This is a genomic window from Bradyrhizobium sp. Ec3.3 (assembly GCF_000472925.1).
Lineage (GTDB): Bacteria > Pseudomonadota > Alphaproteobacteria > Rhizobiales > Xanthobacteraceae > Bradyrhizobium.
In genome coordinates, this window is the sequence record NZ_AXAS01000060.1 from 1 (window position 1) to 53,210 (window position 53,210).

Here is a 53,210-nt window from a genome sequence, read left to right on the forward strand (position 1 = left end):
AAGAACCCGGTGTCGCCTTCGAAGGATGTGCAGAGGACTCAGTCGTTCAGAGATGAGCACGCGGCAATAGCCATCCCATGATCTTCTGATACGGATCGCGATGACTGCGGACGAATGCGTTCTCGTTCTGCTGAGCGGCGGTCCTGGCGAATTCAGAAATCCCCTCCNTAGACTGCCGTTTATCCTTCGGAAGCTTCGCCCATTGGCGAATGATCTTCCGGCGGGCTTCGCGTTGCTTTTCCCTTACGTCATGCATCGGGACGCTCCTGAACAGGATTATTCCGGTCGACCTAGTATTGTTTGGGCTCACTAGAACTTCAACGTCCAATCAAGAACTCTTAGCCCCTCTGATCGTGCAGCGCTATACATGGGAGCTAGTCTCATATTGGCTTTGCAGGCCCGCCGCCCTAGAATTGCCGCGATCGCAGGACGGGCGAAATGCAGTATGTTTGCGACGCGCCGAAGGGAAAGACCTGGTTCCGTATTGAGACGGAAGGTGAGGCGATGCATGAGTCGCGCCTGATGGGCCACACAGTTGAGAGATATTTCCGCCGCGAGCGGGAGAAGGCAGTCCAGTCCTGGCGTCCCGAGCGGCCCAACGCGATCGAGCGCGACATCGGCCTCGAGGCCCATGTACAGCGAGAGATGCCGCTTTTCCTCACGCTGCGCGACAGGGAGGGCAATGCACTAACTACAGCGATGCTGCCACCGGGTGGCAAGGATCGCGGCGGGTTCCGGATCATCATCGTTGCCGCATCCAATGCCGATCCTTATCCTCAGCAGGACGCGGCCATCGCTGCACTGGGAGCGCATTTCGGTCTCACACTCGATCGCAACCGCTGCTTCCCCTACGGCCGCTAAGGAGCCTGACAAGTATCGCCGCTTGATTGGAGCGATGTCGGCTCCTGGGCCCAACTCGGACCACTAGTGAGGTCCGCTCTTGCGCCGCTATCAGGGGCACAGCGGACCTTGTGCGCGCCCTGACAAGCACGCGCCTTGGTTGGATCAACCCCGCAGGTTGTCGTTTGCGTCGCACCGCTTCGCTGGAAAAAACCACGGTGTCGCCCTTGCAACCGCGCAGCCGGTTCCCACGTGTTCTCCCAGGACATACGCCCGAATGCGGCCGGCAGGGTCGCTAAACATTCGGAGTGTCGTGATCGCCAGCCGCCGACGTATGCCTCTTGTGTAGGAGGTTACGATGTCGGACTTTGGTTTTCTGAATACTCATCGAACATGGGAAGACTGGTGCGGGATGCTGCTCGGCGCGCTGATCGTTGCGTCGCCGTGGTTTCCCGTTCAGGATCATGAGACGATCGTCGGACACCAAGCGGTGATCCTGAACACGGTCGCAGTTGGCCTGGTCGTGTTTGGCCTCAGCCAGCTCGAGTATGTTGCGTTGCAGCGCTGGCAGGAGGTGGCGACGATCCTTGTCGGGCTTTGGCTGATCGTCTCGCCCTATGTCCTCGGCTATTCCGGCGAGGGCTTTCTGCGCGTCTACCACACCAGCCTCGGCGCGCTGGTGGTGCTGCTCGGCATTCTCCAGCTCTGGCAGGATTGGGAGTTGAGCGACCAGGACATGCTCAAGCACGGGCAATAGGCATGGGTGTTCGCACGGCCCGTCGTGCGATCGGCGGGCCTGCGCTCGCTTAACTTTTCACGAGATCCGCGTAGTCTGGATGCTTGTCGATCCAGGCCTTTACGAAGGGACATTGCGGGATCAGCCTCAATCCTGCGGCGCGGACCTGGTCGAGCGCGCCTTGCACGAGCTTTGAGCCGACGCCCTTGCCGCCGAGCTCTTTCGGCACCTCCGTATGCTCGAAGGTGATGACGTTGCCGTCGAGCCTGTAACGCTCGGTGGCGAGATGGCCTTCCACCTCGAGCTCGAAGCGGTGATGGGCCTTGTTGTCGATGACGTCGCTCATGTCGTCTCCCGTCAGCTCTTCAGCGAGTCCGTCAGCATCTTGCGGATCGACCAGGCTTGCCCGTCGGATGAGCTCTTGATGTCGTCGATCTTCCAGCTATTGGCCTCGCGCACGAACTCATAACGCACGACCTGGTCGGCGGGTTTGCGGTCGTTGCGGTAACCGGCGATGGTCGCCGCGACCGTGGCCTTGTCGGTCTCGAGCTTCTCCGTGTCGACCTTGAACGATTTGACGTCGGGTTCCTGCGAATTGGTCACGGGATCGAAATCGACCGGTCCGACGTCGCCCTTCGGCGTGTGCGCGTCGGCCTTGGCCCACAGCGCGACCAGCGATTTCGACAGATACTTTGCCTTGGCGGCCTTGGTCTCGATGATGAAGGCGCCGCCGCCATCGCCCTTACCCTTGGCGGCGCGGGCGTAGATCGCGGTCAGGATCGCGACGGGATCGTTGGCTGAGGGGGCCTGCGCGGCGGCCGCGTTGACGGTGGCGAGAAGCGAGGCGGCGACGAACGTGCGGCGGGTGAGCATGGGATGTCCTGAGATCGGTTCTACCCGCGCTTATAGACCGAATGTCCGGCCGGCGGTGTATCTCAGTAGGGTCTTGTGGCGGCGGATTGGTTCAATCGGCGGCCTTGGCGAGACGCGAATCCTCCGCAGGTTGCGGCCGCAGGCAGCCCTTGCAGATGACGATCGATCGCTTGACCTGCGACTCCTGTTCGGCCTCGATACCGTCCTGGGCCTGCCACCACTCCTTCGAGTAAGGCTGGAGTGCCGCGACCGACTTGTCCTGGCCAGTTCGGGTGGCAGTCCGCGATGTGTGCGCTGGCTTGGGCTGATTGGGATCCTCACCAGCACCGTCCCAGGCATAGCGCGCCGGGGCGAAGGCGGGATCGGAGGCGAGCCGCGCTTGCGGGGCCGCGGCACATCCGGCGAGCGTCAGCGACAACAGGAGAAAGGCGGGCGCTTTGGACATGGTCAGGAACTCTGTACGCGGAGACAGGTCAAGGTTGCCGATCATGTTTAAGATTCCCTGAACGATCGAAGCGACCGCGACGACCAAAGCGAATGAGACTCTTGATCCTGATAGGCGTTCTCTTCGCCGGCGGCCTTGCCCGCGCCGAGGATGCAAAACCGTTCAATCCGGCCGATTACCCCAGCGAGGTGCAGAAGGCGCTGCACTACGCTCATCAGGAATGCCAAAGCCAGGGCGGCGGCGCGGTGAGCTTTGCGCCCGATACGGTGCGCGAGATCGATCTCACCGGCGATGGCCGCGACGACTACGTCGTCGATTTCCGCGACACCAAATGCGATGGCAGCGAGGCCGCCTATTGCGGCAGCGGCGGCTGCGTCATGAACGTTCTGGTGACGCTGCCAAACGGTAATTTGCGCCGCGTATTCGACGGCTATGTCCGGAACTACGAGATCGAGCCGACGCCGATGAAGCGGGGCGCGGCGCGCACCATGCGCTTCGAATTGCACGGCGGCTATTGCGGCGGGCACGGCTCACCGTCCTGCTTCAAGGAGAAGGCGATCTCCATGACGCCTTTCGCGTTCAAGATGCCGTAATGGGGCTCTGCGGCGGGCGGCCTTGCGGCGCTGCTGATGATGGCGATAAATGGGCCGCGAAGAGCGGTCCGCCTGCGCGCCGTCCACCAGCGAAGAGGAAGCCCCATGCAGCCATTGCGGATGTCGCACCGCGTCATGAACCTCGCTTACATGCTGACCCAGAATGCGCGGCGGCACGGGGCGCGGCCGGGTTTCGTGTGGGGCGATAGATCCTGGACCTGGCGCGAGATCGACGCGCATGTGTCCGCGCTCGCCGCTGCGCTTGCCGTGCGCGGCATCACCAAAGGTGACCGCATCCTCGTCCATTCCAAGAATGGCGACGAGATGTTCTTCTCGATGTTCGCCGCATTCCGGCTTGGCGCGATCTGGGTGCCCACGAACTTCCGCCTGATGCCGGACGAGGTCGCCTATCTCGCGCAGGCCTCCGGTGCGAGAGGGTTCTTGTGCCACGGCGATTTTCCCGAGCATGCCGCAGCCGTTGGTGGTAGCGCATTGGAGTTCACCTGGCGCATTGGTGACGGCGCGTTTGGTGAGACCACCGTTGCGGAGGCGATCAACAAGTATGCGGGTGCTAGGATCGAGAACGTCGCCGTCGAGCATGACGATCCCTGCTGGTTCTTCTTCACCTCCGGCACCACCGGCCGTTCCAAGGCGGCCGTGCTCACGCATGGCCAGATGGGTTTTGTGGTCACCAATCACCTTGCCGATCTGACGCCGGGCACCACGGAAGCGGATGCATCGCTCGTGGTCGCGCCGCTGTCGCATGGCGCCGGCGTGCATCAGTTGATGCAGACGGCGCGCGGCGCTCGCACCGTGCTGCTGCCGACGGAAAAGTTCGACATCGGCGAGGCGTTCCGTCTGATCGAGGCGCATCGCGTCAGCAATCTCTTCACCGTGCCGACGATCCTGAAGATGATGGTCGAGCATCCCGCGGTCGACAATTTCGACCATTCCTCGCTGCGCCAGGTGATCTATGCCGGCGCGCCGATGTATCGCGAGGATCAGAAGACCGCGCTGAACAAGCTCGGCAAGGTCATCGTGCAGTATTTTGGCCTCGGCGAGGTCACCGGCAACATCACCGTGCTGCCGGCGGCGCTGCACGATGTCGACGACGGTTCGCATGCCAAGATCGGCACCTGCGGTTTCGAGCGCACGGGCATGCAGGTATCGATCCAGGACGACGAGGGCCATGAGCTGAAGTCGAACCAGAGCGGGGAGATCTGCGTCATCGGGCCTGCAGTGTTCGCCGGCTACTACGATAACCCCGAGGCCAACGCGAAGGCGTTTCGCAACGGCTGGTTCCGAACCGGCGATCTCGGCCACATGGACGAGGAGGGATTCGTGTACATCACAGGACGTGCCTCCGACATGTACATCTCCGGCGGCTCCAACATCTATCCGCGCGAGATCGAGGAGAAGATTTTGACCCATCCCGCGGTCGGCGAGGTCGCCGTGCTCGGCGTGCCCGATCCGACCTGGGGCGAGGTCGGCGTTGCCGTCTGCGTTGCGCGCGAAGGTGCAAAACCCGTGAGCGAGACCGAGATGGCGGCGTTCCTCGGCCCCAAGGTGCCGCGCTACAAGATGCCGAAGCGCTTCTTCTTCTGGGAGGCCCTGCCGAAGTCGGGCTATGGCAAGATCCCCAAGCGGATGGTGCGCGACGAGCTCGAGGCTCGCGGCCTGCTCGATCTCGACAACAAGCAGGCGGGCTGAGCGCTGATCATGCGGAGCATCAAGCAGCCGGGCGCACCGGTCGCCGAGCGTATCCAATGGGTGGAGGCGAGGGGACGGGCCTTCGCGTTCAGGCTCGAGGCCGGCATGCCGTTGCTTGAAGCCGCACGCCGCGGCTTCGCGGCGGAGGGCTTTGCCGGCGGCGTGCTCAACTTCGGTCACGGCGCGCTCGGCCCGTTCGCTTACGTGATGCCGGCGCTGTCGAAGACGGGCGAGAACGCCGCGTTCTACAGTGACACCTTTCGACCCCAGGGCGTGACGCGGGTGAAGCTGGGCAGCCTGACGCTCGGCAGGCGCGACGGTGCGCCGTTCTTTCATTGCCACGGGCTTTGGACCGAGGCGGACGGTCGCGCCAGCGGCGGCCACATGCTTCCCGAGGAGACTGTCGTCGCGGAGCCGTTCGAGGTTGCGGCGTTCGGCATCGACGGAGCGATGTTCACGGCGGAGCCTGACGGCGAAACCAACTTCAAGCTGTTCGGACCGGTGGCCGCTGAGCCTAGCGGCGCTCACGCCACAAGCCGCGCCTTCGCGCTGCGGCTGCGGCCGAACCAGGACTTTGCGGGGGCGCTCGAAGGCTTCTGCCGTGAGCACGGCATCGCGCGTGCGAGGATCCACGGCGGCGTCGGCTCGACCATAGGCGCGCGCTTCACCCATGGCGGCGTGACCGAGCCCTTTGCCACCGAACTGGCGATAACGGCCGGCACGATCGCCCCCGGCGGCTCCGGCGCACTGCAGGCCGCGCTCGACGTCGCCCTCGTCGACTACGCCGGCGGCCTCGCCGAGGGCCGGCTGATCCGCGGCGACAATCCCGTGCTAATGACGATGGAGCTGGTGCTGGAGGTGCTGAATTAGGGAGCAATCGGAGTTTGTAGCTGGCCACAGATACCACTTCCATGTGGCGATTGTTCTTGTTATGTTCCTGGCGATGGCCGATTTGGCAGCAACTACTGGCTGGGGATGGATATGGGCAGAAGAGGCAATCGCACGATCAATTTGCCCGCGCCTTATTTGAAACGAGTCTGGCTTGAGCCGTCGAAGATATCCAATCGGGAAGCCTATCCGTTTTGCCTTCCCATCTTCGCCAATGACTTCGAGCTCAGTTTTGAAGCCCCCATCACCATCATTGTCGGCGAGAACGGCACCGGCAAATCCACGATCCTGGAGGGCGTCGCGGCGCTTGCCGGTTACGACGACGCCGGCGGCGGCAAGGGTTATATGCCGGTTGATCACTCCCAGGCGCTGGAGAAGATGGGCGGCCAACTGTCGAAGGCGTTGCGCGCCAGCTGGCTGCCCAAGATCACCAACGGTTGGTTCTTTCGTGCCGAGAGTTTTTTCACAGTTGCGAGATATCTCGATCAGGCTGCGCGTGATGTGGGCGAAGTTGGCCCTGACTTCCTCTCCCACTCCCATGGCGAAGGCTTCCTGCGCTTCTTCGAGGAGCGCTGTCAGCGCCAGGGTATCTTCATCTTCGACGAGCCGGAATCCGCGCTCTCGCCGGCACGGCAGATCGAATTTTTGAAGCTGCTGCGGCGCATGGAGGACTCCCGCATCTGCCAGGTCATCATGGCCACACACGCGCCGATGTTGATGGCTTATCCCAATGCGGCGCTGTTGCGGCTGACCAAAGCCGGATTGGAGCCTGCGACGTTGTGGGAGACCGACCATTTCAAGGTGCTGCACGAGTTTTGCGACGATCCGGCCGGATTCATCGACGCGGCGCTCCAGGACGAGTAGCGGGTACGGGACATGGGGAGAACGCGACGCCGTTAGACCATCGAAATCGCCACGAAGGGCCTCGATCCCGTCCAAAACTACGTTACCATGTCCGCAGCGCGCGGCAGTCGCGCAGAGACCAACAACACATTTGAGGATACGACATGAGGGTGACGAAGAGGACGGCGCTGGCCGTGTTTGCGGCGCTGGCGGTGGGGACGACGGCCTTGACGGCCGCCTGGGCGCACGGGCCGACCCGGCAGAAGGTGCGGGAATCCATCGAGATCAACGCGCCGCAGGCCAAGGTCTGGGCGTTGATCGGCAATTTCCAGGACATGAGCTGGCTCGCGGGCGTCAGCAAGACCGAGGGCGAGAAGGGCAACGAGATCGGCGCCACGCGGCGACTGACGCTTGGGACCGGCGCCACCATCGACGAGGAGCTCTACAAATACGAGCCCGACATGATGAGCTATTCGTACCGGATCACGACCGTCGACGTGAAGGTGCTGCCGGTCACCAACTATTCCTCGACGTTGTCGGTGTCGCCGGCTCCGGAAGGCAAGACGAAGCTGGAATGGGCCGGCGCATTCTATCGCGGCTTTCCCAACAATGACCCGCCACCGGAGCTCAGCGACGAGGCGGCGGTGAAGGCGGTGAGCGGGCTCTACAAGGGCGGCCTCGAGGCACTGAAGAAGAAGATCGAGAGCGGAAGCTGAGCGTGCGCGTGATGGTCCTGGCGGCGCTGGCCGCCAGCATCGGCCTGGTCCCGGTCGAGGAAGCCTCTGCCGAGGAGGCGTTCGTCACCAACCAGCTCAGCGACAATCTGACGGTCGTGGATCTCGCAAAGCTGCGGCCGGTCGCAACGATTGCGATCGGCGGCAAGCCGGCGGGCGTTGCCGTCACGGCGGATGGGCGCTTTGCCTATGTGACGAGTCCCGACGCCAAGGCGCTCACGGTGGTCGACGCTGCTGCCCGGAAGGTCGTCGGCCGGATTGACGTCGGCGGCGGTCCGCTCGGCGTCGCCGTGGCGCCGGATGGGGGGACCGTCTATGTCGCCGACTGGTACGCGGCGGCCGTGCGGGTGATCGATCCGCGGACACAAAGCGTAGTCGCAAGCATTGTGGTCGGTGCCTCGCCCTCCGGGCTGGCAATGACACCTGACGGTCGACTGTTGCTATCGGCCGATCGCGACGCCGACAGCGTCTCGGTCGTAGACACAGCTACTCGCGAGCGGAGGGCCACCATCAAGGTCGGCACGCGCCCGTTCGGCATCACCATCGATGCAGAGGGCAGGCGCGCCTTCACCGCCAATGTCGGATCGAACGATGTCTCCGTGATCGATATTGCAGAGGCGCGCGAGATCGGCCGCGTGCCGGTGGGCATGCGGCCGTACGCGGTGGCCCTGGCGCAGGGCCGCGGTTTCGTCACCGACCAATATGGCGGCACCGTCAGCGTGTTCGACCTTGCGACGCTGAAGCCGGTCAAGCGCATCACTGTCGGCGACTATCCGGAGGGGATCGCGGCCACGGCGGATGGGCGGCGCATCATCGTGGCGAATTGGGAAAGCAACTCGGTGAGCGTCATCGATGCGATCGAGCTGAAAGTGACTGATGAGGTCAAGGTTGGCGATGGCCCGCGCGCGTTCGGGGCGTTTCTCAGGCGGACGGAGTAAGGGGCAGTGCGTGGCGGTGCGTAGGGTGGGTTAGCGAAGCGTAACCCCACCTCTTTACTCACCGCGCGTCGAGAGAAGTGGTGGGTTACGCCTGGCGGACTGCGCTTCGCGCAGCCGCAGGGCTAACCCACCCTACGAAGTCTTCGCTTCGGCGAACGCCTTCAACTTCAAAAAGAAGTCCCGCAGAATCGGATTTCGGTCCACGAAGGTCACATACCTGATAGCATGTCGCCTGCGATCGATGCTCCAGGTCATCTGCTCCGTCACGACAGGCGCCGGGATGATCACGCTCGGCGCCCAATCCGGGTTCAGGAGCCAGCCGACCGGCGCCATGTCCCAGATCTCTTTCGACCAGCCGAGATGATCGGACGAATACTCCTTGAACCGCATCGCCAGGAACGCGCCGATGCTGCCGTGAGGTTCGACATGGCGCTCGATCTCCGGCACGGTCGAGTGAAGATGCGAGGTCACCCCCTTGCACGGCACGAGCACCAGGGGCACGCCGCTGTCGAACAGCACCTGGGCGCCACCGACATCCTGCTTGAGATTGAACTCGATCGTGTGCGGCCATTCCAGCGCATGGCCGCCAAGCCACACCACCACGACGCGATCCCTGATATCGGGCGCCTTGAGAAGCGCTGAGGCAACGTTGCTGATGGCGCTGATGGCAACGATGTAGAGCGGCTTGTCAGGCGATCCGGCCCGCGCTCGCGCGATCATGTCGTCGACAGCGGGCGCTTCGCGGGCTTGCTTCTGGGCGCCGACATAGTCGGTGACGCCGCGATGAACCAGACCGTCAGGCGAAACGTTCAGACGCTCCAGCAGGCGCAGGATTTCCTGATAGCTCAGCTCCATGCCGTGGCTAGGGCTGTCTGCGCGCTTGTTGAAGAACGGGGCGGCGTAGATCGCCTCCACGTCGAAGCGCTCCTTCGAGAGCAGCATCTGGACGAGCGCGAACTGATCGTCGATCTCGTTGTAGGTATCGGTGTCGAGCACGACGCGCACCCTGCCGACGGGCGGCGCCAAAAGCATTAAGCGGGCAGCTTCCGTGATTGCCATCAGCGCCTCCTAAGTTGCGTTGGCGGGATCAGGAGAGCGAGCCCGGCACAACGCATCCGCTATTTCGTCCATCTGTTCGAACGTGTGATCGGGCGCCAGCGCTCGCAACGCCGCCGGCGCGGCGTAGCCCCAGCAGACGGCGCCGCACGCAATGCCAACGCTACGGGCCGCCTCGATGTCACGCACCTCATCGCCGATGGCAATGACCTGTGCCGGCTCGACGTCGGCGCGGCGGATGACCCGGCGGAATTTCGCGGGCTTGCCGAACACCGAAGCGGCGCAGTCGAAATGCGCGAACAGGTTAGCTGCCGCACCTAACTTCTCGCGCGCATTGGCTTCGCTGTCCGAGGTCACCAGCGCGAGCTGCACGCGTCTTGCGGCCAGCGTCTGCAGCATGGCCTCGACGCCGGCGAACAGGGAAATTTCCGCCGCTGCCTCCGCCTTCAACCGCCGCGCATGCCGTGCGATCGCCGGCAGCTTCCACAAGGGCACCTCGAGCCGCCTCAAAATCTCGCGCGTCGAGGCATGCCGCAGCCCCTCGACATCCTCATCTGCCACGCGGCGAAAGCCGAAGCTATCGGCAACGTCGTTGATGGTGCGCAGAAACCACGGAAAACTGTCGGCCAGCGTGCCGTCGAGATCGAAGATGGCGAGGGAGTAGGGCATGTCTGGTAGAGCGGTCAGTCGGCTAGCCCTGTCAACTTCGCCCTACGTTTTGCGACCCGGTGCCTCAATCTTTTATCATCCAAGTAGTTCGGCAATACGGTCGTCTTGCGCAAGTACTGCATCGGCGATGCTGAATATCTGTTGGGCAAAGGGGGTACCTACCACTTCGTCGCGCGCGAACACCTTGCCGATGAGAGGGCTGCGGGAGAAGGATCGTGGTCCAGCATCGATGACCATCATAGCTGGACCAGTATCCAATAGGCGATAGGCCAGAGCGACCGCACAACGGTCCGCTGCGGTGGTGCCTTTTCCCCAATTCCCAACGATGAGATCGATGTTGGCGCCTTGATCTGAAATGTGACCAAGAGTCCAGTGCACGTAGTACGCGGCTAGGCCTTGCGTTTCGTTGGACGCGAGTCCCCAAACGGTGCGACTGGTACGACCACAGCAATCACAGATGCCGGTATCCTTCGAGCCCGTACGTTCGATGCTGATGCCAGCCAACATGGCTCAAGCCTACTCCGCCGCTTCGCTCGTGCTCCTGCGCTTCGGCTTGCCCGCCTTCTTCAGCACCGGCTCCAGAAATTTGCCCGTATAGCTGCGCGGCGCCTTGACGATGTCCTCCGGCGGGCCCCAGGCGACGATTTCGCCGCCGCCGTCGCCGCCTTCAGGGCCGAGGTCGATGACCCAGTCTGCGGTCTTGATGACCTCGAGATTGTGCTCGATGACGACGACCGTGTTGCCCTGCGCGACCAGCTCGTGCAGCACCTCCAGCAGCTTCTTGACGTCATGGAAGTGCAGACCCGTCGTGGGCTCGTCCAGGATGTAGAGCGTGCGCCCCGTCGCGCGCTTGGACAGCTCCTTCGCGAGCTTGACGCGCTGGGCTTCGCCGCCGGACAGCGTGGTGGCCTGCTGGCCGACATGGATGTAGTCGAGGCCGACGCGGTGCAGCGTGTTGAAGGTTTCGCGGACGCGTGGCACCGCCTTGAAGAACTCGGCGGCTTCCTCGACGGTCATGTCGAGCACGTCGGCGATGCTCTTGCCCTTGAACAGGACCTCCAGCGTCTCGCGGTTGTAGCGCTTGCCCTTGCAGACGTCGCAGGTGACGTAGACGTCGGGCAGGAAGTGCATCTCGATCTTGATGACGCCGTCGCCCTGGCAGGCCTCGCAGCGGCCGCCCTTGACGTTGAAGGAGAAGCGGCCGGGCTCGTAGCCGCGCGCCTTCGCTTCGGGAAGGCCGGCGAACCATTCGCGGATCGGCGTGAAGGCGCCGGTATAGGTCGCCGGGTTCGAGCGCGGGGTGCGGCCGATCGGCGACTGGTCGATGTCGATGATCTTGTCGATGTGCTCGAGGCCCTCGATGCGGTCGTGGGGCGCGGCCCCTTCGCTCGCATTGTTTAGCTTGCGGGCGATGGCGCGATAGAGCGTGTCGATCAGCAGCGTCGACTTGCCGCCGCCGGAGACGCCGGTGACGCAGGTGAACAGGCCGAGCGGAATCTCCGCCGTGACGTTCTTGAGATTATTGCCCCGCGCGTTGACCACCTTGATGGTGCGGCGATGGTTCGGTGGGCGTCGCTCCGGCACCTCGACCTCGAGCTCGCCGGTGAGATATTTTCCGGTGAGCGATTTCGGGTTGCGCATGATCTCGGCGGGCGTGCCTTCGGCGACGATGTGGCCGCCATGCATGCCGGCGCCGGGGCCGATGTCGAGGACGTAGTCGGCGAGACGAATGGCGTCCTCGTCATGTTCGACCACGACCACCGTATTGCCGAGGTCGCGCAGGCGCTTCAGCGTGTCGAGCAGGCGCGCATTGTCGCGCTGGTGCAGGCCGATCGAGGGCTCGTCCAGCACGTAGAGCACGCCAGTCAGCCCCGAGCCGATCTGCGAGGCGAGGCGGATGCGCTGGCTCTCGCCGCCGGACAGCGTGCCGGAGGAGCGAGACAAAGTGAGATAGTTGAGGCCGACGTCGAGCAGGAAGGTGAGGCGCTCGCGGATCTCCTTCAGGATGCGTCCGGCGATTTCGTTCTGCTGCTTGTTCAGCGCCTCCGGCACGGTCTCGAACCATTCGCCGGCGCGCTTGACCGACAGTTCCGAGATTTCTCCGATGTGCTTGCCGCCAACCTTGACGCAGAGCGCCTCCGGCTTCAGCCGAAAGCCCTTGCAGGCCTCGCAGGGGACGTCGTGGAAATACTTTGCGAGCTCCTCGCGCGCCCACTCGCTCTCGGTCTCGCGATAGCGGCGGTTGATGTTGGTGATGACGCCCTCGAACGGTTTCTTGGTGTCGTAGGAGCGAACGCCGTCCTCGTAGGAGAACTTGATCTCGTCTTCGCCGGAGCCGTAGAGGATCGCGTCTTTCGTCTTCTTCGCGAGATCCTTCCACTTGGTGTCGAGCGTGAATTTGTAGTGTTTGCCGAGCGCGGTCAGCGTCTGCACGTAATAGGGTGATGACGATTTGGCCCACGGCGCGATCGCGCCCTTGCGCAGGGTCATCTCCTTGTCGGGGATGACGAGGTCCTCATCGACATGCTGCTCGACGCCGAGACCACCGCAGGCGGGGCAGGCGCCGTAGGGATTGTTGAAGGAGAACAGCCGCGGCTCGATCTCGGGGATGGTGAACCCGGAGACCGGGCAGGCGAACTTTTCCGAGAACAGGATGCGCTCTGGCCCGCTCTTGTCGTGGATCTTGGCGGTCTTCTTTTTCTCTTCGACGGGTGCAGCCGCCGGCGCATCGGCGAACTCGACGACGGCAAGGCCCTCGGCGAGCTTCAGCGCAGTCTCGAAGCTTTCGGCAAGGCGCTGGCCGATATCGGCGCGCACCACGATGCGGTCGACCACGACGTCGATGTCGTGCGGGAATTTCTTGTCGAGGCTCGGCGCCTCCGCGAGCTCATAGAAAGTTCCGTCGATCTTGACGCGCTGAAAGCCCTTCTTGAGCCATTCGGCCAGCTCTTTCCTGTACTCGCCCTTGCGGCCGCGCACGACCGGCGCGAGCAGGTACAGGCGGGTACCCTCGGGCAGCGCCAGCACGCGGTCGACCATCTGCGAGACGGTCTGGCTCTCGATCGGCAAGCCGGTCGCGGGCGAATAGGGCACGCCGACGCGCGCCCAGAGCAAGCGCATGTAGTCGTAGATCTCGGTGACGGTGCCGACGGTCGAGCGCGGGTTTTTCGAGGTCGTCTTCTGCTCGATGGAGATCGCGGGCGACAGGCCGTCGATCTGGTCGACGTCCGGCTTCTGCATCATCTCCAGGAACTGGCGGGCATAGGCCGACAGCGACTCGACATAGCGCCGCTGGCCTTCGGCATAGATGGTGTCGAAGGCGAGCGAGGATTTTCCGGAGCCGGAGAGGCCGGTGAACACCACGAGCTTGTCGCGCGGAATCTCGACGTCGATGTTCTTGAGGTTGTGCTCGCGCGCGCCACGGATCGTAATTGCGCGCAGGCTTGAGCCCGCGTTCTGTTGTTGGCGCTTCGCCTTGATCACTTCGTCCATCCCAGTGGTCCCCAAGGAGATTCCCACGCCGCGCGGCCGCGCCGGCGTTCAGGCGCGCCTCGCCCGGAACCGGGGATGGACGCCTTGTGGGTAAGTCGCGAACGTAGGAAGAACGACGGCGGATTTCCAGTGCGAGTTGCGAATCGTCAACGGATTGTTGGCGTGCTGGCAGGACATGGCAGTAGCTCGCAGAGCTGCCGCCTCTGGCCCAAGCAAAAAGGCCGGCGCAAGCCGGCCTTTCCGTCGAGAATCAATCTCGAAGATCAGTACTTCGCGACGACCGGGCCACCGAAGTGATAATTCACGCCGACCTGCACGCTGTGGAGGTTCAGCGTGCCGGACGAGACGGTGCCGGCGAAGTAGTTCTCGCTGCCGAGGCTACGATAGAGGTACTCGCCCTTCACCGACCACTGCGGAGCAAAGAAAGCTTCGACACCCGCGCCGAGTGTCCAGCCCGTGTGGAACTGGCTGTCCGAGGCGAGCACGCCAAGCACGTCCGCGGTCAGCTTGTTGTTGATCCAGGCGAAGCCGCCGGTGCCGTAGAGCAGGACCTGGTCGAACGCCACGCCGACGCGACCGCGCACAGTTCCCAACGAATTGATCCGGCTCGTCACGGCGAGCACGCCCGGGGTGCCGGCTGTCGCGCTCACGTCAGCCCAGCCGCCATCGGCTTCGAGACCGAGCACGATGTTGCTGGCCTGCCAGTTGTAGCCGACCGTACCACCGGCGAAGCCGCCCTTCATCTTCGGGTCAGTGGAGGTGTTTTCCCAAGCGTAGCCACCGAAGCCACCGAGGTAGAAGCCGGTCCAGTTATAGGCCGCGGCGGGGGCCACTGGAGCCTTGGTGTAGGGGCGGGCCGCCAGATCGGCAGCCATGACCGGAGCGAACGCGCTGAGTGCGAACAAACTGGCCGAAGCCAACAAAACCTTCTTCATTTTCAACTTAGTCCCAGTCCCAGTTTCTGTTTTTGCCTTCCGTGCGCGGAAGGACATCGGACGTTCTGGTCCAACTGATGTCGTGCTTACACCAGTAAAGCCGCAAGTTGTGTGCCCGAGATGCCACACCACGCGGAAAACGTGTAAGGATGGCTGACCTGTTCATACCGGCTGTACCCGGACAGCAAAAAAGGCCGGCGCGAGGCCGGCCTTTTCGACAGGAAGAGGTTTGGCGAAGGATCAGTACTTCGCGATCATCGGCCCGCCCCAGCGATAGTTCAGGCGGACGAGGCCCATATCGACGTTCTGGCTGATCCGGTCGCTCCCGGCCGCGATGCCACCAGGCGTCGTGAAGCCGAGGGTGCGATTGCCGAGGAAGATGTGGTCGTACTCGACGCCCACCGACCAGTTCGGCGCAAAGCCGACTTCCAGGCCAGCGCCAACCGTGCCGCCCCAGCGGGTTTCGCGAGCCGAAGCCACCAGCACGCCGGTCGGTATGTCGAAGATGTCATACTTGTCGCCGACAACCGCACCGCCGCCCTTCACGTAGAACAGCACGTTGTTCCAGGCATAGCCGATCTGGCCGGTGATCAGGCCGAAGGAGTCGATTCGCGAACGGTTGCGGTCGGCCAGGAAGACGGCGCTGGTGTTATCGCCGTTGAAGTTGGCCCAGTTGCCCTGACCTTCGAAGCCGAACACCCACTGGCCAGTCTGCCAGCGATACCCGATCTGACCACCAACCGTGCCGCCGGTCGCATTGTGGCACCCTTCACCCACAAGACTGCCGGGAACACCGGTCACAAGGCCGGTGCTGTCCACGAAGTCCCAGCATTTGTGGGCCGAGCCGCCGCCGCCGTTGATGCCGATGTAGAAGCCACTCCAGTCGTAGACCGCGGCGATTGCCGGGGGCGGAGCCTTTACGTACGGACGCGCAGCGAGATCCGCCGCGCTCGCCGGAGCCGACAGGCTCAACGCAACTGCACCAATGGCCCCAACCAAAATCTTCTTCATTTCTGTCCCTCCGGCTGTGCCGCTTCTCTGGTCCCCGAAGCGGTCAATCAAGGCGCGACGCCCAATGAATCGATGTCGCGTCAAACCTAGCCTGATCCACCGGTAGAGTCCGTCTCCCAAAAGCAACAGTCGCGAGCGAACTGAGCGGTTCCTAACTTAATGAATGTTAAGCGGTATTTCCGTCCGCGGGAACCCGAAAAAGTTCCATGCGGTTCCATTAACTTGTTAGATGTGCAATCTTAACTTGCTGGTTTATACCGCCACTGCTTGCGCAAGAACAAAGCTGGAACGTTGCTGGCCCGGGTGCTATATGTGGGGATAACCTGCGGGACCGCGGGCTCGGCGACGTCCGCCAGCGTATAGGGTCGCACAGCAGGCGGCAGCGAGCGGTTTTGGCACGGCTCCGGCTTTTTCGAACAATTTCGCAGTTTGTAGTGGAGAGCGGCGATGGCGGGAAGCATCAACAAGGTCATTCTGGTCGGCAACCTCGGCAAGGATCCTGAAATCCGCCGTACCCAGGACGGGCGGCCGATCGCCAATCTGAGCGTCGCAACGTCGGAGACCTGGCGGGACAAGGCGACCGGCGAGCGCAAGGAAAAGACCGAGTGGCATCGCGTCGTGATCTTCAACGAGGGACTCGCAAAGGTCGCCGAGCAGTACCTGAAGAAGGGCGCGAAGGTTTACGTCGAAGGCGCACTGCAGACCCGCAAATGGACCGACCAGAGCGGCGCCGAGAAATACTCGACCGAAGTCGTGTTGCAGGGCTTCAACTCCAACCTCACGATGCTCGACGGCCGTGGTGGCGGGGGAGGCGGCAGCTTCGGCGAGGAGCCGGGCGGCGATTTCGGCTCCAGCAGCCCGGTGAGCAGCGCACCGCGCCGCGCAGTCGCCGCGGGCGGCGGCCGCAACAGCGACATGGACGACGACATTCCGTTCTAAGTGGACACCCCCTTCTAACGGAATGGTTCGCCGCCTTCGTGAGAAGGGGCAGCATTTCTTACCAATTTGCTGATCGGGCTTGTTTTTGCAGGCCTGCCTAATGTTGCGCATTAAGGATTTCCCAGCCCAGCGATGTGAATGGCATTCACTTCATGTTAATGCTATTTACATCGTTCCGCGCCGGCTTCTCGAGGCGCCATCACCGGGATGCCTCAGCCATGATGCTCGCGCCGCTGCTTGACGCCGCTCCAGCCATCCCGCTCCACGCCTTTGCAGCGATGACTGCCTTCGTGCTCGGCGTCGTCCAGTTCGCGGCTCCCAAGGGCACGCTGCCGCACCGGACCGTTGGCTGGATCTGGGTGGCACTCATGGCCATCGTGGCCGCGTCATCGTTCTGGATCCACCGGATCCGGCTGGTCGGGCCGTTCAGCCCGATTCATCTGCTCTCGATCTTCACGCTCGTGATGCTGCCGCTCGCGGTGTGGCGGGCGCATACCCATCGCGTCGCCGATCACCGGCGGATCATGATCTTCATGTTCATCGGCGCGCTGGTGGTCGCAGGGTTGTTCACGCTGCTGCCGGGACGCATCATGCATCACGTGATTTTCGGCTCTTAAGGCAGGGTTCCATTCGGCCTGCTCCGTCGCTCCAAAGGAGGCTTCGCGGGAGCCGTAAGTCGTTGGAAAAATAAGCGGAAAAAGCGCTTCCCGGGAGCCTTGCCAGGGTGGTTATCAGACCCTCGATGCGCTATATGATTCCCGGACAAGAACTCACCGGATTCCCCCTTGGCTGACGACGACAACGACAAGCCCGGCGACAAGCCGGAGCATCCTTCGGATATTCGCCCGATCTCGATCCTCGACGAGATGAAGAAGTCCTACCTCGATTACGCCATGAGCGTGATCGTGGCGCGCGCGCTGCCCGATGCGCGCGATGGCTTGAAGCCGGTGCACCGGCGCATCCTCTTCTCGATGAACGAGGAGGGCTATACCCCCGACAAGAAGCACAAGAAGTCCGCCGGCATCGTCGGCGACGTCATGGGCCAATACCACCCGCATGGCGACCAGGCGATCTATGACGCGCTGGTGCGTATGGCGCAGCCCTTCTCGATGCGCGAACTGCTCGTGGACGGGCAGGGCAATTTCGGTTCGGTCGACGGCGATCCGCCGGCGGCGATGCGCTACACCGAGTCGCGCCTGACCAAGATCGCGCTCAAACTGCTCGAGGACATCGAGAGCGAGACGGTCGACTTTCAGGACAATTATGACGGCTCGACCAAGGAGCCGGTGGTCCTGCCGGCGCGGTTCCCGAACCTGCTGGTCAACGGCGCCGGCGGCATCGCCGTCGGCATGGCCACCAACATCCCGCCGCACAATCTGGGCGAGGTGATCGACGCTTGCCTGGCGTTGATCGACAATCCTTCGCTCACCATCGACGAACTGAACCACATTATCCCAGGTCCGGATTTCCCGACCGGCGGCATCATCCTGGGGCGCCAGGGCATCCGCAGCGCCTACCATCTCGGACGCGGCTCGATCGTGATGCGCGGCAAGGTCGAGTTCGAGACGATCCGGAAAGAACGTGAGGCGATCGTCATCACCGAGATTCCGTATCAGGTGAACAAGGCGACGATGGTCGAGCGCATCGCCGAGCTCTACAAAGAGAAGAAGATCGAGGGCATCTCCGATCTGCGCGACGAGTCCGACCGCGACGGCTACCGCGTCGTCGTCGAGCTCAAGCGCGACGCCGTGCCCGACGTGGTGCTGAACCAGCTCTACAAGTTCACGCCGTTGCAGACGAGCTTCGGCGTCAACGCCGTCGCGCTCGACTCCGGCCGTCCGCAGACGATGAACCTGAAGGATATGCTGACGATCTTCGTCGGCTTCCGCGAGCAGGTCGTCACCCGCCGCACCAAGTACAAGCTGCGCAAGGCGCGCGAGCGCGCCCATGAGCAGGTCGGTCTTGCGATTGCGGTCGCCAATATCGACGAGATCATTCGCGTGATCCGGACTTCGCCGACGCCGGCCGCTGCGCGCGAGACCCTGATGACGCGCGACTGGCCGGCGCGTGACGTCGAGGACATCATCACGCTGATCGATGATCCCCGCCACCGCATCAATGCGGACGGCACCGTCCGTCTGTCGCTGGAGCAGGCCAGGGCCATCCTGGAATTGCGCCTCGCGCGCCTCACGGCGCTCGGCCGCGATGAGATCGGCGACGAGCTGTCCAAGCTCGCCGGCGAGATCGGCGACTACCTCGACATCCTGCGTTCGCGCGCGCGTATCCTCGACATCGTCAAGACCGAGCTCGCCGAGGTGAAGGCGGAGTTCGCCACCCCGCGCCGGACCGTGATCATGGAGCAGGAAGGCGAGGTCGAGGACGAGGACCTGATCCAGCGCGAGGACATGGTCGTCACGGTTTCCCATGCCGGTTACGTCAAGCGCGTGCCGCTGTCGGCCTATCGGGCCCAGCGCCGCGGCGGCAAGGGACGCGCCGGGATGCAGACCCGCGACGAGGATTTTGTCTCGCGCCTGTTCGTGGCCTCCACGCACACGCCGGTGCTGTTCTTCTCGTCGCGCGGCCAGGTCTACAAGGAGAAGGTCTGGCGTCTGCCGATGGCGGCGCCGAACGCGCGCGGCAAGGCGCTGATCAACATCCTGCCGCTCGAGCAGGGCGAGCGCATCACCACGATCATGCCGCTGCCCGAGGATGAATCCACCTGGGGCCAGCTAGATGTGATGTTCGCCACCACCGGCGGCAATGTCCGGCGCAACAAGCTGTCCGACTTCGTCGACGTCCGCCGCTCCGGCATCATTGCGATGAAGCTCGACGACAATGAATCAATCGTCGACGTGCAGATCTGCACCGAGCGCGACGACGTGCTGCTGACCGCCGCCGGCGGCCAGTGCATCCGCTTTCCCGTCACCGACGTGCGCGTGTTCACCGGGCGCACCTCGATGGGCGTCCGCGGCATTGCGCTGGCGGGGGCCGACAAGGTGATCTCGCTGGCGATCCTGCGCCACGTCGAGACGACCTCGGACGAACGCTCGGCGTACTTGAAGATGCGCCGCGCGGTCGCGGGCGAAGGTGCGACGGATGAGGTCGCAGAGGCCGAAACCGAGGAGACGTCAGGCGCGAGCGAGCTCTCGCAGGATCGCTATGTCGAGATGTCGGCGGCCGAGCAGGTGGTGCTGACCGTCTCCGTCAACGGCTATGGCAAGCGGACCTCGTCCTACGAGTACCGCACCACGGGCCGCGGCGGCAAAGGCATCGTCGCCATGAGCGTCAACAACCGCAACGGCAATCTGGTGGCGTCCTTCCCGGTCGAGGAGGCCGACCAGATCATGCTTGTGACCGACAAGGGCCAGCTGATCCGCTGCCCGGTCGAAGGCATCCGCATCGCCGGCCGCTCCACGCAGGGCGTGATCGTGTTCGACACCGCCGAGGACGAGCACGTCGTCTCGGTCGAGCACATCACGGAAGAGGCGGAGAACGGCAATGGCGAGAACGGGAACGGACACTAGTTACGGTGCGTAGGAGCGTAGCCCGGATGGAGCGAAGCGAAATCCGGGACAGCACCTGACATCACGAAGAACCCGGATTGCGCTTCGCTCCATCCGGGCTACGAACTCAGCGCAGAAGGCGGCAGAGTTGCCGCCGCTCGTCACTTTGAGTAGTGTCCGGGGATCGATCCGTCATCCGCTAGCAACTTACGGACTCGCCGGGAACGTGCGCGTCATCTGCATTCTTTTTGTCGTTGGTTTGCTTGGCGCCGCATTGGCCGGGCAGGCGGCTGCGCAGCCGGCTGCCAACGCCGTCGCCGACACGTGCCGCGCCGACATCGACGATCAGAAGCTTGACGCCCGGGAGCCCGTCTGCCTGCGCGAGTACGGAAAGCGCGCGAGCCGGAAGGGCGATTTGCTGACGCTGCAGCTCGAGAACGGCACGTCAAAAATCTATCGGACCGATACAAAGGCCTGTGAGACCCGACGACGTGCAGCATTGCGTTCAGTACTGGTTTGCCGGCTACCATCCGGTAGCCCACGTCTATTCCATCGCGGCTAAGTATTACGAGGGTAGCGGCGTCGAGCTCGTCAGCGCACGCACGGGGGCCAAGCTGCTTCTCCCTGGCGTGCCATTCCTTTCGGATGACGGCACGAATTTTCTCGTTATCGACAACGATTATGCGCACGGCGGCGAGTATGACCTCGCCGTCGGCTCGACTGCAGGCGACGCGCCTGCGCTGCAATGGAAGCACGCGCAGGACGCGCTGTTCGAATGGCGCCATCAGCGCTGGATCGACGAGGATCACGTCGCGCTGCGCGTATTTCCAGCCGACACCGAGCAGAAATGTCCGGACGATAAGTGCGACGCAGTCTTGGTGCGTTTCAACGACGGCTGGACGGTCCGGCGGGTCCCGGCAACGCAGAGGTAGTTGCGCCGGTCCGGCTCGCTAGATCTCCAGCTCCGTGCCGAACTCCACCACCTGTCCAGTCGGCACGCCGAAGAATGCCGCGGAACGTTCGGCGTTGCGTTGCAGGAAGGCGAACAGCGACTCCCGCCAGACCCACATGCCCGGGACGTCCTCGCGCGGGATGATGGTCTCGCGGCCGACATAGTAGGTGATGTCGGAGAGGTCGATGCCCGGCAATTTGCCCTGCCGGCAGGCGAGCTTCAGCCCCTCATAGATGGTCGGGTTCTGCATGAAGCCGTAATGCAGGACCACGCGGGTGATCGCCGGGATGATCTCGATCACCTCGGTGCGCTCCTCGTCGGGCACGTGGGGGATTTCCTCGATCAGGACGGTCACGAGCAGCACGCGTTCGTGCAGGACGCGATTGTGCTTGACGAATTGCGTCAGCGCGAGCGGCACGCCTCTCGGCGCCGAAGCGAGATAGACGGCGGTGCCGGGCAGGCGGGCGCGGCACTTGTTGACCGCGGTCTCGATCAGATCCTCCTCGGGCTGGCGTAGCCGCGCGCGGGCGTGCTCGACGAGTTTTACGCCGCTGCGCCAGGTTAGCATCAGGAAGGCGACGAGGCCGGCGAGCAGCAGCGGAAACCATCCGCCCTCGAACAGCTTGATCGAATTGGCTGCGAAGAAGATCACATCGATCGCGAAGAAGAAGCCGTTGACCGCGACCACGAGCCAGGGCGAATAGCCCCACTGGATTGCGACCAGCGCGGCGAGCAGCGTGGTGATCGCCATCAGGAGCGACACCGCGATGCCATAGGCTCCGGCGAGCGCATCCGAGGTGCCGAAGGAGAGCACCGCGCCGAGCGTTGCGGCGGCGAGCAGCCAGTTCACCAGCGGCACGTAGATCTGGCCAATCGCATGGCTCGTGGTATGGCGGATCTGCATCCGCGGCAGGAAGCCGAGCTGGATCGATTGCTGGGTCAGCGAGAACACGCCCGAGATGATCGCCTGCGAGGCGATCACGGTCGCAACCGCCGAGAAGGCGACCAGCGGGTAATGCAGCGCATCCGGGCAGAGCTGGAAGAACGGATTCTCGATCATCGTGGGGTCGGTGATCAGGAGCGCGGCCTGGCCGAAATAGTTGAGCACCAGGGCCGGCAGGCAGATGGCGAACCAGGCGAGCCGGATCGGCAAGCGCCCGAAATGCCCCATGTCGGCATACATCGCCTCGCCGCCGGTCACCGCCAGGAAGGCCGCGCCGAGGATCGCGAAGGAAACGTGGAAATCCTGGTGGATCAGGAATTCGAAGGCATAGAGCGGGCTCAGCGCAGCCAGCACCGCTGGCGCCTTGACGATGCCGTGGATGCCGAGCGCGGCGAGCACGCCGAACCAGGCCAGCATGACGGGGCCAAAGATCCGGCCGATGAAGCCGGTGCCCTGCTTCTGCATCATGAAGAGACCGATCAGGATGACGATGGTGATGGGCACCACGACCGGCGCGAGCGAGGGCGCATCCACTTTCAGGCCTTCGATGGCGCTCAGGACCGAGATCGCCGGCGTGATCGCGCCATCGCCATAGAGCAGGGCGGCGCCGACGAGGCCGACCACCAGGAGATGCGCGCGCCAGGTGCCTGGTTGCGCCTGACGAGCATGCAGCAGTGCCAGCAGGGCCACGATGCCGCCTTCGCCGCGGTTATCGGCGCGCAGGATCAGCAGCGCGTATTTCAGCGAGATGATCAGGAGCAGCGCCCACAAGATGAGGGACGCAACGCCGAGCACGGCGTCCTGTGTCACCGTCCCACCATGGGCGGCCGCCTTGGCGGCTTCCTTCAGGGCATAAAGGGGGCTGGTCCCGATATCACCATAGACGACCCCGAGGGCGCCCATGGTCATGGCAAGCGGCAGCGGATCGGGATGGTGGCCGGTAGCAACAGCAGGCGTACTGGACAATGGCAACCCCCTCATGGCGACGCGCCCGCCGGGCTATCCGGGGGGCGCGATCGTCAGCTCAGTCTGCGACGAGACGTCGCAAATTTCCATGGGGTTTGTGTGACGCCGGATGACGCCGGATTAGGCAGCGTTGGCCTACGGCGTCCGGTCGGCGGTCACAAGGCGCACCTCTCGGACGTTGGCCTTGGTGTCGGCGCGGCGCAGGCAGGAGGCTTCGAAGTTCGGCCAGGCTTGCTGCGAGCAATCCTTGCCAACGACGCGGATGTCCAGCCGGTCACCCTTGGCGAGGGGCTGCGGCACGCTGGCTTCGACGGTCGGAGCGAAACCGGGCAGCACGGTAAGAGCCGCGGCAACGCACGCAGCAACAGCGATCGCTGAAAGAGCCTTGATCATCGACGGTCCCCTGTGATGCGGCCGCTGCGCCTGTTTGCGGCCCGTCATTTCGTTGGGCGGATTAGTAACCATGGCCAGTTTCCGGACGTCTTCGCGGATGGCGAAAATGGTTTCGTTCGCCATCCGTTTTGTTTCGTCGCTGCCCCCAGGACGAAACAGTTCAGGGGATTCCGACAGGCTTTCGCAGGAAAAGCGGGCAGGGAACCTGGCCGGCTTGCCGGGCAGGGCGTGGCGCGGTAGGAGGAGGCCATGCCGCGTATCGCCTTTTATCCGGGTTCCTTCGACCCCATCACCAACGGCCATCTGGACGTGGTCCGGCATGCCGTTACCCTGTGCGACCGGCTGGTCGTGGCGCTCGGCGTGCACCCCGGCAAGAAGCCGCTGTTCTCGACCGAGGAGCGGCTTCAGATGCTGCACGATGTCTGCGGGCCGATCGCCGCCCAGGCCGGCTGCGCCTTCGAAGCCACGACCTTCGACGACCTGACCGTGACCGCGGCGCGCAAGCACGGTGCGACCATCATGATCAGGGGTCTTCGCGATAGCACCGACCTCGACTACGAGATGCAGCTCGCCGGCATGAACGAGGCCATGGCGCCGGAGGTGCACACCGTCTTCCTGCCGGCCTCACCCATGGTCCGCCCGATCACCGCCACACTGGTGCGCCAGATCGCCGGCATGGGCGGGGATGTCTCGGCGTTCGTACCGCCGCTCGTCGCAAGCCTGCTCAAGGCAAAATTCGCCAGCTAACGGCGCGCGTTTCATCTCATCTGATCCGGAGTTTTCATGATCCGTCGTCTCGCAATCCTTGCCACGATCTTTGCCGCGTTGATCGGCATTGCCCCTGCGGTCGCCCAGACCCTGCCGGCGGGCCTCGACAAGGCCAACGCGCTCGTCATCGACACCACCAAAGGCCGCGTCGTCATCAAGCTGCGCACGGATCTTGCGCCCCAGCACGCCGAGCGGCTGAAGCAGCTCGCGCGCGAGGGCTTCTACAACAACGTGCCGTTCCATCGCGTGATGGACGGCTTCATGGCGCAGACCGGCGACGGCCAGAACGGCAACGGCACCGGCGGCTCGAAATATCCGAACCTGAAGCAGGAATTCTCCAAGGTGCATTTCGCCCGCGGCATCGTCGGCATGGCCCGCCGCGGCGATAGCGTCGACAGCGCCAATTCGCAGTTCTTCATCATGTTCGCGGACGGCGGCAGCCTCGACGGCCAGTACACCGTGATCGGCGAGGTCGTGCAGGGCATGGACGTCGTCGACAAGCTGAAGAAGGCCCCGCCTGGCTCCGGAAGCGGCACCGTCACCGATCCCGACAAGATGGTGAAGGTGCAGGTCGCCGCCGACATCAAATAGGAGAGACGATGGCGCGCCGCGGCGAAAAGCTCCTCGTAGCTGCCGCGGTGCTCCTGCTTGGCACGAGCGCGCCTGCGCAGGACGACAAGGTCAATACCATCCGCGATGTCATTGTGCGGCTGGGCCGCTGCTGGAAACCGCCGCCGCCAGCAAAGGCTCGCCCCATCGACATTACCGTCGTCGTGAGCTTTAACCGCGCCGGAGACATTTTGGGCCATCCGCGGATTACCTACGAGTCCGCCGAGGCGTCCGACGATGACCGGTTGCAGTACCGGATCGCGGTGATGGAGGCATTGCAACGCTGCACGCCGATGCCATTTACCGAAACGATGGCCGGCGCCGCTGCGGGGCGTCCATTCGCGGTCCAGTTCCACGGCCGGAAGACTTCACCCCCAACCCAAGAGAGAAGAACATGAGCGTCACCGAAAACACCCTGATCCTCGAAACCACGCAGGGCCCCGTCACCATCGAGATGCGGCCCGACCTCGCGCCCGGCCACGTCGCGCGCATCAAGGAGCTGGTGCGCGAAGGCTTCTACGACGGCATCGTGTTCCATCGCGTGATCGACGGCTTCATGGCGCAGACCGGCTGCCCGCACGGCACCGGCACCGGCGGCTCCGGCAAGAAGCTGAAGGCCGAGTTCAACAAGGAGCCGCATGTGCGCGGCACCGCCTCGATGGCCCGTGCCGCCAACCCCGATTCCGGCGACAGCCAGTTCTTCATCTGCTTCGACGACGCCCACTTCCTCGACAACCAGTACACCGTGTGGGGCAAGGTCACCGCGGGCATGGAGAACGTCGACAAGATCAAGCGCGGCGAGCCCGTGATGAATCCCGACAAGATCGTCAAGGCGCGCATGGCGGCGGACAAGGAGTAGCCAGAAATCGTCATTCCGGGGCGCGCGCTAGCGCGAACCCGGAATGTCGCGCCACAATCTCGAGATTCCGGATCGCCGCGCTTGTGGCGCGGCGTCCGGAATGACGATGGTGGCTTCAAGATTATGCGCACCGATCTCTTTGATTTCGATTTGCCCGCCGAGCGCATCGCACTGCGCCCGGCGCATCCGCGCGACTCCGCGAAGATGCTGGTCGTGGAGCGCGGCGCGCTGCGCGATCAGCTCATCTCCGACCTGCCGCAATGGCTGAAGCCGGGCGACCAGCTCGTCGTCAACGACACCAAGGTGATCGCGGCGCAGCTTAGGGGACGCCGCATCGGCCGCGAGACCGAGCCTAAGATCGAGGCGACCTTGATCAAGCGGCTCGACGGTTCGCGTTGGCAGGCGCTGGTAAAGCCGGCCAAGAAGCTCGTCGCTGGTGACCGCATCCGCTTCGGCAACGAAGGCAAGGTCTGCCTGCTTGGCCATCTCGATGCCGAGGTCGAAGCCAAGGGCACCGAGGGCGAGGTGACGCTGTCGTTCTCGTTCCACGGGCCGACGCTGGATCAGGCGATATCAGATCTCGGCAGCCCGCCGCTGCCGCCCTACATCGCCTCGAAGCGCACGCCGGACGAGCAGGACCTGGCCGATTATCAGACCATGTTCGCTGCGCATGAAGGCGCAGTCGCGGCGCCCACCGCCGGCCTGCATTTCACGCCCGTGCTGGAGCAGGCGTTGCGCACGCGCGGCGTCGGCCTCAACCGTGTCACGCTGCATGTCGGGGCGGGGACGTTCCTGCCGGTGAAGGTCGACGACACCGAAGGCCACAAGATGCACGCGGAATGGGGGACAATCTCTCCCGAGACGGCGGATGCGCTGAACATGGCGCGGAAGAACGGCGGCCGCATCGTCGCGGTCGGCACGACGTCGCTGCGATTACTGGAGAGCGCAGCCGATGAGGATGGCACGATCCAGCCCTTCGCGGCCGACACGGCGATCTTCATCACCCCCGGCTATCGCTTCCGCGCGGTCGATATCTTGCTGACCAATTTCCATCTGCCGCGCTCGACCCTGTTCATGCTGGTGTCGGCATTCTCGGGGCTCGAGACGATGAAGCAGGCCTATGCGCATGCGATCGCGGAGGGGTATCGGTTCTATTCGTATGGCGATGCGTGCCTGTTGTTTCAGGCAGACCAGTAAGGTTCTCGTGTCCCGGACGCGGTGCAGCGCGCGAGCGATGCACCGCTGAGCCGGGACCCAGCTAGGCCCCGGCTCAGCAGCGCATCACTTTGTGCTGCGCTGCGTCCGGGGCACGAGAGTAATCGACAAATTACGCCATCACGCGCTGCGGCAGCAGCTCTGCGATCTGCACGGCGTTGAGTGCCGCGCCCTTGAGCAACTGGTCGGCTGCCACGAACATCGAGATCGAATGCCCCGAGGGATCGCTGAGGTCCTTGCGGATGCGGCCGACGAGGACGTCGTCCTGGCCCGAGGCGTCGATCGGCATCGGGAAGTAGTTCTTGGCGCGGTCGTCCACGACCTTAACGCCGGGCGCCTGGGCCATGATCGCGCGGACCTGGTCCTCGGTGATCGGCTTCTCGCATTCGAAGGTGATGGCCTCGCAATGGGCGCGCAGCACCGGCACGCGGACGCAGGTGACGCCGATGGCGATCTTCTCGTCCTCGAAGATCTTGCGGGTCTCCTTGATGACCTTGGTCTCCTCGTCGTTGTAGCCGGTCTCGGGATCGACAGCCGTGTTGTGGTTGAAGAGATTGAAGGCGTAGGGGTGCGGCATCACCCTGGGCGTATAGACCTGCCCGTTGAGATTGGCGCGGGTGGATTCGACGAGTTCTTCCATCGCAGCAGCACCAGCGCCGCTGGCGGCCTGATAGGTCGAAATGATCAGCCGCTTGATACGGTTCTTCTGGTGGATCGGCCACAGCGGCACGAGCGCGGTGATCGCGGCGCAGTTCGGGTTGGCGATAATGCCCTTGTGGTCGCGGATGCGGTTCGCGTTGATCTCGGGGATCACCAGCGGCACGTTCGGATCCATGCGGAAGGCGGAGGAGTTGTCGACGACAACGGCGCCGGACTTCACCGCGATCGGCGCGTACTTCTTCGAGATGCTGCCGCCGGCGGAGAACAGCGCGATGTCGACGCCGTCGAAGGAGCGCTCGCCCAGCTCCTCGATCACGACCGGCTGGCCGCGGAACGACACCGTCTTGCCGGCGGAGCGGGCGCTGGCCAGCGCCTTCAGCTTGCCGACGCGGAAACCACGCTTGTCCATGGTGGCGATGAATTCGGCGCCCACCGCACCGGTGACGCCGACAATCGCGACGACGGGATCGTTACTCACATTCTCCTCCATTTCAGTTGAGCATGATCTTGTCGGAAAACCGGAGTCCACTTTTCCGGATCATGCTTTGCAGGCATAAAAAAAGCCCCGGACCACGAGGGCGGGGCTTCGGTTGAGCTGATGCGTAAAGTCGACGACTACGCGCGCACGCCTCCCCGGGCCCCGAAGGCCGTGGTGGTTTTCGTCGTGCGTTTCGTCGCGGTCATCATGGCGGCGACTTATGCGGGAGAGTTTTGCCGCCGTCAACGGCTTTTCAGGCAGATCCGGCTGTAACGGAGCGGGCGCCTGGTATTACCGCCGGTTCGCGGCGCCGGGCGGCTCGAGGATGACCTCCTTGAGGTCGTTGCCGCTCATGACGACGATCGCAAAACTCAGCCGGCCGCCCTCGCGGACCATGCCGCCGCTGATCGCCTTGCCCGAGGCCGCGTGCTCGGCCACGCGCACGGCGTCGGCCAGCCGATGCTGGATGGTCTTGAGGGTGGCGAGGTTGCTGCGGTCATCGGCATCGAACTCGTGGAGCGGTGAGGCGGCGGCGCCGCCGACGATCTTGCCGGTTGTGGCGTCGATCGCGTGCTGCCAGACGCGGTCATTATGCAGGGTCTTCACGCGGTAGACCGGCGAGGCGGCGGCGCCGTCGAAACTGACGTCGGCCGTCGTCGAGCCTGCATGCTGTGCCTCGGCGATCGCCATCGCCTGCCTCAGCGAGATCGCGGAGCCGCGGAACCGCGCGAGCTCGCGCTCGACCGCCCGCTGATCCAGGACGGCGCCGTCGTCGGCCTCGCTCCGAAGCGAGGCCCGCGCGTCGATCGATGCCGTGGTCGCATAGACCGGGGCAGGGAGCAGGACCGCCAACAGGGCGAGCACGAGCAGTGATTTCCAGCGTTTCGGAGCGCGCATCGGTGCCGTCATCGTCTTCACCCCGTGCGGAGCGTTGCAACAGCGTAGGATATTGCAGCGATCAAAGTCTTAAGAACGGTGCGGGCCTGCCAGGGGCTAGGAAGGCATCAGCCCGAACCTTGCTTATAACTAAACCATACCGTATCGTTTTATTTCGAGCAAGGCGCGATTGGCCGCACGGCGGGGATAACCGGTCACGAATCTGTCAGCGGGACGGGCGGCGCCGAACCGCGCCTTTGGACGCGGCCTGGACGCGGCCCGGGGGGCCGAGCGCACCGGCCAAAAACAGCCGGATTGCCGAGCGCATGCGCTTTTCGGCCGTCTTCATCTCAAGCGGCGTGCCGAACGTCGCCATCCGGTGGGTATGGCCGACGACCACGTCGAGAAAGACCTCGGCCGCGATGCCGGTATCCTCGAGGTCCATCGCTCCTTGCGCGACCAGATGATCGAAGAACCGCGCCGTCGTGGAGACGGCCTTCATCCAGCCTTCCTCTTTCCCCAGCTTGGCGATGTCGGGAAAGTTGATGGCTTGTGACGTCATCATGCGGCTGAAGGCGACGGCGTCGGGACCGCAGGTGAACATCAGCATCTCGCGCCCGACCTCGACCAGGCGCTGCTCGACCGAAATGTCCGAGGGGCGCGTAAGCTGCACTTCCGCAGCCTCGGCAAGCGGCGCCAGCCAGCGCGCGATCTCGCGCCTCAGGACCTCGGCAAACAAACCGCGCTTGTCACCATAGCGCGCGTACACTGTGGGCTTGCTGACCCGGGCCGCTTCGGCCACGGCATCGAGCGAGGTCGCGTCATAGCCGCGATCGAGGAACAGGCGCGTCGCGACCTCGATCAGCCGCTGGTCGCGCTCGATGGCGGCGCTCTTGGTCGGCCGGCCGCCGCGCGATTTCGGGACTTCCCGTTTCGCCGCTCTCGTCTTGATCGCAGTCAATCCCATGCCCAATGATTCCTGCGCGGTCGTGATCGTCGTCATCGCTCTATAACGCGCAGCAAGAGGGGCGTCACCGCGAATCTGGCCGAATCGGCCGCATCATCAACCGTCTCGGCAACGCGCCGTTCCGCCGGGGCTTCCGCGGCCTTAGGGAAGCGTCGAGCTCCAGGCGCGGCCGGCAGCCGCCTTCTCGTACCCATACTGATAGAGCCCGCGCATATAGGCTGTGTCGAACCCTTGCGAGGGCGGCGACGGATAATCGCGCTCGATATAGGACAGGTGAAAGCCGAGGTGATTGCGGCGCGCGAAATCGTAGGTCGAGAAGATCACCGAGCGCGTCTGCGACTGGGTGATCGAGGACAGACTGCGCGAGGCGACCTCGATCGTGCCGTTGGGCACGAGCTCGAAGGTGCGCTCGATCTTCTTGTTGACGAGGATGTAGATGTTCACCCGGCTGTTGCCGGGCAGACGCCCGTGGAACAGCAGGTCTTCCGGCAGCGTCAGGACCGGCGCGGTGACGCCGCCGTCGACATGCATCTCCTGAAAGCGTCGGCCCTGGCCTTCGGCCTCGATCAGGATCGGCGGAAACACCAGTGGAATGCTGGCGGAGGCCGCCATCACGTCGCGAAACAGCTTGAGCGCCTCGGGCGTGCCGAGTGCGGCGATCTTTCCCATGTCCCAGACGGCGGTGCGCTGTGTGTCGAGGTCGGTGGTCACGACGAGCAGCTTGCGGCCCTTGGCATGCTCGCGCGCGACCTGGGCCAAAATCTCCGGCCCGACATAGCGGGCGACGAGCTCGCGCAGCCGCGTGTTGCCGAACAGGCCGGATCCGAACAGCACACGCATGATGCTGGGATCGCTCAGCAGGCTCTCCGCGATACCGCTGGTGTAGAGCTCCCTGAGCGTGTCGTCGTATTGCGGTCCAAGGAACGCGAACGGCGCAATGAGCCCGCCGGTGCTGACGCCCGAGACGACCGAGAAGGCGGGGCGCGTGCCCGCCGCGCTCCAGCCGTTCAGCACGCCGACGCCATAGGCGCCGTCGGCGCCGCCGCCGGACAGCGCCAGATAGGTCGTGGTCGCTGCGGTGTCGTCCTTGCCGGCGCGGAATTTGCCGATGGGCTCGTCGGTGTAGCGGCGCAGGCCGTCGATATCGAGCACGCGCGAGCTGCTTGCATCGGCCCCCGTGTAGGGCGTCCGCGGCAGGGTCGTGCACCCGGCCAGCGCCAGGCCGCAGAGCAGCGTGGCCCGGCGGAGCAGGCGCATGCCCGCTTTGCCGGTCCCGCCGTTGAACGGGATCGATCCGGTCAAAAATGAAGGGGGAGGCATTCGCCGTCAGTCACCACACACGCACGCGCCGCCGGCGTCATCGCCCGCGGCATTCCCATCCAACCCCTGATGCTAAAACTATACGGTATCGTTTTATTTAACAAGTGGAAGGCTGGGGCCGTCGCAGGGCTCCATTGTGTCGGACCTGGGGCATGGCCCTGCGCATTGGGCGGTTGATTGGCTCCCGCCGGCACGTAATAAGCAGCGCTATGAGTCTTCCCAATCATTTCGAACTGCTCGCAACCGATGGCACTGCGCGCACCGGCCGCCTGACCACGCCCCATGGCGTGGTGCGCACGCCCGCCTTCATGCCGGTCGGCACCGCGGGCGCCATGAAGGGCATGCATTGGCGCGAGGTGCGCGAGGCCGGCGCCGACATCGTGCTCGGCAACACCTACCATTTGATGCTGCGTCCGGGCGCGGAACGCATCGCGGCACTCGGCGGCTTGCAGAAGTTCACCGGCTGGAACGGCCCGATGCTGACGGATTCCGGCGGCTTCCAGGTCATGTCGCTGTCGGATTTGCGCAAGGTCAGTGAGAAGGCGGTCACCTTCCGCTCGCATATCGACGGCGCCAAGGTCGAATTGTCGCCCGAGCGTTCGATCGAGGTGCAGCGCTATCTCGGCTCCGACATCGCCATGCAGATGGATGAATGCGTGCGGCTGCCGGCCGAGCGTGACGACATCGAGCGCGCGATGCGCTTGTCGTTGCGCTGGGCGGAGCGGAGCAAGCGCGCCTTCGAAAGCGCGCCCGAAGGCTACATGCTGTTCGGCATCGTGCAGGGCGGCGACATTCCGTCGCTGCGGCATGCGAACGCGCAGGGGCTGGTCGAGATCGGCTTTCACGGCTACGCGATCGGCGGGCTCGCGGTCGGTGAGCCGCAGGATGTGATGCTGGCGATGATCGACGAGACCGCGCCGGCGTTGCCGTCGGAACGGCCGCGTTATCTGATGGGCGTCGGCACGCCAGATGACCTTCTCGAAGCCGTGAAGCGCGGCATCGACATGTTCGATTGCGTGATGCCGACGCGCAATGGCCGCCACGGCGTCGCCTTCACGCGCTTCGGCCAGGTGAACCTGCGCAACGCGCGCCACGCCGACGATCCGCGGCCACTCGATGAGGAGAGCGCATGGCCGTCGGCGCGCAACTACGCGCGCGCCTATCTTCACCATCTCGTCAAGTCCGGCGAGACGCTCGGCGCCATGCTGCTGTCAGATATCAATATCGCCTACTATCAGTCCCTGATGCAGGGCATCAGGGACGCGATCGCACACGGCAAGTTCGAAGAATTCTATCAGCGTACGCGCGAAGATTGGGCAAGGGGCGACATCGCCCCACGCTAGAGCATGGTCCGGACCCGAAGGGCCACGTTGGCGGAAAGTGTGGAGCGGTCTCCCCCGCGACAAACGCAAGGCGTTGTCGCGGAGATCATGCTCAAACAAAAGAACTCAATTGCAAGTGTACGGTTTGACCGAATGCTTGGTCACGAAGCCATAGCCACAGGTGTCGCAGGTCCAGAGATAGCTGATCAATTGGTCCGAGACATAGGCGGAGGCTTCGGCGGCGACCATGGAGTCGGCGCAGACGGGACAGGTGGGCAAGTCGCTGCAACGTGGATCGCGGCTACGCGCGACGGTCGACAGGACTTCAGCAACTGCTGACATCGTGAGACCTCCCTGCTGTTGGACGTTAGTCTAACATAAGCAGAGTTCGTTGACGAGGTCGCAACACAAATGCGTTGGTTTTCTGATATTTAATCTTCGAGCGATTTTGCGGTGCAGCGAATTGCAATGCATCTCATTGTTGCTTGCGTGTCGTCGCACGCTGTCTCTAACTGAACAAGATCGCTGACAAAGCGAACATTGTTGCCATAGGGAGTTCATCATGGACGCATCGTCCACCACGAGTGCAGTGCACTCAGCCGGCCGCGGCCGGGTTTATGACTCGATCGTCGATGCTTTCGGCGACACGCCGATCGTGCGGCTGCGCCGGTTGCCGGGCCTGCAAGGGGTGAACGCGACCATTCTCGCTAAGCTGGAATATTTCAATCCGGCCGCCAGCGTGAAGGACCGCATCGGCGCGGCCATGATCATCGCCATGGAAAAGGCCGGCATCATCAAGCCGGATACAGTGCTGATCGAGCCGACCTCCGGCAATACCGGTATCGCGCTCGCCTTCGTTGCCGCCTCGCGCGGCTATCGTCTGAAGCTGGTGATGCCGGAATCCATGTCGATCGAGCGGCGCAAGATGCTGGCCTTCCTCGGCGCCGAAATCGTACTGACGCCGGCGGCACAGGGCATGAAGGGCGCGATCGCAACCGCCGAGGAACTGTTGAAGACGACGCCGAACTCGGTGATGCCGCAACAGTTCAAGAACCTCGCCAATCCCGAGGTGCACCGCCGCACGACCGCGGAGGAGATCTGGAATGACACCGGCGGTAATATCGATTTCTTCGTCGCCGGCGTCGGGACCGGCGGGACCATCACGGGCGTCGGCCAGGTGCTCAAGCCCCGCAAGCCGTCCTTGCGGATCGTGGCGGTCGAGCCGGAGGAGAGCCCGGTGCTTTCAGGCGGTCAGCACACCCCCCACAAGATCCAGGGCATCGGCGCGGGCTTCATTCCCGACATTCTCGATCGCTCGGTGATCGACGAGATCGTGAAGGTCAACTCGACGACCGCGATAGAAACCTCGCGTGCACTGGCGCGGCATGAGGGCATCCCCGGCGGCATCTCCTCGGGCGCAGCGATCGCTGCCGCGCTCCAGATCGGCAAGCGGCCGGAAGCTGCGGGAAAGACCATCCTGGCCATAGTGCCGTCTTTCTCCGAACGGTATCTTTCCACGGCTCTGTTTGAGGGAATCTAGCACATGGCGGATCAACCGAGGCGGCCGCGCACCCTGGGCGATGCCAGGACGGAGGCCGAAGCCGCGTTCAAGAAGGTGACCGCCAAGGTCGCCGAGGCCCCGCCGAAGAAGAACGTGGCGCCTGGCATCAAGGAGCAGGTCACGCTGCGGATCGATCAGGACGTGCTGGAGTTTTTTCAGCAAGGCGGCCCCGGCTGGCAGGACCGCATCAACGAGGCGCTGCGCAAGGCGGCGGGGAAGTAGGCGCCAGCTGCCGGATCGGGGCGCCGAAAGCCAGCCCACTGTCGAACTCAGAGAACCTGCGACAGGAACCGCTGCGTTCGCTCGTCCTTGGCCGCCGTAAACAATGTTTCCGGCGGCCCGTGCTCGACGATCACACCGCGATCGGTGAAGTAGACGTGATCGGCGACCTCGCGGGCGAAGTTCATTTCGTGGGTGACGAGGATGCATGTCATCCCATCCTCGGCGAGCTCCCTGATGGTCACCAGGACCTCCTTGACCGTTTCCGGATCGAGGGCCGCGGTCACTTCGTCGAACAACATGATGTCCGGCCGCATCGCCAGCGAACGGGCGATGGCCACGCGCTGCTGCTGTCCGCCAGAGAGTTCGCCGGGATAGGTGTCCTCCTTGCCCGCGAGCCGCACCTTGGCGAGCAGCGCGCGGGCGCGCGCTTCGACCTCGGCGCGCTTCTGGCCGAGCACATGGATCGGCGCCATCATCACGTTCTGAAGCGCGGTCTTGTGCGGGAAGAGGTTGTACTGCTGAAACACCATCCCGACCTTGCGGCGCAGCGCCAGCTTGTCGAGCCTGGGATCGGACACCTCGATGCCCTCGATCTGAATGCTGCCGGACGTGATCGGCTGGAGCGCATTGATGCAGCGGATCAGCGTGGATTTCCCCGATCCGGACGGGCCGATGATGCAGATCACCTCGCCCTTCCTGACCGAAAGGCTGATGCCTTTCAGGACCTCGAGGGCGCCGAACGACTTCCTGACGTCGACGCATTGAACGATGGGCTGATCCGGAGTCCAGCTCGTGGCCATGCTCTGCTTCCTCAGCGTACGCGGAACCGGCGCTCGAGACGAGCGGTCCATACATTGATCGGATAACAGTAGAGAAAGAAGCACAGCAGCGCGAAACCGTAGAGCGGTGCGAACAGCTCCGGCCTGCCGCCTTCGGCGGCATGCACCTGCGCCGTCAGGGTGAGCATTTCCGAAACACCGACGATCGATGCCAGCACCGTCGACATCGCGACGATGGCATAGATGTTCATCCACAGCGGCAGCATCCGCTTGATGCATTGCGGCAGCATGATCAGCCACATGGTCTGGCGCCGCGTGAAGGAGAGCGATTCCGCCGCCTCCCATTGCGTCGACGGAATGGAGCGGACGGCGCCGCGCACGACCTCGGCGACATTCGCCATGACCGGCAGGGCGAAGCCGACTGTCGCCTTGATCCAGTCCGGCAAGGGGATGGTTGTCTTGAACATTGTGACCTGGAAGGGCACCAGGAACATCACGAAGAACAGCAGCACCAGCCAGGGCGCGTTGCGGAAGAATTGCGTGACGAGCCAACTGACGGCGGCGAGCAGCCGGGACTCCGACAACAAGGCGAGACCCAGGCCAAGCCCGGCGATGGTGCCGAGCAGCATGGACAGCAGGGAGATCAGGATGTTGAAGGCGAACCCGCGCAGCAGCAGCGGCGACCACTTCACGATGACTTGCAGCGGCGACAGCATCGCCGGTCCGGTCTGCGCCCACGCCGTCGATGCGGCCATGATGACGCAGAAACAGAGGATCGCTGCGGGCAGCGGGCCGATCCGGACGGACATCTGGGCCGGTGCGGGACGATACGGCCGAAGGACGGCAAGCCTGTGCCCGGTCTCGGCGGTCGTCATCGCGCATATCCGGGGATGTGCATCGCTCGCTCCCAGCGATGCATCAGCCAGACGAGGATCCCGACAAGGATGCCGTAGGTCGCCAGCAGGACGACCATCATCTCGAACACATTCTGCGATTCCGACCAGATCTGCTTGACCGCATACAGCGTCTCGGGAACGGCGATCGCGTAGGCGAGGGTGGTCGTCTTGAGCAGGTTGACGAGGTTGTTGTTCAGGGCCGGAAGGCAGACACGAATGGCCAGCGGAAGGACGATATGGATGTAGGCCTTGAGGCGCGTGTATCCGAGCGCCTCTGCGGCTTCCAGCGTCGTTCTCGGCACCGCCTCGATGCCCGAGCGGAAGATTTCCACGTTGAAGGCGCCCGCGAACAGCGACAGCGAAATGATCGCCCACTGCACGTTGCTGAGCAGCGGCACGCGCATGCCCGCCGCCTCGACGGCCGGAAGCATGGTGCCGAGGCCGAAATAGAAAAAGAAGAGCTGGACCAGCGGGGGCGTGTTGCGGAACACCACGACGAAAGCATTGACGGGCAACCGCAGCAACATCGATGGACTGCCCTGCATCAGGGCGCCAAACGCACCGATGATGAGGCTCAGCAGGATGGTCGTGACACTCAGAAGCAGCGTCATCTTGAGGCCGCTGAAGTAGCGGCCCCAATCATAGGCGTCGTAGAACACGGAGAAATTCAGCCCCGTCGTCTCGTAGAGCCGCTGAAACCAGTCGCCGATTGCCTGCATGTTGCGCGACACCGAGATGTTGAGGCGATGCCTCGTATCAGTGCATTGGTTCGACCTGTTCGGAGCGCAGGACCGTTCTGGCGCTCCGTCTCATGCGTTCATTTGTCCTTGAATTGCTCGTGCATCGAGAGCGAATACTCGGTCGGTGTAATGCCCCACTTCTTTTCCGTCGCCACGATGAAGCCGGTCTTCATCCAGTCCTTTGTCGCATCTTCGAGCATCTTCTGAAGACTGGTGTTCTCGAGCGCGACGGCGATCATCCATGGCGATGGCAGAACGCCTTTGAGCGGGAGATCGTAGTCCGTCTTCCACTCGTCCTCGAGGAGTTTGCCTTGCAGGAAAGTCTGATCGTAGACATAGCCGATGCAGTTGCCCTGCTTCATGGAGAACAAGGGCTTCTCCGAGCCGTCAAACGCAACAATTTCGGGGCCGTAGGATTTGGCGACGTCCTTGTTGTACCAGGCTCCCGACGTGGCGCAGACGGGTTTTCCCTTGAGATCGGCCCAGTCCTTGATGCCGGCCTTCTTGTTGAGAAGGATGTTCACATAGTCCGAATAATACAGTGGTTCGATGGCTTGAACGACGCGGCGGCGTTCCGGCCTGTCCGACATGGTTGCGATCAGCAGGTCAACCTTTCCCTGCTGAAGAAACTCGATCCTGTTCGAGGCTGCGACCGGAACGAGCTCGAGCTTGACGCCGAGGCGCTTGGCAATGTCCGCGGCAAGATCCGGCTCGATGCCGACTACATTGCCGGTGGGATCGCGGAAGCCGAAGGGCTTGTAGTCGGCCTTGACGCCGACATTCAACGTGCCGCGCTGCTTGATGGCATCGACGCCGTCAGCTGCCTGAGCGCTGCCGAGCATCAGCAGCAGCGTGGCACTTGCCATCGTGGAACGGACCAGCTTCTTCATCGGATGACACCTCCAGAATTGCAATCACGACACGCGTCGGTTTTTCGCGGTACAAAGTTCGTGCCAGATCTCACGAAAATCGGGAGACGGAGAACGGGCTGAGGTCGATCGCGCTTCGACCGTCGGTCACCATCGCGGCTGCGACGTTGCCGATCCCTGCCGAGTGCTTGAAGCCATGACCCGAGCAGGCCGAGATGACGAAGACCCTGTCCTGGTCGGGATGTCGGTCGATGATGAAGCCGCGATCGGGCGTCACCGTGTAGAAGCAGGCGGCTGCCAGTGCGACGCGCGGCGTGGCGCCCGCGAGCCGTCCCTCGACGTGCCTCCGGTACATCTCAGCCGACTCCCTGGGATCGACGGTGCGGTCGATGGTGTCGGCCGTCGTGCTGGTCTCGTACTGTTCGGTCGCGACCTTGAGGCGATGGTCGCCGGGCAAAGGCGGGAAACCGTAGAGGTAATCGACGTCGGTCGCGCCATGCATCCAGATGAAGACGGGGGCGTTGGCGCGATACGCGCTGGTGTCGTCTAGCTCGTACCAATGCAGCACCTGACGCTTCACGGTGAGCACGCGGTCGAACGGCGCGCCGAGCAGGTGCACATTCCAGCCGCCGGCCGACACCACCACCTGGTCCACCTCGAAGGCGCCTGAGGACGTTTCCACCCGAACGGAGGCGCCTCCCTGCACGATCGAGAGAACCTCGACGCCGGTGCGTATCGTTGCGCCGAGTTGCTCGGCGCGCGTCAACTGCACCTTGATGCAGCGCTCCGGAAAAACATATCCCCCGCCGGGCTCGTAATAGGCCTTCTCGTTGCCCTCGAGGTTCAGGAATTGCGGAAAGCGGTGAGCCACTTCTCGCCCGTCGATCACTTCATGCGCGATCCCGAAGTCACGCGCTGCTCCAATCGAGCGTGCGACGAAATCGGGTTTGCCGTGGTGCGACGTCTCGCCGACACCGGGCGCCATGACGACGAGGCCGCATGGGTTCAATAGTTCGGCGGACATCTCGGCTTCGAGCTCACGCCAGATTCGGTGGGTATCCAGCACCAGGGGCACGTAATCGCGGCCTTCGCCGACCGCCTGCCGGGTGATGCGCGTTTCGCCGTGGCTGGATCCCATCGTGTGGGGCGGGGCGAATCGATCGAGGCCGACCGCCTTCACGCCTCGCTTGGCCAGTTGATAGAGCGCCGCGCTGCCCATGGCACCGAGGCCGATCACCAGAATATCCGCTTTCTCGCTCATCGATCGGGACTGCTTAATTGTTAGGACCGCCTGAATTCTGCTTTCAGATACGGCTCTTCTACAAGGATAATTCATGTAATGAAGGAAATTTGCATCTTGATATGACTTTTGCTTAAGTCGTGTCGATGCACCCACTCGTTCCAGACCTTCGAAGCCTCCAGATCGTCGCCGCTGTCGCGGACTCCGGCAGCATGCTGGAAGCGTCCCGCCAATTCGGGATGACGCAGTCGGCCGTGTCGCAGGCGGTCCGGCGTGCGGAAGCCGCCGTCGGTGTCGCCTTCTTCAACCGGACCCGCAGGCCGCTGACGCCGACCCGGGCGGGGCGCATCCTTGCCGACCGCGTCCTCGATCTGAACCGCGACCTCGACGTGCTTCTCAGCACGCTCAGGGCCGCGGCAGAACAATCCGAGCGTGTTGATCTCCGGCTCGGCCTTGTCGACTCCTATGCCGGCACCGTCGGCGCGCACCTCGTCAAGGAGCTGATGTCGGGGTCGATTGCGCTGAGCCTGTCTGCATGGTCGGGTCTTGCTCATTCTCACGCGGAGGCGCTCGTGCGTCGCATGATCGACGCGGCGATCACATGCGACGCCATGGACGACCTCTATGATGTCGAGCGCTTTCCGTTCTACCGCGAGCCGTATCTGCTGGTGGTCCCACGCGGACTGGAATCCGGATTTGCCGATCTGGATTTGCGCGAGATCCTCGCCCGGCATCGTCTGGTCCGGCATAGCGAACGCTCCTATGTCGGTGCGCAGGTCGAGCGCCATCTGAGCCGCCTCGGCATTCGCCCGCCACGGGCCTTCGAGTTCGACACCTCGGACAGTCTGGTCGCGATGGTTGCGACCGGCATGGGTGTGGCGATCACCACGCCGCTGTGCCTGCTGCAGGGGCTCGCTCACGCAGCTCAAGTCAGCGCTCTGCCCTTGCCGGGCCCTGGATTTTTTCGTGAGCTGCTGCTGGTCACCCGCCAGGGCGATCTTTCGTCCCTGGCGCCGCGCATCGCGGAGATGGCGCGAACGAGCATTACGACGCAGGCGATGCCGCGCATCCGGGCTCTCGTGCCCTGGTTCACCCAGGACTACTAGCCACGAAAAAGCCCGGCGGTGAGCCGGGCTTTTCCGTTCGATATCTGGCCTTGCGTCTTACCGCCGCAACATGCCGCCCACCACGCCGCCCATGACACCGCCGATGAAGGCTGCGCCGGCGGCATCGCCGCTGCCGCTGCGCTGGACGGGCGCAGGCGCGCTGGCAGTGTTGCTGGGGGCGCGACGAGGAGGCTGCTGGCTACTGGCGGTCGGCGCTGCTGTCGCGACGATCTCGGACAGCAGGGCCTTGTGCTGGAGCTTGTTGAGATAGCCCGACACCGGATAGCCGCGGGCGGCCTGCCAGCGCTTGATCACGGAGCGGGTCTCGTCGGTGAACACGCCCGTGAGCTTGGTGTCAAAACCGAGCCCGGTGAGGCGGTGCTGCACGTCGCGGCGCGAGCCCTTGTCGAGCCCGATTTGGTCCTCGGTGAGCTGCGTGGCTTCATCAGTGAAGGTCGCGGGGTCAACGCCGGCATTGAGGGTACGCGTCGTCGTCGACGGACCGCTCTTGATTGCCGCGATCCGCGCCAGCGCCAGCGCCTTGAACTGGCCGTTCGGATAGGCCGAGAGATAGGCGTTGAGCTCTTCCGGCTTGTTGGATTCCTTCACCGAGCGCCAGTACTCGAGCTCGACATTGGCCGCGTCCGTATTGCCGCTCGCGGCGGCCGGGGCTGCGCCAGTCGCGGTCGGCGCCGCGTTGGCCACCTGCTGGCCCTGCTGCGACGGATTGAGATAGACGGCGCCGATCAGGTTGGTGTGGCCCCAGGGTAATTGACCCTTGTGGGTCTCCTCGTTGACCTGGGCACGCACCGACGTCATCGCCTGCTGGATCTCAACCCCGGGCTTGGTGATGTTGTCGATCAGCGCGCGGGTGAACGGGCTGTTGTTGCCTTCCTGGCCGTCGAGCGCCGTTTGTCCGGGGCCGGTCGCGAACGCGATCAGCGTGCCTTCGCCCGACTTCATTTCGGCGAGGCCGGTCTGGACGTTGACGCTGCGGGTCGCCGAGTTGGACTTGATCTTGGCAGCGAACGGATTGTCGCGGCAGGCATCCAGGAATACCAGCTTGACCTTGGCATCGCCCATGGTCTGGTCGAGCGTCAGGTCGATATTGATGGCGGCCCCTAACTTGACATCCATTTCCGATTTGATGTCGGCATCGACCGGCAGCAGGTAGTTGGTGCCGCCGACGGCGATGCCGTGGCCGGCGTAGTAGAACACCGCGACGTCAGAGCCCTGCGCCTTGCGGCCGAAGTCCAGCAGCTTCTCCGTCATCTGGTCACGGCTGAGGTTGGACCCTTCGATCACCTCGAAGCCGACGTTGCGCAGCGTCGCCGCCATCGCCTTGGCGTCGATCGGCGGATTCGGCAATTGCGCGACGTTCTTGTAGGCGCCGTTGCCGACCACGAAGGCGACTCGACGGTCGGCCTTCGCGGCGCTGACCGACAACGCCATGCAGATCAGGGAAAGGAGGATGGTGAAGTAGCGCATCTGAAATCCCCAACAGAATCGAATTCGAAGCAGCAACGAGATGGGCGCAACTTACACGAAAACGCCGCGCGTCAGCACCCACGCGCCCAACCCTTGCCGATAGCCGAGTGTGCCCCGAGAGGCTGCCCCTTCAGCGTGATCCAGATCACGCTTTGCTACTTTGCTTGGTCGCAGGCGACGCCGGATTGGTTCACCGCGCGCGGGGCGGGAACCGGTGCAGCCGACTTTAAGTTAAGGAGATTGCCGAGCAGGATCAGCGTGGCGCCAAAAACCGTCCATGCGTCGAGCCGTTCCGAATACAGCAGCCAGCCAGCGGTCGCTGTCAGTGGAACCCGCAGGAAATCCATCGGCACGACGATGGTGGCGTCTGCGTAGCGCATCGCGCTGGCGAGGCAGTAATGCGCGAATGTGCCGCAGATGGCGACCACGATCACCCAACCCCAGAGATAGGTCGGCGGCCACGCCCAGACATAGAGCGCCGGAAAGAAGCCCGCGACCGCCTGCACGACGATCATCCAGAACAGGATCGATAACGCGCTCTCGGTGCGCGCCAGCGACTTCACCAGCACCATCGACACGCCAAAACCCATGGCGGCGCCGAGTGCGATCAGCTGGCCGGGATTGATCTCGCCCGTGGCGGGCCGGACGATGATGATCACGCCGACGAGGCCAAGCATGATCGCGGCAATCTTCCACGGCGTCATGCGCTCGGAGAGGAAGCTTGCAGCCAGGATTGCGGTCCAGATCGGCATTGTGAACTCGATCGCCACCACCTGGCCGATCGGGATCAGCGTCAGCGCGAAGAACCAGCCGAGCTGTGAGACGTAGTGGATCAGGTTGCGCACGATGTGCCGGGGCAGGCGAACGGTCTTGAGCGTCGCAAAGCAGCCGGCGCGATAGATGATCGGATAGAGCAGGACGAAACCGATCAGCGAGCGCACTTCCATGAGTTGGAAGACATTCATCTGGCGCGCGGCCTCGCGTCCGGCGACCGCCATGACCAGCGTCAGTGACAGTCAGCCGGCCATCCACAGCGCAGCCATCGGTTTGGACGGGGTGATGCTCATCGGCGCGGAAGGGAGAGGGGATGTGAGAGGGCACGCCGGTATCGGTGACCGGGCGCGGGTTTGCAACGGCCAAATCTGTGGATGCAGCGATGCACGGCTGCGCGGCAGGGGTGCCATGCCCAGATGTCATTCCGGAGCGATGCGGAAACGAAGGTCGCGCCCAGGCATAAAAAAACGATCCGGCGGGGTGGCCGGATCGCTTGTCGGAAACAGATCGAAGCTAGCGCGACAGCGCGATGTTGGCGCCACGGAACTGGCTGTCGGCCCGCATCGTGACCGTCTGCTTGGTGCCGCTCGTGTGCAGCCCGATGCTGGCGTTGAAGCCGGCGGTCTGGGCGACGACCTCGAAGTTCGCGCCGCCGCCGCGGCCCGAAATCACGCCGCTGATGTTGCGGCTGGCCTCGCTCCAGCTGCCCGTGATGGCATTGCCTTCCGCGCGGACACTGGCGGAGAGGTTGAATTTGTAGGCGTCGCTGGCGCAGGTCAGCGACATTTCCATAGCGGGACCTGCGGGGGCGTATTTGGCGCGGCAACGGATGCGTTCGGTCGAACCGTCGTCGAGCATGACGGTGCCGCCGCCACTCCAGCTGCCGGCGAGGGCCGAGAACGGGCCGGACTGCGCCTTGCTTTGCGAATTTGCGACTGAGGCCGCAAACAAAACGGCGGCCGCAACGAGCAGCCGCCGGTTCATGACCCGAGCCTCGGTTGGCTTATTGGCGCGATGCTTCCCACCGCCCGCTGCACGGTATGCCTGCTGATGCTCCATTCCACTTTCCCGATCCGGCGTTGCCGCTGAGTTGACCGTTGGCATATGCACCATTGATCGAAACTTTCACAAGACCCTCGCGGCCGATGGTGCCGGAAACGTTAGCACCGGGCGCCGTGATCCGGCCGTCGGAAACCGTCAGCATGGAGCTTGCGGACGGCTCGCAGGAGCCGCTCTTGGTCACGATGGTGACCTGCCAGTTGCCGTCATAGGGATTTTGGGCGAACGCGGGCGCCGCGAGCGAACCGGTGGCAATCGCGGCGGTAAAAATCAACGCAATGCGATCAAAACGCATGAATTTCTGTCCCTGCCTATGTCTGAGATGCTGACGCTTATTCGGGGGAAATGTGACAGAAATTTGCTGCATCGCCAAAGTGAAAATTGTTCCTGTGGAAACAATGGTTTATTTGCCCATTCTCAGCCCGTTTTGGGGGCGGAATCGGCTCGATTCGCGACGTTAAGGATGAATCTGCGGCAGGCGCCTACGACAGGCTCGGCGCAGCCGTCGCGAACTGCTCGTCCTGCGGCTTTGCCGGCAGGGTCTTGTGGACCTTGATGTAGTCGATGACTTCCGCAAGCAACTTCAGGCCGAGCGGGGCCAGCGCCCGCTCCCAAAGATCGCGCGCGGTCTCACCCTTCTTGACGAAGCACCAGTCCTGGGCCGCGATCGCGCCGGCATCCATGCGGTCGGCGAGGTGGTAGATCGTGCCACCGGCGATCCGGTCACCCTCCTTGATGGTCCACTCCACGGCGGCCTTGCCGCGGTGACGCGGCAGTAGCGACGGGTGGTAGCCGATGCCGCCAAGTCTCGAGGCGGCGAGTGCCTCCCTGGAGACGCGGGCGTGGCTGTGTGCGGTGATGATCAGGTCGGTATTCGCAGCGATCTCGGAGGCGGCCACCAGCTTTGGATTGGCCTGGACCACCACCTCGATGCCGGCCGACCGGGCGGTCGCGGCGAGGCGGTCCTCGCCATCGGCGACCACGACCCGCGCGATGTCCACGCTGTGCTCCCGGAGCATGTTTAGGGTGACCACGCCAAAATGGCGGGAGCCGATCAATGTGATGCGCATGGGGGGCTCGGTTCCGTCTCGAGAGCTGGGTCACCTCGGATAACACGCCATAAGACCCTGTCACCCCCCGCGAGCCCTTTGCGCCGGTTATCAACAATGCGCGGGACGCAAGGCCTGTCGAACCGGCCGTCCGTTCGCTGCGTCCAACGGGCGTGCAACGCGAACGGGGGATCGCCGTGTCGAAATGGCCGAGATTGATGCTGATGAGCGGAATTACGTCGGCCGCGCTCATCTATGAAATCACCAGCGCAACCGAGGCGCCGAGCCGAGCGCTGGCCGTGCTGCAATATGTGCTGCTGGCCTGCGGCCTGATCGGCCTGGTTGGTTCGTTCCTGATGCACGCTCAGGAAAAGTGACCGTCGTCGGCGCGCTTCGGTCGCGCTCGCGTCCGGTCGTCACATCCTGGCATTTCGGTCATTGCGTCGCCGGCTGCGCGCGCGCTTCCATGCGCTGAGGCCCTCGGCCTTCCCGCAGTTGCCGAATGCGAAACGCATGGAATGATCCGTGGATTCCGGGTTCCTGTGTTCGGTTTCGAGCAGAACGAGCGGCCAGCCTGCTCTTAGGATCGCCTTGCCCGGGGCTGGCAGACGTTTCATCCCGCATCCATTTTCGAACCCGGCCGGCCGCTGGTGATATTGCCAGCGGCCTTTTCATGACCGCGTCATCGCGATGTCGCGCACTGCGCCGATCGCCTGGGCGCGACCTCGCGCAAAAGAGCGCCGGATGAGCAGGGCAGTAACGGGTTCTCAACCGGCCTGGCGTATCGACGAATCTGTCGCGGATTTGTATTGCGTACCGCGACACAAGAGTTGGCCCGCCGGTATGCAAATCCGGTGCGGCCTGTTCCTTCCTGGAATCACCGGATGCCGAGTGCGATTGAGCAGATCGTCGATGCCTATGTCAGGCAGAAGAATCGCCGTGGCCTCGACGCACTGATGATGCACCGCCAGCGGCTGGCGATCGATCTAAAGAGCCGTTCCGGCTACGATTTCAGTCTGCCCATCGGTCAGGTCGACGAGGAGATCGCGATCATCGAGGCCGGACTGAGCCGGCTGAGATCGTGCAATCCGGCCGAGGCCGAACGCGCGGACCGGCCCAGTCTGCCCTTCTAGTCCGCCTTGCCGCCGTCGATCACCGTGAACAGCGGCCGCGCCTTGGTTGGCTCGACCAGGAGTTCGTCGACCATCGCGCTCGCAGCCTCGACGTATTTCCGTGTCGGCTTGTCCAGTGGCCGCAGCGCCTCATCGTCGAGCGCGACCTTCGCCGCTTCGACCAGCTTGCGCATCCGCACCGCGTGATCGTCGCCAGCCGTCAGCGTCGCCCGCGCCAGCGAGCGCAGCACGAACAGCTCGCCCTCGAGCCTGAGCAGACGGTCGTTGAGCTTGGCGAGTACGGCGTTGAGATCCGGCATGGCGGCCTATGGCGGAGGGGCAAACGGCACCCGATCTAACCGCTCAGGGGTGAACGGACTGCAAACGGCGTCGCACGAATTGGCGCAACCGTTACAAGCCGGGCGGCATCCGGATCAAGAGACTGATTGCGACGACCAGCAGGCAGAAGCTGCTCGACAGGACGAACAGGAAGAAGTCGTCCATCGAGAATTCGCTGTGGCGCTTGCGTCGGTCGGGATCATTCGACATCCACTTGCCCTTTGCAAAGCTTCTGATACCGGCCCGCCGTCTCAACGGGCCGCCTGGGGATTTCGTTCTGCGAGAACAGGACGGGGCAGGGGACCTTCAGGGCCCGTCGCTGCGGTCATGGTCGCTGTCGTCTTGGCCGCTGTCTTCAAGCAGATTGAGCGCGGTGTCGACCTGCTCGATGAGGCGTTCGATTTGATCGCGCTCATGCGGGCCGGGGTCGCCCTTGAGCCGCTCTAAGAGCTCCTGCTTGCGCGCGAGTAGGTTTGCCATGGTGCTCATTGCAACCTGACAAGCCGCTCGACCGTGCAAGGTTCCCCTTCAAGTCGCAGGGAAGACTTGAGGATATGCCGGGCCCGGCAGCTCCGGGCCCGGCGCTAGCACTTCAGTACTTGGCGACGACGGGGCCGGTGTTGAAGCGCCAGTTCACGCCGAGCATGAAGGTTTGCATGTTCTGGCGGAGCTCGACCGGGAACATCGGGAGATTCGCGCAACCGGAATTGTTGATGCAGTTCAGCGTGTAGCCGTTTCTGCCGAAGTCGAAATAATTATACTCCGCCTTCAAGGAGACGTTCTGCAGCAGCGCATACTCAATGCCGCCGCCAACCACGAATCCTGCCACGTTCCTCGAACCGATGAAATCGACCGAGGTCGCCGCGAAATCCGTCTGGGTCATGGTGTGGTTGAAATGGGCGAAGGCGGCACCGCCCTTGGCATAGAACAGCACACGATCGAATGCGTAGCCGATGCGGGCGGTGGCAGTGGCCATGCGATCGAGCTTGGTCGTCAGCAGGAAGCCAACAGGGCCGCCGGGCGGGATTGATGCCGTCGTGTCCTTCATGTCGGCCCAGTCGAACTGGCCTTCGATGCCGACCACGACGGAGCCGACCTGATAGTCGCAGCCGCCCTGCACGCCGGCCAGCCATCCGCTGTCGTGGTTGGCATTGAACGTGAAGCCGGCAACAGGCTGTTGCTCGTTCATGCCGCGACCGCCGCCGCCATTGCCGCCGAGATAGCATCCGGTCCAGGAGAACGTCGGGACTGCAGGCGCCGCCTTGTAGGGCAACGACACGTCCGCCGCCATCGCCGATGTGGCCGTCGAGATGGCAAGGGCGATGAGGCCGGAAAGTGTTTTGATTTTCATGGAAGTTTCGTCCTTCAAATTGACCTCAGCGCCGGTCCGGCGCGAGCGAGCGGAGTCACGCCGGCGCGTGGGAAAGGTCCTCTCGGTACCGGTTGCACCGTATCCAGCAGGCCGCTCAGCGGCTGTAACCGCCTGGCCACATCAGTGGTATCAACATACTGCTAGCTACGTCGCCGAACGGACTGGCGCGTCAGATCATCAGTGTGAAGCGCAGTGCGGCTTGTCGTGCGAATAGTGGCGATGGGGCAATTCGCGCCTATCAGCGCACCCCGGCCCACCTACGGCCGAACACCGGCGGTTTCGCCTTGACGGCCTCCCAGCCGAAGAAATGGTGGTTGCCGGACCAGGTATGGACCAACGCGTTGCAGACACTGCACTTGAAGCTGCCGGCGTGCCTGGCCTCATGCTCCTCCCTCGTCGCAGTGTAGATCATGCTGCAGCTTGGGCAGGAGAATTCTTCGATCGTCCAGATGGTATTGGCCATGGCAACGCGACGTGTTTGATGTGACCGGTCCAGTGTAGGTTCTGAGCGCTTGCACCCGGGTAAATCGATCGGCGTAAATCCGGTTAACGGCGGTTAGGCAAATCCGCCTTGCGGATTTGCAGTTCGGCGGTTGAACCATTTCCGGTGCGCCCGCGTCCCACGTTCGGTGGGGAGATCCATGGCGCAATATTCGGTTCTGGAGCGGGTCGGGAAGGCGGGGAAGGCAGCGATGACGCTGCTTATCATACTGGCCGTCTTCCACGCCTTTGGGCCAAGCTCCGCGGTCCTCGACACGCCGATCAGCCAGCTGACCCTGAGCATGCTGATGGTGCCGCTGATCTGGATGATCATTCTGCTCGAATGCATCAAGGGCGTCGGTGTGTTGCTGTTCGAGGCCATTGTCGGTCGCGACCGTGTTCATCTCTGGGGCACGGGCCCAGAGGACGAAGGCCATCAGCGTGACGCTACCGACTCCGATGAACAACGGCCAGTCTCCAGCCCCGGGCTCAGACAAGCGGCATTGCCGGGCTGGCTCAGCCGAGGTCACAGCCAATCGCAGTGATCGGCCGGGCCGTGCCCGACCAAAATTTGCCAAGCGGCGCCGTGCAGCCGGGTCGTCTTGACGCCCGATCCGTGGCTGGCAATAAGGCGAGGCCTGCCCCGCGCGCCAATCGCGGCGGTCGATGGCGCCGGAAGTCGCGTTGATATTGCAAGGGAAGCTGCGCCTGTGAAAACCCTCCGCCAGTTCCTGACGGGAGAGGACATCGTCCAGCTTCTGATCCGGCTCGGCCTGCTCGCGCTCCTGATCATCTGGACCTTCTTCATCATCCGGCCCTTCGTGCCGATCCTGACCTGGAGCGCCGTGCTGGCGGTCGCGTTCTATCCGGCCTTTAGCTGGCTCGCCAAGCTGCTTGGCGGCCGTCCCAGGACGGCGGCGGTCATCCTCACCTTGATGACGCTCGGCATCGTCATTGGCCCTGCGACCTGGCTGGGGCTGAGTGCGGTCGAGGGGGCGAGGGAGCTTGCGCGCCAGCTCGGCACCGGCGACCTCGCACTTCAGTCGGCGCCGGAGCAGATCAAGTCCTGGCCGATCATCGGCCCGCAGCTCTACGAGCTCTGGGAGCAGGCCTACAACAACATCCGCGCCGTGCTGCGCGAGGTGGCGCCGTATCTCCAGCCGCTGGCCGGACCGCTGCTGTCGCTCGCCGGCGATGCCAGCGTCGGGACGCTGCAGTTTCTCGTCTCGGTCTTCGTCGCCGGCTTCCTGTTTCCCCACGGGCCGCGGCTCGTCGCCGCCGGTCGTGGCTTTTTGTTTCGCATCGTGCCCGAGCAGAGCGAGCATTTCCTGGAGCTCGCGGGCGCGACCATTCGCGCCGTGTCGCAAGGGGTGATCGGCGTTGCGATCGTTCAGGCGTTGCTCGCCGGTGTCGGCTTCAAGCTCGCAAGCGTGCCGAGCGCCGGCCTGCTCGCGTTCATCGTGCTGCTGCTGTCGATCGTGCAGATCGGCGCCTTCCTCGTCCTCCTACCCGTGATCATCTGGATCTGGACCGCAAAGGACGTCACCACGGCGCTGCTGCTGACCGTGTTCCTCGTCCTCGTCGGCTTCATCGACACCATGTTGAAGCCGCTGGTGATGGGGCGCGGGCTCAACACGCCGACCATCGTGATCTTCGTCGGCGTGATCGGCGGCACGCTCGCCCACGGCATCGTCGGCCTCTTCATCGGGCCGATCGTGCTGTCGGTGGCGTGGGAGTTGACGATGGCGTGGATCAGGACGGATCGAGCCGATGCCGGTGAGGGGAAGAAGGACGGCTAATCTTGCTCTCGAAGAAGCGGCCGCCGACACATTTTCCCCGCCCAGCTGGCGGCCTTCAAGGCCCGCGCGCCCGACCAGATGCAAACGTCAAAGCTGATGGTCTACACCCGGCACTGTTGTCGGTAGTCTTCCACGCGGCATGGGAGCCGATGCGGGTGGGGCAACGGGACGGACGTGAAAAAGGACCCGCCTCCGAGTCTGTGGGAAGAACGGAGGGAAATGCATCAAAAAAACATCGCCCTGCGGACTTGAAAACAAAGGTCCGGAGGCGGGGCCGCAAACGGCTATAGTAACGAGCGAGCGGCAATCCGAAGGCCACCGCCCGCCACATCAGACCTAGGAGGAATGATGTGCGCGCAACCTAACATCGCGGCTCGCGTTCAGTCATCGGGAAAAAATGGTATCGCGGAGAAGGTGAGCCAGGGGTGCGTTGCAGCAACGTGCTTCTGCTGGCGATCAGCCAATCTCATCTTCAACGAGCATTCGTTTTCCGCTTCGCGCTAAACGGATGCCTCGTCGATACGGCCTATATCAGTCAGATGCGCCCGGTTTCTTGGGTGCGCTGCTTTGCTGGAAGTGCTCAACGCCAGCGCCACCGATTTCAACCCAGGCATGCTTCGACTGCTCGAACACCGACCTGACCGGAGCCGGATTAGTTGCGTCCGCGATCGCGCCGACGGCAACGCCAATGAACGCAGGAAGATTGCTGGACTTCCAATAAACCGTCGAGCCGCAGAGCGTGCAAAAATAGCTATGCACCTTCCCGCCGCTAGCAGCAGCACGAGTGAACTCCTTCGGCTCTCCTGAGACGGCGATGGTCTCGGCGGGATAGAACGCACCGACCCCGAACGGCGCGCCGGTTCGCCGCTGGCAATCGATGCAATGGCAGGCAACGACGAGTCTGGATGGTCCTGGAAGCGACAGCGTCACGGCGCCGCAACTGCATCGGGCAGTGGTCATCGGGGTCTCCTCTACCTTGTTGACCTGTGTGTGAGGCGGAGCGTCAAGTCTGGCCGCGCGAGAACGCCGAGACGATCTGAAGCGAACGCTGGCCGTGAGGGCTCGACGGCTCATCCGACGCACCGAAAGATCGTCAGCGGCCTAGAGCCGCCGGTTCGCGCTGGCGGGCCCACGGTTCGACGATACCCTGAGTGGAGGCATCCTTTTTCAATGTCTGCGGGGCGCCCGAGGCTGTTGCACATCCTGCTGCGGGACGGCCTGCTGCTGCTGGAATAGAAGGCGCCGGTTTACTTTACATATCACGTTCGACCGGCCGGACGCGGACGCCAGGCATTGCTCTCTCGTCTCATAAGAGCAGTCGCCGGAATAGCCGAGCTCCCCACCATAGACGCACCAGGGATAATCATATGAAACCGGGGAAGCGGAGCCTGCGACTGCAGCGGTCCTGGCTGCGAGCAAGGCGAATATGACTAGCATCGTGCGCATGATCATATTTCCTGTCGTGGTACATGAGGTTAGGGCGCGAAGAGTCCTGCCAGCATGAACCGGTTGGCCAGTCAAAGCGATGCAAGAATCTGCCAGATGATCAACAGCACCACGATCACCAGCACGGCGTAGATGGTCCTGCGGCCGATCATTCTATTCATCTGACGAGCCTGTACGTCTTTGCCGGCTTGCGTCTCGGGTGGAGATTTGGGGGTAGCTGGCCACGGTTCAAGGCACGCGTGATGCCGATACGCGCGAACATTGTCGGGCCCACCGCGCTCAGCCACTCGGACTAGCGCTTCCATAGCCGCTTGCCATTCGGGCGTCGTGCTGCCGCTTCGGCCGCGCGGTGATATGCTCCGTCCGTCCCCGCCGAAGATGATCCTGATCGGGCGGTGACCGGGCGGTGTGCAGTCCGGCAGACAGCGCGCATCCCATCGTCAAAGCGCCGACGTCAGGCACCTCGCAGATTACCGATTCCTAGCCGTCCGGAACGGCAGCGAGCTCCTGCGTCCCGTGGGTTTGGAAAGCCGCTCCCGACTGAGGACTGATAGCTTCCTGGAGCGGCTGAGGGGTTATCTCATCACGTGCAAGGCGAGTGCGCGCACTGTGTCCGTTCATCGCTTTCACCGCCTCATTCTCATTGGCACAAAAAGCGATGCATCGTCGATCGGCAAACACGAGCCACTGACGAGAACCAACTTCCCTGATGACGTACTCGGTCATTGTCGAGTCTCCAGCAGCGAGTTGATTTCATTTTATGCCAACAGCGTTGCTCATTCATTAATCCGGCTTCGGTCCCACTGCCACTGCGGCCGCCCCCCATTATCGACGTTGCATGCACGCTTGCACGGACCCCTTGAGGCCGGGCCCCCCTTGGCCATACGGAGGCCGTCGCTCGGGCCTCGTCTTTGGACCTTGCGAGCTTTGCATCGAACCACGGATTGTTTGCTTCGGCGGCTTGGTTCGCCAAAGCTTAGGCCGTCGATCACCAGAGCCCAGAGCGACGAGCACCAATTGAGGCCAGCGTCCAGCCAGCCAGCGACAAGGACGTGCCTCGGCATGGCCGGCGGCCGCAACTTCGCTGTGAATGGGCGCCGACGGCTTTTGCTGAACCATGAACGCTTCATAAGCCGCCTTCCACTTCGCGATCAGCTCGGCGCGCTGCGCCGGCGTCAGGTCGCGGTGGATCAGGACTTCGTTGAGTGGGCATACCCACTCACCTTCAAAAAGTTGAGACTAGGCTGGACGTTCGCCGCCAGATGGGCGGAGCACAACAGAAGGACAACGAAATTTCCGAGAACTCGGAACACTAGGCGGCGTCGCTAGGTTCTACACGTCGGGGGTAGGAATTGCGGAGCTATACTCCATGGGTATCCAGATCGTGATGGACCACACAGGCGACAGCAGATACTTTTTCGACCAAACTGACCGGGAGGGGTTGGCCAAGGCTGAGCGACGCTTTGGCAAGCTGATCGGCCAGGGATTTACAGCTGCCACCCGAACAGCGACCGGCGATCTCAACATCGTACGGACATTTGATCCGACTGCTGATGAGACGCTGTTCTATCCGCGTCTCGTTGGCGGCTAGCCCATTCGCTGCATGGCAAATGTTTTTGTTCAGACGCAGTAGTCTTGGCAGTAACGCGCGTTTGCGCGCCCTTCGTGCGCTCTATTCGAACTTTGTCGCGCAAAATCCTCCGGAGGCGCGTGCGCGTCGTCTTTTGCGAGAATGGTTAGTTCCTGAGCAGCGTGCGCAATTCGATGCCCAAGGTCATTTCGATGTTACCGGCTCTCACACGGGCCGACGATATCGAATTCGCCAAGGCACGATGAGGAATGTTCTGGAGATCGATGAACAAGGACAGGCGAAGATGGGATGGTGTTTCGTTCCCGCGCGTGCTCTAGCAGCCGGTGACGTGATGCTCGCGCAGAAGATCGCGCTCGAAACCGACGAAATGGCCGTCCTGTCGCTTGCCAACAAGTTTCCGCCGAAACTGTTGTGACCGCCCCAGAGATCAAGCCGGTGAATCTGCTGATTTGTGGAGCTGTTTTGGGCTGGTCTGCGCAGGGGCGATGCCCGATCTAGATGTGGCCTGTCAGGAGGTTGTCCATCTGGTCTGAACCGAGGAAGCTGAGGTTGCGAAGCTTCAGTGTTCCAAGGAGAGACCAGATGAACGTCCACAAGAATGCGCCTTTGACGCCCAAAGGTCGAGAGGCGATGGTCCGAAGCGTGGCGCAAGGCGGGCTCAGCCAGGCTGGCGCGGCCGATCTGTTCAATACGACACCGAAGACGGTGGCCAAATGGGTCAAGCGGTTCCGCGCAGAAGGTGTGGAGGGATTGCG

At 63.5% G+C, this 53,210-nt stretch carries 64 protein-coding genes; 30 read left to right on the forward strand and 34 right to left on the reverse strand.

The genetic code is table 11. The features are described 5' to 3' along the window. The first annotated feature begins 438 nt into the window (after window positions 1–438). Both YUU_RS0137320 and YUU_RS0137325 read left to right on the forward strand, forming a co-directional pair. Window positions 439–861: a hypothetical protein gene (locus YUU_RS0137320; protein WP_027526897.1), complete on the forward strand. Its 423-nt coding sequence runs from the start codon at window positions 439–441 to the stop codon at window positions 859–861. A 337-nt stretch (window positions 862–1,198) separates the two neighbouring features. Then, a complete protein-coding gene (locus tag YUU_RS0137325; protein ID WP_027526898.1) occupies window positions 1,199–1,597 on the forward strand; it encodes an SPW repeat protein in 399 nt (132 codons plus the stop codon). Between the two features lie 49 nt (window positions 1,598–1,646). Here the strand turns inward: YUU_RS0137325 and YUU_RS0137330 are convergent, their stop codons facing one another. The 3 genes from YUU_RS0137330 to YUU_RS0137340 all read right to left on the reverse strand — a co-directional run bounded on the left by YUU_RS0137330 (window position 1,647) and on the right by YUU_RS0137340 (window position 2,894). Beyond that, window positions 1,647–1,922, reverse strand: coding sequence for a GNAT family N-acetyltransferase (locus YUU_RS0137330; protein WP_027526899.1), 276 nt, complete (start codon window positions 1,920–1,922; stop codon window positions 1,647–1,649). Window positions 1,923–1,933: 11 nt separating this feature from the next. Then, entirely contained in the window at window positions 1,934–2,449 is a 516-nt protein-coding gene (locus tag YUU_RS0137335) for a DUF3828 domain-containing protein (RefSeq protein ID WP_027526900.1), read from the reverse strand. Window positions 2,450–2,540: 91 nt separating this feature from the next. Further along, window positions 2,541–2,894: a hypothetical protein gene (locus YUU_RS0137340; protein ID WP_027526901.1), complete on the reverse strand. Its 354-nt coding sequence runs from the start codon at window positions 2,892–2,894 to the stop codon at window positions 2,541–2,543. A 92-nt stretch (window positions 2,895–2,986) separates the two neighbouring features. On the opposite strand from YUU_RS0137340, the gene YUU_RS0137345 reads away from it, so the two are divergent. The 6 genes from YUU_RS0137345 to YUU_RS0137370 all read left to right on the forward strand — a co-directional run bounded on the left by YUU_RS0137345 (window position 2,987) and on the right by YUU_RS0137370 (window position 8,600). Next, window positions 2,987–3,487, forward strand: a complete 501-nt coding sequence (locus YUU_RS0137345) for a hypothetical protein (protein ID WP_027526902.1) — start codon at window positions 2,987–2,989, stop codon at window positions 3,485–3,487. A 105-nt stretch (window positions 3,488–3,592) separates the two neighbouring features. After that, on the forward strand, window positions 3,593–5,197 hold the full coding sequence (locus YUU_RS0137350) for an acyl-CoA synthetase (protein ID WP_027526903.1): 1,605 nt from the start codon (window positions 3,593–3,595) through the stop codon (window positions 5,195–5,197). 9 nt (window positions 5,198–5,206) lie between these two features. Then, entirely contained in the window at window positions 5,207–6,067 is an 861-nt protein-coding gene (locus tag YUU_RS0137355; protein ID WP_027526904.1) for a PCC domain-containing protein, read from the forward strand. A gap of 111 nt (window positions 6,068–6,178) precedes the next feature. Continuing rightward, a complete protein-coding gene (locus tag YUU_RS0137360) occupies window positions 6,179–6,949 on the forward strand; it encodes an AAA family ATPase (RefSeq protein WP_027526905.1) in 771 nt (256 codons plus the stop codon). A 143-nt stretch (window positions 6,950–7,092) separates the two neighbouring features. Continuing rightward, the gene (locus YUU_RS0137365) at window positions 7,093–7,644 is read left to right on the forward strand and encodes an SRPBCC family protein (protein WP_027526906.1); all 552 of its coding nucleotides are present in this window, start codon (window positions 7,093–7,095) and stop codon (window positions 7,642–7,644) included. A gap of 2 nt (window positions 7,645–7,646) precedes the next feature. Next, complete coding sequence (locus YUU_RS0137370) at window positions 7,647–8,600, forward strand: cytochrome D1 domain-containing protein (protein ID WP_027526907.1); 954 nt, start codon at window positions 7,647–7,649, stop codon at window positions 8,598–8,600. Window positions 8,601–8,732: 132 nt separating this feature from the next. On the opposite strand, the gene YUU_RS0137375 is transcribed toward YUU_RS0137370, so the two are convergent. From YUU_RS0137375 to YUU_RS0137400, 6 genes are all read right to left on the reverse strand, one after another. Next, window positions 8,733–9,659, reverse strand: coding sequence for a nucleoside hydrolase (locus YUU_RS0137375; RefSeq protein WP_027526908.1), 927 nt, complete (start codon window positions 9,657–9,659; stop codon window positions 8,733–8,735). A gap of 9 nt (window positions 9,660–9,668) precedes the next feature. Next, the gene (locus YUU_RS0137380) at window positions 9,669–10,325 is read right to left on the reverse strand and encodes an HAD-IA family hydrolase (RefSeq protein ID WP_035664438.1); all 657 of its coding nucleotides are present in this window, start codon (window positions 10,323–10,325) and stop codon (window positions 9,669–9,671) included. Between the two features lie 75 nt (window positions 10,326–10,400). Next, window positions 10,401–10,832: a hypothetical protein gene (locus tag YUU_RS52995; protein ID WP_035664444.1), complete on the reverse strand. Its 432-nt coding sequence runs from the start codon at window positions 10,830–10,832 to the stop codon at window positions 10,401–10,403. A 9-nt stretch (window positions 10,833–10,841) separates the two neighbouring features. Next, a complete protein-coding gene (gene uvrA / locus YUU_RS0137390) occupies window positions 10,842–13,817 on the reverse strand; it encodes an excinuclease ABC subunit UvrA (RefSeq protein ID WP_027526910.1) in 2,976 nt (991 codons plus the stop codon). 263 nt (window positions 13,818–14,080) lie between these two features. Then, on the reverse strand, window positions 14,081–14,752 hold the full coding sequence (locus tag YUU_RS0137395; protein ID WP_027526911.1) for an outer membrane protein: 672 nt from the start codon (window positions 14,750–14,752) through the stop codon (window positions 14,081–14,083). 240 nt (window positions 14,753–14,992) lie between these two features. Further along, window positions 14,993–15,763 (reverse strand): outer membrane protein, encoded by a 771-nt coding sequence (locus YUU_RS0137400; RefSeq protein ID WP_027526912.1) that lies wholly within the window; start codon window positions 15,761–15,763, stop codon window positions 14,993–14,995. 447 nt (window positions 15,764–16,210) lie between these two features. Here YUU_RS0137400 and YUU_RS0137405 point away from each other — a divergent pair, with 447 nt between their 5' ends. From YUU_RS0137405 to YUU_RS0137420, 5 genes are all read left to right on the forward strand, one after another. Continuing rightward, the gene (locus YUU_RS0137405; protein ID WP_027526913.1) at window positions 16,211–16,702 is read left to right on the forward strand and encodes a single-stranded DNA-binding protein; all 492 of its coding nucleotides are present in this window, start codon (window positions 16,211–16,213) and stop codon (window positions 16,700–16,702) included. Window positions 16,703–16,920: 218 nt separating this feature from the next. After that, window positions 16,921–17,319: a DUF2306 domain-containing protein gene (locus tag YUU_RS0137410; RefSeq protein WP_027526914.1), complete on the forward strand. Its 399-nt coding sequence runs from the start codon at window positions 16,921–16,923 to the stop codon at window positions 17,317–17,319. Window positions 17,320–17,487: 168 nt separating this feature from the next. Then, complete coding sequence (gene gyrA / locus YUU_RS0137415; protein WP_027526915.1) at window positions 17,488–20,226, forward strand: DNA gyrase subunit A; 2,739 nt, start codon at window positions 17,488–17,490, stop codon at window positions 20,224–20,226. 127 nt (window positions 20,227–20,353) lie between these two features. Continuing rightward, a complete protein-coding gene (locus YUU_RS59260) occupies window positions 20,354–20,767 on the forward strand; it encodes a hypothetical protein (protein WP_156944726.1) in 414 nt (137 codons plus the stop codon). Next, the gene (locus YUU_RS0137420) at window positions 20,697–21,137 is read left to right on the forward strand and encodes a hypothetical protein (RefSeq protein WP_156944727.1); all 441 of its coding nucleotides are present in this window, start codon (window positions 20,697–20,699) and stop codon (window positions 21,135–21,137) included. The genes YUU_RS59260 and YUU_RS0137420 overlap by 71 nt, the downstream gene beginning before the upstream one ends. Window positions 21,138–21,155: 18 nt before the next feature. Here YUU_RS0137420 and YUU_RS0137425 read toward each other — a convergent pair whose 3' ends face one another. Beyond that, the gene (locus YUU_RS0137425; protein WP_027526917.1) at window positions 21,156–23,009 is read right to left on the reverse strand and encodes a potassium transporter Kup; all 1,854 of its coding nucleotides are present in this window, start codon (window positions 23,007–23,009) and stop codon (window positions 21,156–21,158) included. Window positions 23,010–23,201: 192 nt separating this feature from the next. Further along, entirely contained in the window at window positions 23,202–23,459 is a 258-nt protein-coding gene (locus YUU_RS0137430; RefSeq protein ID WP_027526918.1) for a hypothetical protein, read from the reverse strand. A 249-nt stretch (window positions 23,460–23,708) separates the two neighbouring features. Between YUU_RS0137430 and coaD the strand changes: the two genes are divergently transcribed. The 5 genes from coaD to queA all read left to right on the forward strand — a co-directional run bounded on the left by coaD (window position 23,709) and on the right by queA (window position 26,892). Then, window positions 23,709–24,206 (forward strand): pantetheine-phosphate adenylyltransferase, encoded by a 498-nt coding sequence (gene coaD, locus YUU_RS0137435; RefSeq protein ID WP_027526919.1) that lies wholly within the window; start codon window positions 23,709–23,711, stop codon window positions 24,204–24,206. A 36-nt stretch (window positions 24,207–24,242) separates the two neighbouring features. Beyond that, entirely contained in the window at window positions 24,243–24,818 is a 576-nt protein-coding gene (locus YUU_RS0137440; protein ID WP_027526920.1) for a peptidylprolyl isomerase, read from the forward strand. 8 nt (window positions 24,819–24,826) lie between these two features. Next, window positions 24,827–25,234, forward strand: coding sequence for a hypothetical protein (locus tag YUU_RS0137445; RefSeq protein WP_027526921.1), 408 nt, complete (start codon window positions 24,827–24,829; stop codon window positions 25,232–25,234). Next, window positions 25,231–25,695, forward strand: a complete 465-nt coding sequence (locus YUU_RS0137450; RefSeq protein ID WP_027526922.1) for a peptidylprolyl isomerase — start codon at window positions 25,231–25,233, stop codon at window positions 25,693–25,695. Before YUU_RS0137445 ends, YUU_RS0137450 begins: the two co-directional genes overlap by 4 nt. Window positions 25,696–25,818: 123 nt before the next feature. After that, entirely contained in the window at window positions 25,819–26,892 is a 1,074-nt protein-coding gene (gene queA / locus YUU_RS0137455) for a tRNA preQ1(34) S-adenosylmethionine ribosyltransferase-isomerase QueA (RefSeq protein WP_027526923.1), read from the forward strand. A gap of 130 nt (window positions 26,893–27,022) precedes the next feature. Here queA and YUU_RS0137460 read toward each other — a convergent pair whose 3' ends face one another. Further along, window positions 27,023–28,060: an aspartate-semialdehyde dehydrogenase gene (locus YUU_RS0137460; protein WP_027526924.1), complete on the reverse strand. Its 1,038-nt coding sequence runs from the start codon at window positions 28,058–28,060 to the stop codon at window positions 27,023–27,025. Window positions 28,061–28,168: 108 nt separating this feature from the next. On the opposite strand from YUU_RS0137460, the gene YUU_RS60535 reads away from it, so the two are divergent. Further along, on the forward strand, window positions 28,169–28,321 hold the full coding sequence (locus YUU_RS60535) for a hypothetical protein (RefSeq protein ID WP_198031898.1): 153 nt from the start codon (window positions 28,169–28,171) through the stop codon (window positions 28,319–28,321). Between the two features lie 18 nt (window positions 28,322–28,339). On the opposite strand, the gene YUU_RS0137470 is transcribed toward YUU_RS60535, so the two are convergent. The 3 genes from YUU_RS0137470 to YUU_RS0137480 all read right to left on the reverse strand — a co-directional run bounded on the left by YUU_RS0137470 (window position 28,340) and on the right by YUU_RS0137480 (window position 31,148). Next, window positions 28,340–28,957: a PepSY domain-containing protein gene (locus YUU_RS0137470; RefSeq protein WP_027526925.1), complete on the reverse strand. Its 618-nt coding sequence runs from the start codon at window positions 28,955–28,957 to the stop codon at window positions 28,340–28,342. Window positions 28,958–29,150: 193 nt separating this feature from the next. Continuing rightward, window positions 29,151–29,891: a TetR/AcrR family transcriptional regulator gene (locus YUU_RS0137475; RefSeq protein ID WP_027526926.1), complete on the reverse strand. Its 741-nt coding sequence runs from the start codon at window positions 29,889–29,891 to the stop codon at window positions 29,151–29,153. A 141-nt stretch (window positions 29,892–30,032) separates the two neighbouring features. Beyond that, complete coding sequence (locus YUU_RS0137480) at window positions 30,033–31,148, reverse strand: patatin-like phospholipase family protein (RefSeq protein ID WP_051390097.1); 1,116 nt, start codon at window positions 31,146–31,148, stop codon at window positions 30,033–30,035. A 272-nt stretch (window positions 31,149–31,420) separates the two neighbouring features. Between YUU_RS0137480 and tgt the strand changes: the two genes are divergently transcribed. After that, complete coding sequence (gene tgt / locus YUU_RS0137485; RefSeq protein ID WP_027526928.1) at window positions 31,421–32,554, forward strand: tRNA guanosine(34) transglycosylase Tgt; 1,134 nt, start codon at window positions 31,421–31,423, stop codon at window positions 32,552–32,554. Window positions 32,555–32,659: 105 nt separating this feature from the next. Here tgt and YUU_RS0137490 read toward each other — a convergent pair whose 3' ends face one another. Further along, the gene (locus YUU_RS0137490; protein WP_027526929.1) at window positions 32,660–32,875 is read right to left on the reverse strand and encodes a hypothetical protein; all 216 of its coding nucleotides are present in this window, start codon (window positions 32,873–32,875) and stop codon (window positions 32,660–32,662) included. Between the two features lie 220 nt (window positions 32,876–33,095). Between YUU_RS0137490 and cysK the strand changes: the two genes are divergently transcribed. Continuing rightward, window positions 33,096–34,073 carry a cysteine synthase A gene (gene cysK / locus YUU_RS0137495; protein WP_027526930.1) on the forward strand — a complete coding sequence of 326 codons (978 nt, stop codon included), beginning with the start codon at window positions 33,096–33,098 and terminating at the stop codon, window positions 34,071–34,073. A gap of 3 nt (window positions 34,074–34,076) precedes the next feature. Next, window positions 34,077–34,316: a BrnA antitoxin family protein gene (locus YUU_RS0137500; RefSeq protein ID WP_027526931.1), complete on the forward strand. Its 240-nt coding sequence runs from the start codon at window positions 34,077–34,079 to the stop codon at window positions 34,314–34,316. A 47-nt stretch (window positions 34,317–34,363) separates the two neighbouring features. Here YUU_RS0137500 and YUU_RS0137505 read toward each other — a convergent pair whose 3' ends face one another. From YUU_RS0137505 to solA, 5 genes are all read right to left on the reverse strand, one after another. Next, the gene (locus YUU_RS0137505; protein ID WP_027526932.1) at window positions 34,364–35,116 is read right to left on the reverse strand and encodes an amino acid ABC transporter ATP-binding protein; all 753 of its coding nucleotides are present in this window, start codon (window positions 35,114–35,116) and stop codon (window positions 34,364–34,366) included. Window positions 35,117–35,127: 11 nt separating this feature from the next. Further along, window positions 35,128–35,970, reverse strand: a complete 843-nt coding sequence (locus tag YUU_RS0137510; protein WP_027526933.1) for an amino acid ABC transporter permease — start codon at window positions 35,968–35,970, stop codon at window positions 35,128–35,130. Next, window positions 35,967–36,710, reverse strand: a complete 744-nt coding sequence (locus YUU_RS0137515; RefSeq protein WP_027526934.1) for an amino acid ABC transporter permease — start codon at window positions 36,708–36,710, stop codon at window positions 35,967–35,969. Before YUU_RS0137515 ends, YUU_RS0137510 begins: the two co-directional genes overlap by 4 nt. 98 nt (window positions 36,711–36,808) lie before the next feature. Then, window positions 36,809–37,621, reverse strand: coding sequence for a transporter substrate-binding domain-containing protein (locus YUU_RS0137520; RefSeq protein WP_027526935.1), 813 nt, complete (start codon window positions 37,619–37,621; stop codon window positions 36,809–36,811). A gap of 70 nt (window positions 37,622–37,691) precedes the next feature. Further along, window positions 37,692–38,861 (reverse strand): N-methyl-L-tryptophan oxidase, encoded by a 1,170-nt coding sequence (solA, locus tag YUU_RS0137525; RefSeq protein ID WP_027526936.1) that lies wholly within the window; start codon window positions 38,859–38,861, stop codon window positions 37,692–37,694. Window positions 38,862–38,986: 125 nt separating this feature from the next. On the opposite strand from solA, the gene YUU_RS0137530 reads away from it, so the two are divergent. Further along, window positions 38,987–39,946 (forward strand): LysR family transcriptional regulator, encoded by a 960-nt coding sequence (locus YUU_RS0137530; RefSeq protein ID WP_027526937.1) that lies wholly within the window; start codon window positions 38,987–38,989, stop codon window positions 39,944–39,946. Window positions 39,947–40,003: 57 nt separating this feature from the next. Here YUU_RS0137530 and YUU_RS0137535 read toward each other — a convergent pair whose 3' ends face one another. The 5 genes from YUU_RS0137535 to YUU_RS0137555 all read right to left on the reverse strand — a co-directional run bounded on the left by YUU_RS0137535 (window position 40,004) and on the right by YUU_RS0137555 (window position 44,337). Further along, complete coding sequence (locus YUU_RS0137535) at window positions 40,004–41,434, reverse strand: caspase family protein (RefSeq protein WP_027526938.1); 1,431 nt, start codon at window positions 41,432–41,434, stop codon at window positions 40,004–40,006. 155 nt (window positions 41,435–41,589) lie between these two features. Continuing rightward, window positions 41,590–42,432 carry a DMT family transporter gene (locus tag YUU_RS53000; RefSeq protein WP_245288222.1) on the reverse strand — a complete coding sequence of 281 codons (843 nt, stop codon included), beginning with the start codon at window positions 42,430–42,432 and terminating at the stop codon, window positions 41,590–41,592. A 289-nt stretch (window positions 42,433–42,721) separates the two neighbouring features. Beyond that, complete coding sequence (locus YUU_RS0137545) at window positions 42,722–43,267, reverse strand: hypothetical protein (protein ID WP_027526939.1); 546 nt, start codon at window positions 43,265–43,267, stop codon at window positions 42,722–42,724. After that, window positions 43,212–43,562: a hypothetical protein gene (locus tag YUU_RS0137550; RefSeq protein WP_027526940.1), complete on the reverse strand. Its 351-nt coding sequence runs from the start codon at window positions 43,560–43,562 to the stop codon at window positions 43,212–43,214. Before YUU_RS0137550 ends, YUU_RS0137545 begins: the two co-directional genes overlap by 56 nt. A gap of 187 nt (window positions 43,563–43,749) precedes the next feature. After that, window positions 43,750–44,337 carry a formyltransferase family protein gene (locus YUU_RS0137555; protein ID WP_027526941.1) on the reverse strand — a complete coding sequence of 196 codons (588 nt, stop codon included), beginning with the start codon at window positions 44,335–44,337 and terminating at the stop codon, window positions 43,750–43,752. 194 nt (window positions 44,338–44,531) lie between these two features. Between YUU_RS0137555 and YUU_RS59265 the strand changes: the two genes are divergently transcribed. Together YUU_RS59265 and YUU_RS0137570 are read left to right on the forward strand one after the other, a co-directional pair. After that, complete coding sequence (locus tag YUU_RS59265) at window positions 44,532–44,693, forward strand: hypothetical protein (RefSeq protein ID WP_156944730.1); 162 nt, start codon at window positions 44,532–44,534, stop codon at window positions 44,691–44,693. Between the two features lie 507 nt (window positions 44,694–45,200). After that, window positions 45,201–45,449 (forward strand): hypothetical protein, encoded by a 249-nt coding sequence (locus tag YUU_RS0137570; RefSeq protein WP_027526943.1) that lies wholly within the window; start codon window positions 45,201–45,203, stop codon window positions 45,447–45,449. On the opposite strand, the gene YUU_RS0137575 is transcribed toward YUU_RS0137570, so the two are convergent. The 5 genes from YUU_RS0137575 to YUU_RS0137595 form a co-directional block, all read right to left on the reverse strand. Next, window positions 45,446–45,748, reverse strand: a complete 303-nt coding sequence (locus YUU_RS0137575; RefSeq protein WP_027526944.1) for a hypothetical protein — start codon at window positions 45,746–45,748, stop codon at window positions 45,446–45,448. The two genes, YUU_RS0137570 and YUU_RS0137575, sit on opposite strands and share 4 nt — an antisense overlap. Window positions 45,749–45,839: 91 nt before the next feature. Next, complete coding sequence (locus YUU_RS59270) at window positions 45,840–45,977, reverse strand: hypothetical protein (protein WP_156944731.1); 138 nt, start codon at window positions 45,975–45,977, stop codon at window positions 45,840–45,842. A gap of 96 nt (window positions 45,978–46,073) precedes the next feature. Beyond that, window positions 46,074–46,247 (reverse strand): hypothetical protein, encoded by a 174-nt coding sequence (locus tag YUU_RS0137585; protein WP_371260550.1) that lies wholly within the window; start codon window positions 46,245–46,247, stop codon window positions 46,074–46,076. Window positions 46,248–46,359: 112 nt separating this feature from the next. Continuing rightward, window positions 46,360–47,118: an outer membrane protein gene (locus YUU_RS53005; RefSeq protein WP_051390096.1), complete on the reverse strand. Its 759-nt coding sequence runs from the start codon at window positions 47,116–47,118 to the stop codon at window positions 46,360–46,362. A gap of 259 nt (window positions 47,119–47,377) precedes the next feature. After that, on the reverse strand, window positions 47,378–47,602 hold the full coding sequence (locus tag YUU_RS0137595; RefSeq protein WP_027526946.1) for a hypothetical protein: 225 nt from the start codon (window positions 47,600–47,602) through the stop codon (window positions 47,378–47,380). Between the two features lie 178 nt (window positions 47,603–47,780). On the opposite strand from YUU_RS0137595, the gene YUU_RS0137600 reads away from it, so the two are divergent. Both YUU_RS0137600 and YUU_RS0137605 read left to right on the forward strand, forming a co-directional pair. Beyond that, complete coding sequence (locus YUU_RS0137600; RefSeq protein ID WP_027526947.1) at window positions 47,781–48,164, forward strand: hypothetical protein; 384 nt, start codon at window positions 47,781–47,783, stop codon at window positions 48,162–48,164. A gap of 165 nt (window positions 48,165–48,329) precedes the next feature. Next, window positions 48,330–49,418: an AI-2E family transporter gene (locus tag YUU_RS0137605; protein WP_035664441.1), complete on the forward strand. Its 1,089-nt coding sequence runs from the start codon at window positions 48,330–48,332 to the stop codon at window positions 49,416–49,418. A gap of 531 nt (window positions 49,419–49,949) precedes the next feature. On the opposite strand, the gene YUU_RS0137610 is transcribed toward YUU_RS0137605, so the two are convergent. The 3 genes from YUU_RS0137610 to YUU_RS0137620 all read right to left on the reverse strand — a co-directional run bounded on the left by YUU_RS0137610 (window position 49,950) and on the right by YUU_RS0137620 (window position 51,590). Beyond that, window positions 49,950–50,378 (reverse strand): GFA family protein, encoded by a 429-nt coding sequence (locus YUU_RS0137610; RefSeq protein WP_027526949.1) that lies wholly within the window; start codon window positions 50,376–50,378, stop codon window positions 49,950–49,952. A gap of 207 nt (window positions 50,379–50,585) precedes the next feature. Then, window positions 50,586–50,870 (reverse strand): DUF3551 domain-containing protein, encoded by a 285-nt coding sequence (locus YUU_RS57180; RefSeq protein WP_371260551.1) that lies wholly within the window; start codon window positions 50,868–50,870, stop codon window positions 50,586–50,588. Between the two features lie 474 nt (window positions 50,871–51,344). Then, window positions 51,345–51,590 carry a hypothetical protein gene (locus tag YUU_RS0137620; protein WP_027526950.1) on the reverse strand — a complete coding sequence of 82 codons (246 nt, stop codon included), beginning with the start codon at window positions 51,588–51,590 and terminating at the stop codon, window positions 51,345–51,347. A 643-nt stretch (window positions 51,591–52,233) separates the two neighbouring features. On the opposite strand from YUU_RS0137620, the gene YUU_RS0137625 reads away from it, so the two are divergent. The 3 genes from YUU_RS0137625 to YUU_RS57185 all read left to right on the forward strand — a co-directional run. Then, window positions 52,234–52,455 (forward strand): hypothetical protein, encoded by a 222-nt coding sequence (locus YUU_RS0137625; protein WP_027526951.1) that lies wholly within the window; start codon window positions 52,234–52,236, stop codon window positions 52,453–52,455. A 19-nt stretch (window positions 52,456–52,474) separates the two neighbouring features. After that, on the forward strand, window positions 52,475–52,870 hold the full coding sequence (locus tag YUU_RS0137630) for a hypothetical protein (RefSeq protein WP_027526952.1): 396 nt from the start codon (window positions 52,475–52,477) through the stop codon (window positions 52,868–52,870). Between the two features lie 167 nt (window positions 52,871–53,037). Next, a partial coding sequence (locus tag YUU_RS57185) for a helix-turn-helix domain-containing protein (RefSeq protein ID WP_035664449.1) occupies window positions 53,038–53,210 on the forward strand: 173 nt, incomplete at its 3' end.

Coding starts and splice junctions, on each gene's coding strand:
- YUU_RS0137320 (WP_027526897.1), top strand. CDS start 439: ATGCAGTATGTTTGCGACGCGCCGAAGGGAAAGACCTGGTTCCGTATT.
- YUU_RS0137325 (WP_027526898.1), top strand. CDS start 1,199: ATGTCGGACTTTGGTTTTCTGAATACTCATCGAACATGGGAAGACTGG.
- YUU_RS0137330 (WP_027526899.1), bottom strand. CDS start 1,922: ATGAGCGACGTCATCGACAACAAGGCCCATCACCGCTTCGAGCTCGAG.
- YUU_RS0137335 (WP_027526900.1), bottom strand. CDS start 2,449: ATGCTCACCCGCCGCACGTTCGTCGCCGCCTCGCTTCTCGCCACCGTC.
- YUU_RS0137340 (WP_027526901.1), bottom strand. CDS start 2,894: ATGTCCAAAGCGCCCGCCTTTCTCCTGTTGTCGCTGACGCTCGCCGGA.
- YUU_RS0137345 (WP_027526902.1), top strand. CDS start 2,987: ATGAGACTCTTGATCCTGATAGGCGTTCTCTTCGCCGGCGGCCTTGCC.
- YUU_RS0137350 (WP_027526903.1), top strand. CDS start 3,593: ATGCAGCCATTGCGGATGTCGCACCGCGTCATGAACCTCGCTTACATG.
- YUU_RS0137355 (WP_027526904.1), top strand. CDS start 5,207: ATGCGGAGCATCAAGCAGCCGGGCGCACCGGTCGCCGAGCGTATCCAA.
- YUU_RS0137360 (WP_027526905.1), top strand. CDS start 6,179: ATGGGCAGAAGAGGCAATCGCACGATCAATTTGCCCGCGCCTTATTTG.
- YUU_RS0137365 (WP_027526906.1), top strand. CDS start 7,093: ATGAGGGTGACGAAGAGGACGGCGCTGGCCGTGTTTGCGGCGCTGGCG.
- YUU_RS0137375 (WP_027526908.1), bottom strand. CDS start 9,659: ATGGCAATCACGGAAGCTGCCCGCTTAATGCTTTTGGCGCCGCCCGTC.
- YUU_RS0137380 (WP_035664438.1), bottom strand. CDS start 10,325: ATGCCCTACTCCCTCGCCATCTTCGATCTCGACGGCACGCTGGCCGAC.
- YUU_RS52995 (WP_035664444.1), bottom strand. CDS start 10,832: ATGTTGGCTGGCATCAGCATCGAACGTACGGGCTCGAAGGATACCGGC.
- uvrA (WP_027526910.1), bottom strand. CDS start 13,817: ATGGACGAAGTGATCAAGGCGAAGCGCCAACAACAGAACGCGGGCTCA.
- YUU_RS0137395 (WP_027526911.1), bottom strand. CDS start 14,752: ATGAAGAAGGTTTTGTTGGCTTCGGCCAGTTTGTTCGCACTCAGCGCG.
- YUU_RS0137400 (WP_027526912.1), bottom strand. CDS start 15,763: ATGAAGAAGATTTTGGTTGGGGCCATTGGTGCAGTTGCGTTGAGCCTG.
- YUU_RS0137405 (WP_027526913.1), top strand. CDS start 16,211: ATGGCGGGAAGCATCAACAAGGTCATTCTGGTCGGCAACCTCGGCAAG.
- YUU_RS0137410 (WP_027526914.1), top strand. CDS start 16,921: ATGATGCTCGCGCCGCTGCTTGACGCCGCTCCAGCCATCCCGCTCCAC.
- YUU_RS0137425 (WP_027526917.1), bottom strand. CDS start 23,009: ATGACCATGGGCGCCCTCGGGGTCGTCTATGGTGATATCGGGACCAGC.
- YUU_RS0137430 (WP_027526918.1), bottom strand. CDS start 23,459: ATGATCAAGGCTCTTTCAGCGATCGCTGTTGCTGCGTGCGTTGCCGCG.
- coaD (WP_027526919.1), top strand. CDS start 23,709: ATGCCGCGTATCGCCTTTTATCCGGGTTCCTTCGACCCCATCACCAAC.
- YUU_RS0137440 (WP_027526920.1), top strand. CDS start 24,243: ATGATCCGTCGTCTCGCAATCCTTGCCACGATCTTTGCCGCGTTGATC.
- YUU_RS0137445 (WP_027526921.1), top strand. CDS start 24,827: ATGGCGCGCCGCGGCGAAAAGCTCCTCGTAGCTGCCGCGGTGCTCCTG.
- YUU_RS0137450 (WP_027526922.1), top strand. CDS start 25,231: ATGAGCGTCACCGAAAACACCCTGATCCTCGAAACCACGCAGGGCCCC.
- queA (WP_027526923.1), top strand. CDS start 25,819: ATGCGCACCGATCTCTTTGATTTCGATTTGCCCGCCGAGCGCATCGCA.
- YUU_RS0137460 (WP_027526924.1), bottom strand. CDS start 28,060: ATGGAGGAGAATGTGAGTAACGATCCCGTCGTCGCGATTGTCGGCGTC.
- YUU_RS60535 (WP_198031898.1), top strand. CDS start 28,169: ATGCGTAAAGTCGACGACTACGCGCGCACGCCTCCCCGGGCCCCGAAG.
- YUU_RS0137470 (WP_027526925.1), bottom strand. CDS start 28,957: ATGACGGCACCGATGCGCGCTCCGAAACGCTGGAAATCACTGCTCGTG.
- YUU_RS0137475 (WP_027526926.1), bottom strand. CDS start 29,891: ATGGGATTGACTGCGATCAAGACGAGAGCGGCGAAACGGGAAGTCCCG.
- YUU_RS0137480 (WP_051390097.1), bottom strand. CDS start 31,148: ATGCGCCTGCTCCGCCGGGCCACGCTGCTCTGCGGCCTGGCGCTGGCC.
- tgt (WP_027526928.1), top strand. CDS start 31,421: ATGAGTCTTCCCAATCATTTCGAACTGCTCGCAACCGATGGCACTGCG.
- YUU_RS0137490 (WP_027526929.1), bottom strand. CDS start 32,875: ATGTCAGCAGTTGCTGAAGTCCTGTCGACCGTCGCGCGTAGCCGCGAT.
- cysK (WP_027526930.1), top strand. CDS start 33,096: ATGGACGCATCGTCCACCACGAGTGCAGTGCACTCAGCCGGCCGCGGC.
- YUU_RS0137500 (WP_027526931.1), top strand. CDS start 34,077: ATGGCGGATCAACCGAGGCGGCCGCGCACCCTGGGCGATGCCAGGACG.
- YUU_RS0137505 (WP_027526932.1), bottom strand. CDS start 35,116: ATGGCCACGAGCTGGACTCCGGATCAGCCCATCGTTCAATGCGTCGAC.
- YUU_RS0137510 (WP_027526933.1), bottom strand. CDS start 35,970: ATGACGACCGCCGAGACCGGGCACAGGCTTGCCGTCCTTCGGCCGTAT.
- YUU_RS0137515 (WP_027526934.1), bottom strand. CDS start 36,710: ATGCAGGCAATCGGCGACTGGTTTCAGCGGCTCTACGAGACGACGGGG.
- YUU_RS0137520 (WP_027526935.1), bottom strand. CDS start 37,621: ATGAAGAAGCTGGTCCGTTCCACGATGGCAAGTGCCACGCTGCTGCTG.
- solA (WP_027526936.1), bottom strand. CDS start 38,861: ATGAGCGAGAAAGCGGATATTCTGGTGATCGGCCTCGGTGCCATGGGC.
- YUU_RS0137530 (WP_027526937.1), top strand. CDS start 38,987: ATGCACCCACTCGTTCCAGACCTTCGAAGCCTCCAGATCGTCGCCGCT.
- YUU_RS0137535 (WP_027526938.1), bottom strand. CDS start 41,434: ATGCGCTACTTCACCATCCTCCTTTCCCTGATCTGCATGGCGTTGTCG.
- YUU_RS53000 (WP_245288222.1), bottom strand. CDS start 42,432: ATGGCGGTCGCCGGACGCGAGGCCGCGCGCCAGATGAATGTCTTCCAA.
- YUU_RS0137545 (WP_027526939.1), bottom strand. CDS start 43,267: ATGGAGCATCAGCAGGCATACCGTGCAGCGGGCGGTGGGAAGCATCGC.
- YUU_RS0137550 (WP_027526940.1), bottom strand. CDS start 43,562: ATGCGTTTTGATCGCATTGCGTTGATTTTTACCGCCGCGATTGCCACC.
- YUU_RS0137555 (WP_027526941.1), bottom strand. CDS start 44,337: ATGCGCATCACATTGATCGGCTCCCGCCATTTTGGCGTGGTCACCCTA.
- YUU_RS0137570 (WP_027526943.1), top strand. CDS start 45,201: ATGCCGAGTGCGATTGAGCAGATCGTCGATGCCTATGTCAGGCAGAAG.
- YUU_RS0137575 (WP_027526944.1), bottom strand. CDS start 45,748: ATGCCGGATCTCAACGCCGTACTCGCCAAGCTCAACGACCGTCTGCTC.
- YUU_RS59270 (WP_156944731.1), bottom strand. CDS start 45,977: ATGTCGAATGATCCCGACCGACGCAAGCGCCACAGCGAATTCTCGATG.
- YUU_RS0137585 (WP_371260550.1), bottom strand. CDS start 46,247: ATGGCAAACCTACTCGCGCGCAAGCAGGAGCTCTTAGAGCGGCTCAAG.
- YUU_RS53005 (WP_051390096.1), bottom strand. CDS start 47,118: ATGAAAATCAAAACACTTTCCGGCCTCATCGCCCTTGCCATCTCGACG.
- YUU_RS0137595 (WP_027526946.1), bottom strand. CDS start 47,602: ATGGCCAATACCATCTGGACGATCGAAGAATTCTCCTGCCCAAGCTGC.
- YUU_RS0137600 (WP_027526947.1), top strand. CDS start 47,781: ATGGCGCAATATTCGGTTCTGGAGCGGGTCGGGAAGGCGGGGAAGGCA.
- YUU_RS0137610 (WP_027526949.1), bottom strand. CDS start 50,378: ATGACCACTGCCCGATGCAGTTGCGGCGCCGTGACGCTGTCGCTTCCA.
- YUU_RS57180 (WP_371260551.1), bottom strand. CDS start 50,870: ATGATCATGCGCACGATGCTAGTCATATTCGCCTTGCTCGCAGCCAGG.
- YUU_RS0137620 (WP_027526950.1), bottom strand. CDS start 51,590: ATGACCGAGTACGTCATCAGGGAAGTTGGTTCTCGTCAGTGGCTCGTG.
- YUU_RS0137625 (WP_027526951.1), top strand. CDS start 52,234: ATGGGTATCCAGATCGTGATGGACCACACAGGCGACAGCAGATACTTT.
- YUU_RS0137630 (WP_027526952.1), top strand. CDS start 52,475: ATGTTTTTGTTCAGACGCAGTAGTCTTGGCAGTAACGCGCGTTTGCGC.